The organism is Rhizobium sp. 05N430 (assembly GCF_056396985.1).
In genome coordinates, this window is the sequence record NZ_JBFTMO010000002.1 from 571,000 (window position 1) to 627,852 (window position 56,853).

Genomic DNA, 56,853 nt, shown 5'->3' on the forward strand with positions numbered 1-56,853 from the left:
GAGCGTGCCGAGCGTCGCGATGAAGGGCGCGACGTTGAGCTTGGTGATCAGCAGCCCGTTGATCAGGCCGATGGCGAGGCCGACGGCAAGCGTGATCAGCACGATCTCGAAGAGATTGAAGAAGATCGTATAGCCGATCGGCAGTTCGATCCCGTAGAGGATCAGGCCACCGGCGACCATGCCGCAGAGGCCGACGATCGAGCCGACCGAGAGGTCGATGCCGCCGGTGATGATGACGAAGGTCATGCCCATGGCGAGAAAGGCGTTGAGCGCCACATGCTTCGACATCAGGATCATGTTCGCCGTCGAGGTGAAGTTCGGCGCGAAGATCGCAAAGAAGATGATGACGGCAAACAGCGCGATGAAGGTTCTGAGCTTCATCAGCGTCAGAAGTGCGGAGCCGTTGGCGCTCTTCGGCGCTGTGGTAGTCGTGGTAGCCGCCGTCATGACGCGAGTTTCCCTGTCTGCTGTCCGTGTCCCTTGGCCGAAGCCGCGATGATGGCATCTTCCGTCGCTTCGCTGCGATCGAAGACGGCGATCAGCCGTCCGTTGCTCAGGACCGCGATGCGATCGGAAAGCGCCATGACCTCTTCGAGGTCAGAAGTCGAAAACAAGATGGCAAGCCCGTTGGCCGCCAGCCGCCGCATGGTGCGGAAGACGTCGGCCTTGGCGCCGACATCGATGCCGCGGCTCGGCTCGTCCATCAGGAGTACTTTCGGATTGGTCATCAGCGCCTTGCCGATGACCACCTTCTGCTGGTTACCGCCCGACATCGAGGTGACCTCAAAATCCGGGTTGGGCGCCTTGATCGAGAGGTCCTTGATGGCTTCGCGGATCGCATTCTTCTCCGCCGATGCGCTGATATGGAAGAAGCGGGCGAAGCGGCCGAGGCTTGCCAGCGTCAGATTGCTGGCGATCGACAGAACCTGCACCAGACCCTCGCGCTGGCGATCCTCAGGGATCAGCGCCAGGCCGCGGCGGATGCGCCGGGTTGTGTCGCGGGCGCGGACTTCCTGGCCGTCGATGAAGATCTTGCCGGTGGAATGCATGTGGCGGCCGATGACGCATTCGAAGAACTCGCTGCGTCCGGCGCCCATCAGGCCATAGATGCCGAGAATTTCGCCCGACTTGACCGAGAGCGAGACGTGATCGACGGCAAGCCCGCCGGTCGGGCGCGGCAGCGAGATATCCTCGGCGCGGAACATTTCGCCACCGAGAGCGTGATTGTCTGCCTTGGCGAAATCCTTGGCATCCGAACCGATCATCGAGCGGACGATCCAGCGGGTGTCGATATCTTTCACCATCGCCTGGCCAGTGATCTGGCCGTCGCGCAGCACGGTGATGTAGTCGCCGATCCGCATCAGCTCTTCGAGACGATGCGAGATATAGACAATCGCCACACCCTGCGCCTTGAGCTCACCGATGACCTTGAAGAGGATTTCGACTTCGGCCGCAGAAAGCGCCGAGGTCGGTTCGTCCATGATCAGGATGCGGGCATCAAGGGACATGGCCTTGGCGATCTCGACCAGCTGCTGCTGGCCGATCGGCAGGTCTTCGACCATGGTTTCGGCGTCGATCCCTGCGTCGAGGCGCTTCAGGAAGCCGTTGGCCTTTTCCACCTGCGCCTTGTGGTCGATACCCAGCACGCCGCGGGTGATCTCGCGGGTGGCGAAGATGTTTTCGGCCACCGTCATGTTGGCGAAGAGGTTGAGTTCCTGGAAGATCATGCCGATGCCGTGCGCCTGCGCATCGGCCGGGCTGTCGAAGGAGACCTGTTTGCCATCGAGAATGATCTTGCCAAGCGTCGGGCGCTCCACGCCGGCGATGATCTTCATCAGCGTCGACTTGCCGGCACCGTTCTCGCCGACGAGAACGTTGACCGCGCCGCGGCGCAGCTCAAGATTGGCGCGCTTGACGGCAACGATGCCCGAATAGACCTTCGAGACATCGTCGAGGCGCAGGATGATATCGTCCTTGGCGGCGTCTTCAGTCATGGCGCCACCGTCAGCTCAGAAGGGGTGACCAGCGGCAGATCGCTCCCCGATGGCAGCGGGAAGGCGCCCACGACTGTGACCGTCTTGCCGGTTATACCGTCACGCGGCACGGCCGACAGGAAAGCGGTGTTGGCCTTCTCGTTGAAGGCCTTGCCGAACTGGGCCCATTCGATCTGGTTCTTGAATTCGTTGAAATTGACGAAGTCGAGCGTGTCGCGCAGCGCCGTGCCGCGCAGGGCCGGGCCGATCTGTACCTTGGCATCCGCCTTGCCGTCGCCATCGGCATCGACGTCGAGCGTTGCGGCGCGCGATTGCGTGTCCGCAGCCACGACCTTGCCGGTGAATTTCACCGCATAGGTCCAGGGCGCGCTCGCCTGCTTTCTCGGATTGCCGTATTTCTCACCTGCCTGATCGGGCCCCGCGGCAACAGCGGCCACGACGTCCTTCAATTCGCCGGCGCGCTTTTGATAATAGGGAACAGCCTGCGACTGCCAGATGGCCTCGACCTTGGCATTCGGATCGAATGCGGTCTTTGCGGCCGCCGCTGCCTTTTCCTCGGCAGTCGGCGTCTTGATGATCTTGCAGCCTGGCAATGCCGCCGCCACGAGAGCGGCGATCAGGGCGCCCCTGATCCTCAACATGCTGTGAACCTCGAATTTCGTGAAATAGGCCGCAGAGGGCGCGGTTTCCCGGACCCTCTGCGGTGTGTTTTATGCCGGTTACTTCGAAATCGCGAAGGTTTCGAGCTTGGAGGCGTTGTCGGCGTTGATCAGAACGCAATCCATCAGCTGCTTTTCTTCCTTCGGCAGCGTCTTGTTCTTGATGTAGGCGTCAGCCTGCTCGACGGCCATCTGGGCCTGGGCGTATGCCGGCTGCAGAACGGTGGCCTTGATGCCGCCCGCCTTGATCGAGTCGCGAACGTCGTTGGAGCCGTCGAAACCGACGACGATCACGTCCTTGCGGCCGGCAGCCTGGAGAGCGGCGATCGCGCCCATGGCCATCGTGTCGTTGCCGGAGATGACGCCCTTGATGTCAGGGTTTGCCTGGAGAATGGTTTCCATCTTGGCGTAGGCTTCGGTCTGGCTCCAGTTGGCCGACTGCTTGGCAACGCTCTTCAGATCCGGATAGTCGTCGATGACGTCATGATAGCCCTGCGAGCGGATGCCGGCATTGGTGTCGGATTCCTTGCCGACGAGCTCGACATAGTTGCCCTTCTCGCCCATCAGCTTGACGAATTCCTGCGCGCCGAGCTGTGCACCCTGGTAGTTGTTGGAAACGATCTGGGCGACGGCAACACCGGTCGCATTGATTTCGCGGTCAATCAGGAAGGAGGGGATGCCCGCATCCTTGGCCTTCTTGACGGCGGCGACCGAGGCGTCGGCGCCGGCGTTGTCGAGGATGATGGCCTTGGCGCCGCGGCCGATGGCCGTGTCGATCATTTCCGACTGCTTGTTGGCGTCGTCGTCATGGGTCATGACGAGCGCTTCGTAGCCGAGTTCCTTGGCCTTTGCTTCGGCGCCGACGGCTTCAGCCTTGAAGAACGGGTTGTCATGGGCCGGCGTGATGATGGCGATCAGATCAGCCGAAAATGCCGGCATGGCAACGCCGAGCGAAAGGGCGCCCGCGAAGGCCGCAAGGGTCAGTCTGCGTGTAAAAGTCATGGTTTCTCCTCCCGAGTTTGACGCATGGGCCGGGCCACCCCGGCCCAACCAGAATTCATGCGATATTCATTGCCGGACCGTCTCTTGGACTCCCCACCGGGCCGGCGATGCGGCAGGGCGTAAACCCCGCCGCGGCATTGTCAGGTGATGCGCCGGATGCTTTCGGCGATCTCCTGAGGTTCGAAGACCTTCTTCCAGTCGTCGCGCATCAGCGCGGGGATGCCGAACTCGATCGCCTTGTTGCAGGCATCCGAGAACACGCCGTCGACTTCCTTGAAGATGACGGCGCCGAGCACGTTCATATGGCCGAGCAGGAAGTCGCGGGCGGCTTCCGCAGGCACGCCGCGGGCAACGCATTCGTCCATGGCCTGGCGCATGACGACGAGCAGCGAGGCGCAAACGGTTTCAGACAGACCCGGCTCCAGCATCGCCATCTGATCGACGGTGACGCGGTGCGAGCGCATGACCGGCGCCCAGATAACCTTGGCGATTTCTTCGCCGAGATCGTAGGCGGCTTCCGGACCCTGCATCAGAGCAGAGACGATATGCTGCTTGGCGAAGAGGCCGCCGAAGTGATCCTTCTTCGCCTGCATGTCGGTCTCGTCGTTGAAGATCGGCGGATGGCAGGGGTGCGTTACGAAATAGGTGAGATCGGCGCGCTCAGGCAGATGTCCGGCGAAGGGTGCAGCGGCGTCGAGCGCGACGACCATCGTGCCCGGCTTCAGCTTGCCGACGATACCGGTTGCGACCTTGCCGATCGCCGTATCGGGAACAGCGAGAATGACGACGTCAGCACCGGCAAGACCTTCATCCGCACCGACGCAATCGATGCCGAGATCGTTCTTGAGGCGCGCCTTGCCGGCATCGCTGACCTCGACATGACGGACATCGAAGCGCGAGCCTTTGAGGTTTTTGGCAAGCCGGTAGCCCATTTTGCCACCAGCGCCGAAGAGGGCAATTGCAGTCATGTTTCCTCGCCTTTCGATTTTTTCAATCAGGTATCGCAACTGGTATGATGAGTCAATCACTACATCAGTTGCTATCAACAATTTGATCCGTCAGGATCGACGTCCATCGCGTATTTGCGCGAAATAGCCGTCGGATCCGACCTGACCGCCCTTCAGCGCGATCTGCAGTCCGTTCGTCGGCGCGTATGAACCGTGGGCGGTGCAAAGCGGCGAGCCCGGCGTCTGAGGCAGAGGCAGCAACGTTGTCAGCGCCTCGACGCGCAGCTCGCTCAATGCATGACTGGACGTATCGCCACCGGCGATGACGGCGCGGGGCAGCTTCTCCGCTTCGACCAGCCGCCGCAGGATGACACCGAGGCGGATGCCGAGCTGGTGGCGCGCTTCTGGAATGCGGTCGATCTCCGTGCCGCGGTCTGCGGAGGGGCCGAGCGCCGTGTGCAGGATGACACTGCGGCCGGATTTCAAGGCTGAAAGACCTGCGGTGACGGCGCCGTCGATTGCGGCGTCGCCGCTTTCGCCGACCAGCGCCAGCGGATCGACGGGAATGGTATCGAAGCCACTCTCGGCCGCGGTGCGGATCTGCCGCTCCGTCGTCGGCGAGACGCTGCCGGAGACAACGGCAAGGCGCTCCACCGCGCCGGGTAGCGCGAACTCAACCTTGCCGGAGGTTAGCCCCTCGTGCTGCCAGGCATGCAGCAGCGCATATTGAATGCCGGAGGAGCCTGCAACGAACAGGCCGCCATTGCCGCGCAGGCGCCAGACCTGTTCGCCCGCAATCGCCTGCGACGCCGGACCATCGACATCGACGAGCAGGATGCCGGGCTTCCCGGCAAGCAGTGTATCGATACCCGCTGAGGCATCGGCCGCCGTCATCGCCAGATCGGCAAGGCGGATCGGCAGGCTGGTCTGGGCGGCAAGATGTACGGTCAGGTCAGCCTCGGCCATCGGCGTCACCGGATGGCGGCTCATGACCGGGTGACGGTCGATGCGGTAGACCGTGCCCTGATAGGCGGCGAAGAGATTGCCGAAGGCGGTGTAGCGCTTCAGCTGCGGCGCGCCGACGATCACGGGCACGCAATCCTGCGCGAAAACCTCGCGGCCGATCTCGATCGCTTTGCCGATATTGCCGATCGCAGGGCTGGAATCGAAGGTCGAGCAGACCTTGTAGTGGCAGACCGCGGCGTCGAGCGCTTTCAGCCAGGCAAAAGCAGGCGACAGGTTTGCCGTCATCCATTCCGGTGTCTGACTGCGGCTGGTACCGGCAATGCCGATCGCCTGGCAATCCGCGAACTTGGCAAGCGTTTCGGCGCTGGGAATGCCGAGGAACAGAGCGGTCTTCACGCCGTTGGAAGCGAGCGCCTCCATCACATCGGTCGAGCCGGTGAAGTCATCGCCATAGTAGCTGAGCAGCAGCTTGCTCATGGCAATCACGCACCCTTGCCGTCGGCGAACTTGGCGATAGAGGCCGCCAGTTCAGGATGATCCTTGGCATAGGTCTCAAGCGGGATATCGGCAACCGCCGCCTGCCATGCCTGCTGCACCGCGCGCACGCCTGCCGCCGGGCCGCCCGGATGGCTGACGATGCCGCCGCCGCAGAGATAGAGGAGGTCGGTGGTCCGGCCGGTGCGCTGATAGGTTTCCGGTGCCTGGCCGCCCCACTGGCCGGAACCGGCTACTGGAAGCGGGCAATCCGCCTTGTCGAACAGCGGTGTGCTGACCGCCTTGAAGGATTCGACGAAGCTTTCATCCGGCTCCCAGTATTTGACGCGGATGCCGTTGATCTGGAACTGGTCGACGCCGAGCAGGCGCCAGAATTGCTGATAGACCTTGAAATCGAGGCCGGTCGCCGGGTTGCGGGTCAGGATATCCCAGCCGTTGCGGTGGGCGTGGAGCACCAGTCCGGAGCGCTTGCGCAAAAAGCTCATGCCGCCGAAGCCGATCGAATTGATATTGACGACGGCGCAATTGCCGCCCGCCTTGAGGACCAGATCATGGTTACGCATCATCTCGTCCGGATCTGCATGCGAGATGCCGAAGGCATACATCACCTTCTTGCCGGTCTTCTGCTCGTGATCGAGGATCAGCGGCATGATCGCGGCGACGCGGTCCTTGAGCGGCGAATAGGCCGGGCTCATCAGTTTCTCGTCGTCCTTGATGAAATCGACGCCGGATGCGATCAGTTCGCCGACGAGTTCCGCCGTTTCATGCGGACGCAGGCCCAGCGCCGGTTTGACGATGGTGCCGATGATCGGGCGACCCTCGACGCCGGTCAGCTTGCGGCTGCCAGCAACGCCGAACTGCGGCCCGGGATGGGCGCCCTTGAATTCCGGCGGCAGCTTCAGATCGACGATGCGAATGCCGGTCATGCCCTTGATCGAATAGACGCCGCCGATTGCAATCGTCATCAGCGCCGAAAGATCCGTGCCGATGGCATCGAGCGGGAAGGCGATATCGACATCGGCGCGCTTGAGCGGTCCGTGACCTTCGGCAACTTCCGGCCAGCCGGGCGTCTTCGCATCCTCGAGAGGGCGGATCGCCAGCACGCGGGCAGCGACACGCGCCTTCAGCTCTTCGGTTTCGCCGGGAACCGGAACGAAGGTGCCCGTCGACTGATCCGATGCGATCTTGTCGGCCATGGCTTCGACGCTGCCCGCAGTTTCAATGCGGTAGGTAAGGGTGATCATACTCACGTCTTTAATGCTCCTCAGGCCAAGCCCAGCATCTTGGCAATCATTGCCTAACTGGTATAATGAGTATTCCAATTTCGCAAATGGAAAATTTCCTGAGCGCTGCCGAATGATTGTATCGCGGCCTTTGTCGCCGCCGCGCAAAATGCTAATGGGGAGGGAATTCTGAGCCAGCGAGACATCATGACCCAACCAATCGAGCAGATCGTTCGCCGGAAGCTCTCCGACGAGGTTTTCGACAGGCTCGAACGCATGATCACCTCGGGCGAACTGAAGCCCGGTGATGAAATGCCCTCCGAGCGCGTGCTGATGGAACGTTTCGGGGTCGGCCGTCCGGCGATCCGCGAGGCGATGCAGTCGCTGGCTGGTATGGGCCTCGTCAACATTTCCCATGGCGAGCGCGCCAAGGTGCTGAAGCTGACGGCGCAGTCGATCTTCCGGCAGGTGGACCTGACGGCGAAGATCATGCTGTCGCAGTCCAATGACAGTCTCGAAAACCTGAAGAGCGCCCGTATCTTCTTCGAGCGCGGCATGGCGCGCGAAGCGGCGCAGCGCGCGACGTCAGCCGATATCGAGGCGCTGAAGACGATCATCAGCCGCCAGCGCGAGTCGCTTGGAAACGCTGAAGATTTCATCTCCGCCGACATGCAGTTTCACACCCGCATCGCGCAGATTTCCGGCAACCCGATCTTTGCCGCGGTCAGCGAGGCAATGCTGGCGTGGCTGCGCGAATATCACACGGAGATGCTGATCTGGACCGGCAAGGAAAAATTCACGCTGGTCGAGCACGAAGAGATCGTCGAGCGCCTTGCGGCACGCGATGCCGATGGTGCAGAATCGGCGGTGCTGAAGCATCTCGAGCGCTCACGGGCGCTCTACACGAAATAGGCAGGCCTGCCGCCTGGGAAGAGGGGCGGCTGCATGCATCGAAGGAGGATCGATGACGGTCAAGAAAATCATCAACAACGGCGCCGATGCCGTCGACGAAATGCTGGCGGGTATGCTGGCCGCCCATCCCAATCACCTGAAACTGATCGAGGGCACCACCCGCTCGGTGGTCGCGGTCGATGGTCCGCGCAAGGGCAAGGTCGGCCTGGTGATCGGCGGCGGCTCCGGTCATGAGCCGAGCTTCGTCGGTTTCGTCGGGCGCGGTTTGGCAGACGCTGCGGCGATCGGCAATGTCTTCGCCTCGCCGCCGCCGGACCCGATCCTCGAATGTGCCAAGGCCGTCGATGGCGGCGCGGGCGTGCTTTTCATGTATGGCAACTATGCCGGCGACGTGATGAATTTCGACATGGCGGCCGAAATGGCGGCGATGGAAGACATCGAGGTGCGCACGGTGCTGACCACCGACGACGTCGCCTCGGCACCGCGCGACCGGCGTACGGATCGCCGCGGCGTGGCCGGCAATGTCTTCGTCTTCAAGATCGCCGGTGCTGCCAGCGACCGGATGATGGATCTCGATGCCTGCGAGGCCGTCGCCCGCAAGGCCAATGACCGGACCTTCACCATGGGCGTGGCGCTCGGCCCTTGTTCCCTGCCGCAGACGCGCAAGCCGAATTTCGAGCTCGGCCCCGACGAGATGGAAATCGGCATGGGCATCCATGGCGAACCGGGCGTCGAGCGCGGCCCGCTGAAAAGCGCCAATGCGATTACCGACGATCTGCTCGACAAGATCCTGCCCGAGATGAAAGCCGACCGCGGTGACCGCGTTGCCGTTCTGGTCAACGGCCTCGGTGCCACGCCGCTAATGGAGCTCTACATCATGATGGCCCGCGTCAAGCAGCGGCTTGATGGCGAGGGCCTTGTCATCCACTCGACGCTCGTCGGCAATTATTGCAGCTCGCTCGACATGATGGGCGCCTCGGTGACCCTCATGCATCTCGACGATGAGCTGCAATCGCTGCTCGACCACCCCTGCGATTGCGCCATGTTCAGGAGCGGCCACTGATGGCTGAGATCACTGCACAGGACCTGCGCGCCCTGTTCTCGGCGATCGCCGCGACCATTACGGAAAACCGCGACCGCCTCAGTGAACTCGACGGCGTCATCGGCGATGCCGACCATGGTATCACCATGGAGCTCGGTTTTTCGACGGTGAAGACAAGCCTCGCGGCCAATGCGGCAGAGAGTGATCTCGGCGCCATCTTCAACCTCGCCGCCAAGTCATTCCTGAACGCCGTCGGCGCCTCATCGGGACCGCTCTATGCGACGGCCTTCATGCGCGCCGGTGCGGCGCTGAAGGGCAAGGCATCCGCCGGCGACGAGGACATGGTGAGGGCGTTTGCCGCCATGGCCAAGGGGATCGAGGACCGCGGCAAGGCAGTACCGGGCGAAAAGACGATGGTCGATGCCTGGCGCCCGGCCGCCGATGCGGCTGAGGCAGCGTTTGCCAACGGCTCTTCGCTTGCCGTCTGCCTGAAGGCGGCTGTGGATGCGGCAAATGCCGGGGCGGAAGCGACCAAGGCGATGCTCGCGACCAAGGGCCGGGCATCACGGTTGGGCGAGCGTGTGCTTGGCCATGCCGATCCGGGGGCGGTTTCGGCGGCGTTGATTATCGGGACGATGGCGGCGAGTTTCGGGTGAGGTGATCTTCGCTAGCGAGACCCTGTGAAATGGCAGTCTCGGTGTCCTGCGATGTTGCCTACTCGCTGCCCTCATTCCTGTGCTTGTCACAGGAATCCAGCCACGGCGCGTCTGCGCCGTGAATGATTCTTGAGTAAACGTAAAAATCTCCCGCCGCGCGGACGCGCGGCTGCTGGAGCCCTGTGACAAGCACAGGGATGAGGGAGAACTACGGGTGTAGCCCCCTCATCCGGCCCTTTGGGCCACCTTCTCCCCGCTGGTGAGAAGGGAAAGCTGCGGCGGCCTCTCGCTCTGACTTCCCCCCTCTCCCCTCGGGGAGAGGGTAGGGTGAGGGGGCTCCAGGCACGCCAGAGCGTTTCAAATCCCGCATGGAAGCAGGCGACGGAGCGGGCATGGTATCACGTGCGTACAAACACGAGGAGCGCCTCATGATGAAGGCACCCACCCAACTCACCGAACGTTATACTTCGCGTCCAGCTCGTCCATCGCCTTCACATTCCCAGCAGACCGGCCGTTCTCGTCGAACGTCTGCGCCAGAAACGCATCGGCGATCGACTTCGCCAGTTCGGTGCCGATAACGCGGGCGCCCATGGTGATGATTTGGGCGTTGTTGGAGAGCGCTGCGCGTTCGGCCGAATAGGTGTCGTGGGTCAGCGCGGCGCGGATGCCGGGGACCTTGTTGGCCGAGATGCAGACGCCGATGCCGGTGCCGCAGACGAGGATCGCCTTGTCGTAGGTGCCGTCGATGACGCCGGAGGCGACGCGGTCGGAGAGGTTGGCGTAGAAGGGATCGGCGCCTTCGTTGGTGCGCGAGACTTCGTGCACCTCGAAACGATCCTTCAGATGATCGGCCAGAACCTTGGCGAGACCTTCGCCGGCGCTGTCTCCTGCAATGGCAAGCTTCATTGTCGTTCTCCTTAGAGTTTGGCGGCGCATTTGGCGAGAATGTCGAGGTAGCCCTCGACGTTCCAGGCCGAACGGCCGATGAAGAGCCCGTCGATATGGGGGCTCGAGATCAGTTCTTCGCAGTTTCCAGGGTTGACCGAGCCGCCGTAGAGGCAAGGGATCTTGCGGCCGAGCACCTCTTCGGCAACCGCAATGATTTCGGCCTGGCGGGCGTCGGCATAATCGGCGCTCGCCGGAATGCCGTTTTCGCCAATTGCCCAGACGGGCTCATAGGCGAGCAGGATCTCGGCCGATTTCTGTGCTGCCGAGAGCTTCGAAAGGGCGCCGCGCACCTGCGTGGCCAGAATCTCCGCGGCCCTGCCGCTTTCGCGGTCGGCAAGCGTCTCGCCAATGCAGATCAGCGGGATCAGGCCGTGGCGGACGGCCGCTTCGGTCTTCAGGCCGACCGTCTCGTCGGTTTCGCCGAAATGCTCGCGGCGCTCGGAATGGCCGAGCTCGACGATATCCAGATTGCAGTCCTTCAGCATCACCGGCGAGACCTCGCCGGTCCAGGCGCCCTGATCGGCCCAGTGCATGTTCTGCGCGCCGACCTTGACGGATGTCTTGGCCAGCATCGCCTTGACTTCGCGCACGGCGGTGAAGGGCGGGATGACGAAGCGCTGGATACGCGGATCGCGCGCCGCATCGGCAGCTTCGAGGCCGCGGGCGAAAGCTTGCGCTTCGGCAAGTGTCTTGTTCATCTTCCAGCTGGTGCCGATCCAGAAGCGCGGCTTTTCGGTCATGTCGGATCCTGTTCTGATGCGATGGTGAGCGCGATGCCCGCCTGTTCGAATTCGTCGAGGGCGGGCTTTTCGGGCGCCTTGTCGGTGATGACGGCGTCGAAGCCGGCCAGATCGGCCATCACGTGCAGGGCGGTGTGGCCGATGCGCTCGTGGTTGACCAGGAGGCAGCTCCTCGATGCCGAAGCGATCATCGCCCGCTTGGTACGGACCGCATTGTCGTCCATGTGATAGGCGAGCCTGCCGCTGACGGCGGGAGTCGAGATGAAGGCGATATCGGCCCTGAGCTTCGACAGCGCTTCCTCGGTGACGACGCCGAGATAGGCGTTGAATTTGGCGGAATAGATGCCGCCGAGCGCGATCAGCGTGATGCCGTTTTCGCTCTTCAGCCGCTCCATGATCGCGGCGTTGTTGGTGATCACGGTCAGTGGCCGCTTCTGCAGCAGCATTTCGCCAAGCACCGCCGCCATCGACCCGTCATTGACCATCACGGTCATCCCGGGCTCGACCAGCTCCAATGCCTTCTGCGCCATGGCGATCTTGGCTTCGCCGCCCTGGCGCTCGCGGATGCGGAAATCGCTTTCGAACTGGGTTCCGGCGTCGATCGTCGCGCCGCCGCGGACCTTGCGCAGCACGCCGGCCTGCTCAAGGTCGTCGAGATCGCGGTGAACAGTCATCTTCGACACGGTGAAGCGATCGGCAAGGTCGTCGAGATCGACGGTCTTGTTTTCGACGAGCAGATTGACGATCAGCTGCTGCCGCTCTTCCCGCTTCATTCCGGTCTCCACCCAAGTCTATGGTGTTAAGGTAACGGATATTTCGTGATAAGCAACATATATGATGTGATTTTGCGATCAAATAATGTTGCTTTGGTGGCTATTGCAACAGCGTCTGTGCGGTCTTCTCATCGGTGATGAGGCCGAAAAGGCGGCGGCTGTTGAGGATGGCGCGGATCGCCGCGACCTTCGACTGGCCGCCGGCGAGCGCGACGAGACGTTCGGTCTTCGACTTCGGGAAGGAGGCCGAAAGCGTGCGGGCGGTCAGCGCCGTGTCCAGCACCTGGCCATCGGCATCGAAGAAATGGCCGAGAATTTCGCCGACGCCACCGGCCGCGGCGATATCCTGGATTTCGCTGGGCTCGACCATGCCCGAGAGCACCAGCTGCGCTTCGGCATCGACGGTTCCAAGGCCGACGAGCTTGAGATCCGCATTGTTGGCGAGGTCGAAGACTTCCTTCACGGCGCGTTGCGCCTTCAGCACCTTACGGTCCTCGCCGGTATTGGCGAAGAAGGGGACGGGCATCACATAGGCATGCGTCCCGGTCTTTTCGGCGATCCGGTGCATCACGTCGTAAGGATTGGCGCCGTAGTTCCGCGTCAAACCGCCAAGCAGCGAGACGAAACGCAGGTCCTTGGCGTTGATGCGCGGCATGTACTGGACGGCCGCCGACAGTGTGCGCCCATGACCGAGGCCGATCACCTTGTTGTCGCCCCGCTCGATCTCGCGCTTCAGATATCCGGCGCCGGCATGGCCGAGCGCGCGCAGCGGCAGGCCTTCCTCGCCGAGATCGGGTGCCACTTCGCAATATTGCAGCCCGAAACGCTCCGAAAGGCGGGATTCGAGCTCGACGCATTCGACGATATCGCCGTCGATCGTGACTTTCACCACGCCATCGGCGACGGCGCGCGCGATCAGCCGGTGCGCCTTGACCGAGGGCACACCGAGGCGCCGGGCGACCTCCGACTGGGTCAATCCACCGGCGTAATGCAGCCATGCGGCACGTACGGCAAGCGTATCATCGGCATCCGTCACAGCCGCTTCCTTTCGAATGTCCTGCGTGGCGATTCCGCCGCGTCGTGGTGCTGCCTTTTAAAATTCTCCATCTCAGATGTTCAAGTCGTCGATGCCGGTGTCGATATACGGCGACCAGAACGCGATGCTTTCGGCGATCTGCGGGATGACCTCGCGATCGTTCGGCTCACGCTCCTTGAAAGAGAGTTCGAGGCAGATCTCGTTGTTGACAGCACCGCCATCGGCAAAGGCCTTCAGCAGCGGCGCCGGCTGAATGCGGCCCCTGGCGTTGAAATCAGCGGTGAAGGGACGGTGGCCACCCTTGTCCATCAGGCTCTGCTTGATGTGGATGATCGGCGACACCGGCGGCACGGCGCGCGCCCAGGCATAGGGATCGAAATCGTCGGGGTTGGCGGAGGTGACGTCACCATGGTCAATATCGGCCATCATCCACATCGGGATCGCCATTTTCGCCGCCGTCAGCCGCTCCTGCAGCGAGAGGCAGGCGGCGATCGTCTCGCCGAACTCGCGGCCGACGCTCATCGGCTCCCAGAAAACATAGGAAAGACCGGCGGCACGGCCGTGCTCGGCGACCTCGGCCCAGCTGTCGATGGCGATCTTGATCAGTTCCTCACGGCGAACGGGGTCGTCGAAATCCTTGTAGGTGAAGATCGCAAACTGCGTGCCGACGGAATCGCCGCCGAGATCGGCGGTGATATCGGCAAAGGTCTTGAACCAGTCGATATAGTAGCGCCTGACCTCGGCATCCGGATGGCCGAAATGGTTGAGACGGCCGTAGGGGCCGGTCATGCCCGAGGTGACGCGAACGCCGGTGCGCCGCAGCGCCGTGTTCATGCTCCGCGTCAGGCGGCGGATCACGGGCGCCTGCCAGCTCGGATTGATGAATTCATGGGTCAACTGCAGGTCTCGGATCTTCAGGTCGCTCGCCACCGTGTCGATCAGATCGTCGGGCTCCGCGAAGCGGTTTACCAGCGGATTGGTGTTCAACGAAAGCGTCAGCGTCATCGAAACCTCCTTCAGGCGGCAAGGCGGGAGGAGGCCAACCAGTCGGCAAAGGCAGCACGCTCGGCCTCGCTCATGTGCAGGTAGTGCTTGGTGCGGCGGTAGAGGATGTCCTCTGCCGTTTCCGCCCATTCGGTGGCGACGAGATAGCGCGCCTCCGCCTCGTAGAACTGCCCGCCGAAATGGCGGCCGAGCGCCTCGATGCTGGTTGCTCCTGAAACGATATTCTTGGTGCGGGCGCCATAGAGGCGGCCATAGTGATGCACGAGCTTGCGCGGCATCCAGGGATAGGTATCGCGCAGACTGTTGGCGAAGGTCTCATAGTCGGCATTGGGGATTTCGCCGCCGGGCAGGGGCGCCGTCTGCGTCCAGTCATCGCCCATGCCGGGGAAGATGTACTTGAGGCGGTGCAGGCCGCGCTCGGCAAGCTCGCGGAAGGTGGTGATCTTGCCGCCGAAGACATTGAGCAGCGGCGCGCCGCCGGTTTCGTCGAGATCGAAGACATAGTCGCGGGTCACGGCGGACGGATTGCCCTTGCCGTCGTCGAAGAGCGGGCGCACGCCGGAGAAGCTGTGCAGCACATCCTGGCGGCGGAGCTTTTCCTTGAAATAGCGGTTCACGGCCTTCAGCAGGTAATCGATTTCGCTCTCGTCGGCAGAGACATCCTCGGCGCGGCCTTCATAGGCGATATCGGTGGTGCCGATCAGCGCCTTGTCGCCCTCATAAGGGTTGATGAAGATGACGCGCTTGTCGTGGTTCTGGACGAGATAGGCATTCGAGCCCGCCCAGAATTTCGGGACGATGATGTGGCTGCCCTTGACCAGGCGCACATTGCGGGCCGAGTTCGATCCGGCCACGCGGTTGATGATGTCGGTCACCCAGGGGCCGGCGCAATTCACCAGACATTTGGCCCTGAAAGTGCGGGTCTCGCCTGTCGTGCTGTTCTTGGTGACGACGGTCCATGCGCCATTCTCGCGCCGGGCGGAGACGGCAGGCGAACGGGTCAGGACGATCGCGCCTTTTTCGGCGGCGCTGACGGCGTTCAGAACGACGAGGCGCGCATCATCGACCCAGCAGTCGGAATATTCGAAGCCGCGCTTGTATTGATCGAGGATCGGCGTGCCCTCGGGGTCGCGCAGCAGGTTGAGCGTGCGGGTGCCGGGAAGCTTCTTGCGGCCGCCGAGATGGTCGTAGAGGAAGAGGCCGAGGCGGACCAGCCAGGCCGGACGGTCCTCAGGGCTGTGCGGCAGCACGAAGCGCATCGGCCAGATAATGTGCGGGGCGGCATTGAGCAGCACTTCGCGTTCGATCAGCGCTTCGCGCACCAGGCGGAATTCGTAATATTCGAGATAACGCAGCCCGCCATGCACCAGTTTGCCCGACCGCGACGAGGTTCCCTGCGCCAGATCATCCTTTTCGCACAGCGCCACCTTGAGCCCACGGCCAGCGGCATCGCGTGCGATACCGGCGCCGTTGATGCCGCCGCCGATGACGAAGAGGTCCAGGGTTTCGGGTTCGGTCATGTCATGCTCCTTCGATGCCAGCGCATCAGAACTTGAGTTATGCGCCTGGTGTCGCCGTCGCGGTCGAGGCGAGCTTGTCCCAGGCGGGCGCCATTGCCTGGCGGATGTCGGTATAGGCTGCGAAAAGCGTTTCGAACCGCGCCGCCTCGGCGGCATCGGGAACCTCGGGTTCGCCAAGCAGCGGCGAGACCCAGTCGGCAATGCAATCATCCATCGTCGGATAAACGCCGACCGCGACCGCAGCCATCATCGCGGCACCGGCAGCCCCGGTCTCCTCGCGCTGCGACTGGCGGATCGGGGCGTTGACGGCTGCTGACAGCGAGCGGCGCAGGCTTGGCGAACGCGTGGCGCCGCCAGTGATGCGCAGCTCTTCCGGCATCGCCCCCATTGCCGCATAGCAATCGCGGGTCGCGAGGCCCAGACCTTCGACGACGCCTCTCACCAGATCGGGGAAACGGTGGCGCGTGGACAGTCCGGCAAAGCCGGCACGCGCATTGGCGTTGACGAACGGGCCGCGCTCGCCGGCTTCGGAAATATAGGGGTGATAGAGCACGGAGCCCGGCTTGCTATCGGCAAACCAGCCATCGATGCGCGCGATCAGTTCCGCATGCGAAACCGTCTTGCCGGCGTCTGCCATCAGCGAGGCGGCGATATCGAGGATCCAGTCGATATTGATCGTCGATCCCATATTCGTCTGGACCTGGGTGACGATGCCGGGGATCGGCAGGGCGATCACATAGCCGGTGCCCTCGCTGTTAAGGTGGACATCGCCGACGGCCTTGGCGCGAAGGTGGACGCCGGTCGAGCCGATCGTCGAGCAGGCGGCGTTGCGCCCGCCGCTGCGGACGCCTGCGCCGAGCGCGGTCATCACCATATCGACATAGCCGAGGCAGACGGGCGTTCCCGCCAGCAGCCCGCAGGCCTTGGCAGCATCCGATGTCAGCGGATGGCTGACTTCGGTCCCGTCGATGATGTCAGGCAACAGATTGCGCCGGTGTTCGAGGCCAAGCGCATCGATGACGGCGTCGTCATATTGCCGGGTGCGGAAATTGCCGAAGGTGAAACTCGCCTCCGACGGATCGGTCGCGCGAATGCCTGTGAGGTTGAGATAGAGCCAATCCTTGCAGTGCAGCGCCGTTTCGGCGCGATCAAGGAGATCGGTCGCGAAACGGTCCATATGCGCGAGCTGGGTGCCCTGCTGGCAGGTGTTGAGGCCGGTGCCGGTCGCCTCGAAGCGGGCGCGGTTGTTCGGCTTGGATGCAAGCGAGACCACCGTCGATGCGGCGCGCGCATCGAGCCACAGCCAGGCATCGCCGACCGGTGCATTCTCGCGGCCGACGAGCCACGTGCCGTCACCTTGTCCGGTGACGGAAACGGTGGCGGTGCGCGCCGCAAGACCGGGCACTTTTTCACCGAGGCCGCATAACGCGCTGGCGCAATCTGCCCATGTCTGCGCAAGCGGCTGCGTCGCCGAGCCGTCGTCGCCGGTAGTGTATCTGTTGCGTACGGATGCGGCGGCGATCTGGCGTCCGGAAAGATCGAAGGCGACCGCCTTGATCACGGATGTGCCGGCGTCGATGCCGATGACGATATTCTGTGTCGATGTCATCGCAGGGTTATCCCGCCAATGCCGGGAACGCTGCGGCGGGCAATACGCGCGTCCAATTCATCATGCAGTCCTCCCGATCGGCCGAATTCCATCGCTCTGCTTCGGCCGCATGATCGATTCCATGGTGACGGGCCGCAAGCGTGTGCCTGCCGCCGGAAATGAATCGAATATCTGCCGAAACCTCCCATAGGCCTCACCGATAAACATAACACAAAGATATCACAAGGCCAGCAAGATTTTTCTAGTCATGAAAATTTTTTCAGCTAAAATAATAGGCGTCAGCTTGATGAGTGGCGGCCGCCTCTATTTGCGCAAGACTGCAGTCGCCGCTTTTGCCGCGAATATCTCATATCTTTAATTAATATTAAATATCAATGCGTTGTCTGAGTTTTCCAAATTCTTTGACAGGTATTTATTTGTGCATTTGCTGCCTTCCTATGTTGCGCCGCAACGCGATAAACAAGCTGTGAAGCGCCGCATTGATACGCAGGTTCTCATAAAAGTGCCGTTGACAGCATTATGAAATTATAACATTGTTTCCGGCATAAGTAACACAGTTCTATCACGGAAGCCTGCTTCCGGATGGGTGATTGCAGGATCAGGCGGTCGGAGGAGACTGGCGCCGGGTCCTGAGGAGGAGGCTTCCAATGTGGATTTTCGTCCAGAGTTGCGCTTTCGCGGGCTGCCTGCCGGGTTCTGATCCGGCGCGATGCCATGCCGTGGCGCGTCTGCGATCGTAATCGCAGCCAGCCCCTTCGCTTTATCGTCTCCCAGTCAAAGGCCGTCCCGACATGAGCACACAGTCCGATTACGCAGCACCGAAGCCGAGCAGCGGCAATCTGAAGCTCATCGTGGGCGTGGCGTTCGTTGTTGCCGTCGTCGGCGCCATCGCGCTTGACACGACGGTGGTCAAGATCGGTTCCGAAAACGACGTCAGGCAGCAGGTCTTCTCGCCTGAAACCTTTGGCGCCGAGCAGTTCCCGAAGATATTGGCGAATGTGCAGGAGCGCGCCGTACCGGCTGCCGATCTTGCCGCCGCCATCGCCGCCGACAAGAAGGCCGCCGCCGAGAAATACGGCACCGCGACGAGCACCGGACCGGTCATTCCCGTCACGCTGACAGGCACGTTCGGCGCCCGCAAATCGAACACCAACGAACTCAAAGTCGATGGATTGCCTCCCGAGACGGTGGTCCGTGTCCAGACCGGTCCTGCGGTCAACGGCACGGACCTCCGCGATGCCACCGGCACCATCGAATTCGGCCAGTTCACCAACCAGATCCAGTATCAGGACGCCGGATCGGCCATCAACAACGAGATGAAAAAGTCGGTCTTTACCGGCCTCGATCCGGAAACGCTGGATGGGAAATCCGCGACCGTGGTCGGCGTGTTCAAGCTGATCAATCCGAAAAACTGGCTGGTCACGCCCGTCAAGGTCGAAGTCAAATGAGCCAGCCGCTGCGCAGTAACGGAGTGCAGGGCGAGGTCGTTCTCGCCGCCCGCAACATCGCCAAGTCCTATGGCAATGTTCATGCCCTCAAGGGCGTGAATTTCGACATCCATCGCGGTCAGGTGACCACGCTGTTCGGAGAGAACGGCGCTGGCAAATCGACCTTGATGAAGATCCTTTCCGGTGTCGTGCAGCCAAGCTCGGGTGAGATCATCCTCGATGGCTCGCCGATCAGCTTCACCTCGTCGACCCATGCACGTGAACACGGCATCTCGATCATTCACCAGGAACTCAGCCTAGCGCCCAATCTCAGCGTCCGCGACAACATCTTCATGGGCCGCGAGATCATCACCGGCGGCATGGTCGATTTCGCCGAGGAAGAGCGCCAGACACGCGAGCTTCTGGAGGAGCTCGAGGAAGACATCGATCCGCTGACGCGCGTCGAGGACCTGCGCCTCGGCCAGCAGCAGATCGTCGAGATCGCCCGCGCGCTCTCGGTCAATTCGCGCATCCTGATCATGGACGAACCGACCTCGGCGCTGAGCGCCACCGAAGTCGAAGTTCTGTTCAAGGTCATCCACGACCTGACGAGCCGCGGCGTTTCGATCGTCTATATCTCGCATCATCTCGAAGAGGCGCTGCAGATCACCAATCACGCCGTCGTCCTGCGCGACGGCACAATGACTGCCTATGCCGAGCGCAAGGACATCGATCTCGAGTGGATCGTCCGCAACATGGTCGGCGACAATTTCGATCTCGGCAGCCCGCCGGACGGCCATCAGTTCGGCCAAGTGGCGCTGTCGATCGACAATCTCAGCGTGCCCGGTCCGTCGGGCGCTGCCTATAACGCCGTCGACCGGTTGTCGCTGAAGGTTCGTGCCGGCGAAGTCGTCTGCATCTACGGCCTGATGGGCGCCGGGCGTACCGAGCTTCTGGAATGCGTCGCCGGGCGTTTGCGCTCGAGCGGCGGCCAAGTCCTGCTTGAGGGCCGCGATGTCGGCGGCCTCAGCATTGCAGGGCGTATCGAAAGCGGCCTCGTTCTCGTTCCTGAAGATCGCCAGCGCGATGGCCTGGTGCAGACGATGACTGTCGGCACCAATCTATCGCTTGCCAGCATCGGCGCCTTCACCAAGGGTCTCTTCACCTCGGGCCGGCGCGAACGGGAGCTGGTCAACGATGCGATCCGCCGTGTCCACGTCAAGACAGATGGCGGCGAGGCGTCGATCGGCTCGCTCTCCGGCGGCAACCAGCAGAAGGTCGTTATCGGCAAGATGCTGGCCACGCAGCCGAAGGTCATCCTGCTCGACGAACCGAGCCGCGGCATCGATATCGGCGCCAAGGCTGAGGTTTTCAAGCTGCTTGCCGAGCGCGCCAAGCAGGGGCTCGCGGTCGTCTATTCGACCTCCGAAGTCAACGAATGCCTGAGCATCGCGCATCGCATCATCGTCATGCATCGCGGCCGGATCTCGGCCGAGTTCAGCTCTGACGTCACCAAGGAAAAGATCATGGCCGCCTCCGGCGAAGCCATGGTCGCGCACTAGCCCGGAATTATGGAGCACTGATTATGTCAGTCACAAATATCACCCAGAAGAAGACAGTTCCGAACGGGCAGAAGCGCAACACCAATATCGTGCGTCTGATCCTTGAGGGCAGGGCGTTCTTCGCGCTGATCGTCATCATCGCAGTCTTCTCGTTCCTGTCGCCCTATTATTTCAGCCTCAACAACTTCCTGATCATGGCCTCGCATGTCGCCATCTTCGGCATTCTGGCGATCGGCATGCTGCTGGTCATCCTGAACGGCGGCATCGATCTCTCGGTCGGCTCGACGCTGGGGCTCGCGGGCTGCATCGCCGGCTTCCTGATGCAGGGCGTGACGCTCAGCTATTTCGGCGTCATCCTCTATCCGCCAGTCTGGGCGGTCGTGGTGCTGACTTGCGCGCTCGGCGCCCTGGTCGGTGCGGTCAACGGCGTGCTGGTCGCGTATCTTAAGGTGCCGGCCTTCGTCGCCTCGCTCGGCGTTCTCTATGTGGCCCGCGGCATCGCGCTGCTGATGACCAACGGTCTCACCTACAATAATCTCGGCGGCCGTCCGGAGCTTGGCAATACCGGCTTCGACTGGCTCGGCTTCAACCGCCTCGGCGGCGTTCCGATCGGCGTCATCGTCCTTGCCGTGCTCGCCGTCGTCTGCGGCATCGTTCTCAGCCGCACGGCCTTCGGCCGCTGGCTCTATGCGTCGGGCGGCAACGAGCGTGCGGCCGACCTCTCCGGCGTTCCGGTCAAGCGCGTCAAGATCATCGTCTATGTGCTCTCAGGTGTCTGCGCGGCCATCGCCGGCCTGGTGCTTTCCTCGCAGCTGACCTCGGCAGGCCCGACAGCGGGTACCACCTACGAACTGACCGCGATCGCAGCCGTCGTCATCGGCGGCGCAGCCCTCACGGGTGGCCGCGGCACGGTGCGCGGCACCATGCTCGGCGCCTTCGTCATCGGCTTTCTGTCCGATGGTCTCGTGATCATCGGCGTCTCCGCCTACTGGCAGACGGTCTTTACCGGTGCGGTCATCGTCCTCGCCGTCTTGATGAACAGCATCCAATACGGCCGCCGGGTTAAATCGTCCTGACGGCTGCGACTGAAACTTATCCACGACGGCAGGCTGGGGTTCCAAGAAGGCCGATTGGGGAAAGCAACGCCGGTTCCCGGCACAACTGAGCTCACTAATGGGAGAGAGACTATGTTTAAAAAAGGCATGCGCATTCTTCTCGCCGCCGCGGCTGTCGCACCGCTCCTCGCAACGTCCGCCTGGGCAGCTGGCGCGATGACGATCATCGTCAACGATCCGTCGAACCCCTACTGGCTGACGGAAGGCAATGTTGCCAAGGCAACCGCTGAAAAGCTCGGCTACACGGCTTCGGTCAGCGCCCACAAGGGTGACACCAACACCGAGAGCAACCTGATCGACACGGCGATCACCAACAAGTCGGTCGCGATCATTCTCGACCCGGCCAATGCTGACGGTTCGGTCGGTGCGGTGAAGAAGGCTGTCGCCGCCGGTATCCCGGTCATCCTCGTCAACGCTGAAATCAACCAGGAAGGCCTGGCGAAGGCGCAGCTCGTTTCCAACAACGCCCAGGGTGCCGCCCTCGGTGCGCAGCAGTGGGTCGAAGCTGTCGGCGACAAGGGCAACTATGCCGAACTCTTCGGCGCTCCTTCCGATAACAACGCTGCAACCCGCTCCAACGGCTACGAAACCGTGCTGGCGCAGTACCCGGACCTGAAGAAGGTTGCCAAGGAAGTTGCCGATTGGGACCGCACCAAGGGTCACAACAAGATGCAGTCCATGCTGCAGGCAAATCCTGACATCGTCGGCGTGATCTCCGGCAATGACGAAATGGCCCTCGGCGCGATCGCAGCGCTCAAGGAAGCCGGCAAGCTCGCCAACATCAAGGTCGGCGGCTTCGACGGTTCTCCGGACGCTGTTGCGGCGATCAAGGCCGGCGAACTGCAGTACACCGTTCTCCAGCCCGTTGCCGTCTTCTCTGAAGAAGCCGTCAAGCAGGCCGATAATGTCATCAAGAATGGCAGCACCGGCGCCAAGAGCGAAAAGCAGCTCTTCGATTGCCTGCTGATCACCAAGGACAATGTCGACAAGTACACCGGCCCGTTCGTCCTTTCGCAGTAACATCGAAGGAGCGCTCGTGAGAGCGCGCCTTAGAGCCGGGCGGCATCCACCCGCCCGGCTTCCGCAATGCCTGAAATGGTGCCCGCGGCAGCAACCGCCCGTTCCGTTTCACCTTTTTGCCTTGGCGTGGCAATCACTGTACGAAGCTGGGATCCAGAATTCAGCGACAAGGGTGACCCCGTGACACAGAAGACGAGCCAGGGCGAAGATCTGTTGGAAGAGCTGACAAGCGACAGCCGGCAGACGCGCCAGATCGCGCGCCGCCGCATGATCGCGGAGGCCGTGATGAATGAAGGCTCGATGCGGATCGAAGACCTGACGGATCGTTTCGGGATCAGCCTGATGACGGCCCATCGCGATGTCGATGAACTCGTCAGCCGCGGGCTTTTCCGCAAGACGCGCGGCATCGTGACCGCCGCGGCGACGAACCTGATCGAATCGAGCGACGTCTATCGCTCGAACCGGCAGGCAACGGAGAAGAAGCTGATTGCCGAGGCAGCGATGCAATTCGTCGAGCCCGGGCAGGCGATCTTCTTCGACGATTCGACGACGGTTCTGCAGATGGCGGCGCACCTGCCGTCGAAGGTGCCTGTCACCGCGATCACCAATTCGCTGACGCTGATGAACGCGCTGACTGGCATGCATGACGTGACGCTGCTGGCACTCGGCGGCCAGTATTACAACTGGTGCAACGCCTTCATGGGCCGGATGACGATCAGCGAGATCAAGGGGCTGCGGGCGGATATCGCCTTCATCTCCATGTCGGCGATCAGCGACGGCACGGTCCTGCACCAGTCGCCGGAGACCGTCGATACCAAGCGCGCCATGTTCGACTGTTCCGTCAAACGCATCCTGCTTGCCGATCACACCAAGTTCGAACGGCGGGCACTCCATAGTTTCGCAGCACTGGACGAGTTCGACGTCGTCATCGTCGACGACAAGACCGACGCCGTGCACATCGACCGCATGCGGTCCAAGGATATCAACGTGGTGGTCGCCAAGAGCGCCGGAGGGCGCTTGTAACCCGGCCACCGGTTGCTGATAGTGAGGAAGGCGAATGCCGAGTCTGCTCGGGATCGATAGTGGCCTGACGGTCACCAAGGCCGTCATTTTCGACATTGACGGCACGCCGCTCGCAGTCAGCAGGCGCCGCGTCACGCAGTTCATTCCCAAGGCGCGCCATATCGAGCGCGACATGGGCGAATTGTGGAGCGCGACGGCCGATGCTATCCGCGAGGCGATCGCGCTCAGCAAGCGCCCCGCAAGCGATATCCAGGGTATAGCCGCCACCGCGCATGGCGACGGTATCTATCTGCTCGACGGGGATCAGCAGCCGCTCGGCCGCGCCATCCTGTCGCTCGACAGCCGGGCAGGCCCAATCGTCAACGAATGGACGGACAGTGATGTCGCCGAGCGCGCCATCGAACTGACCGGCCAGATCCCGCACGTCTCCGCACCCTCGGCGCTGCTCGCCTGGATCCGCGAAATGGAGCCCGAGCGCTACAAGCGCATCGGCCATTTCATCAGCTGCAAGGACTGGCTGCGTTTCTGCCTGACAGGCATCATCGGCACCGATCGCACCGAGGCCAGCACCTCTTTCACCGACGTGAAGACACAGGATTACAGCCAGGATGCGCTGCGGCTCTTCGGTTTGCAGAAGCTCGTTCACGCCTTGCCGCCGGCTTCACGTTCCGACCAGATCGTCGGCCGGGTGACGCGCGAGGCCGCAAATCTGACCGGCCTCACCGAAGGCACGCCCGTCATGGCGGGTCTGCATGATGTCACCGCCTCGGCGCTCGGAGCCGGGGGATATGGCAAAGGCGTCGTCGCCATCATCGCCGGCACCTACTCGATCAACGAGACGCTATCGTCCGAACCGCGCGTCGACAGGCGCTGGTTCTGCCGCAACGGCATTGCGCCCGGCATCTGGAACAGCATGTCGATCTCGCCGGCATCGACGGCGAATTACGACTGGTTTCTCGACAAGCTCTGCGCCGCCGAGCGGGCTGAGGGCGAGACGAGCGGCCGCTCTGTTCATGCCCTGCTTGGCCCGGAGATCGATGCGGCATTCAAGCGGCCCTCGACCGCGCTGTTCCATCCCTATCTCTTCGGCTCGCCCTATGGCGCGGAGGCGAGCGCCGGGTTCTTTGGGCTCGGCGGCTGGCATGATCGCGGCGACATGCTGCGGGCCGTGCTTGAGGGTATTGCCTTCAATCACCGTATCCATGTCGATGCTCTGCGCGACGGGTTCTCATTCGACCGGGCGCGTCTGGCGGGCGGCATCTCGCGCAATCCCGCTGTCGTGCAGATGTTTGCCGATATCCTCGGCATGCCGGTCACCGTGACCGAAACCGACGAAGCAGCGGCCTGGGGCGCGGCGCTCTGCGCCGGGTCTGGTGCCGGGATCTATGCCGATCCGCAGAGCGATCCACGCGATACCGAAAGCATCGAGAAAACCTGCCAGCCGGACCCGGCACGCAGCGCCGACTATGAGACGCGCTACCAGCTGTTTCGCGAAATCGCCGATGCCATGACGCCGCTCTGGCCGAAGATCGCGGCGCTGGCGCCCGATCAGGCCGTGAACTGAAATGAATGATGCCTGCTGCGGCGGGCGATTTAGGACGATGACATCATGACAGCCGATCTGCAGCAGCGCTTCTCCGATCTCGGCGGGGGCGACATCGACGTCCTCATCATCGGCGCGGGCATTAACGGCGCCGGGTTGTTTCGCGATCTCTCGGTGCAGGGCGTCAATTGCTTGATCGTCGACAAGGCGGATTTCGGTTCCGGTACGAGCGCTGCGCCCTCGCGGCTCATCCATGGCGGGCTGAAATATCTCGAGACCGGCGAATTCGGCCTCGTGGCGCAATCGACGCTGGAGCGCAATCTCCTGCTCAAGAACGCCCCGCATTGCGTCGAGCCGCTGCCGACCTTTATCCCGGTCTTTTCCTGGACGCGCGGCATCTGGGCGGCGATCCGCACACTCTTCGGCTCCAAGACGGCACCGCGCAGCCGCGGTGCGGTGCTGATCAAGATCGGCCTGCGGCTCTACGACTTCTTCGGCTCGCGCGATCGGGTGATGCCGAAACACCGGCTGATCCTGAAGAAGCAGGCCCGCAAGGAAATGCCGCATGTGACCCCAGCGATCGTCGCCGGCGGCATCTATTATGACGCCAAGATCAGCCGGCCGGAGCGGCTGGTCTATGAACTCGTGCGCGATGGCCTCGATGCCAATCCGAAAAGTCTGGCTGCCAATTTCACCACGATGGAAACGGTCTCAGGCGGATCGCTGACATTCCGGCAGGCCGATGGCCGCGAGTTCGCGGTGAAGCCGAAGCTGGTCGTCAACGCCGCCGGTCCCTGGATCGATCATGTCAACGCCGCACTCGGCGCCCCCTCGAAGATGATCGGCGGCACCAAGGGATCGCATATCCTGCTCGATCATCCTGAACTGGTACGCAGCCTGAACGGCCACATGATCTATTTCGAAGCCGACGATGGCCGCATCTGCCTGGTCTACAGCTATCTCGGCCTGGCGCTGGTCGGCTCGACCGATATTCCAGCCGATAATCCAGATGACGTTCGCTGCGAGGAACCGGAAACCGACTATTTCCTCGAGAGCGTCCGTTCGCTGCTGCCGACGCTGCGCTTCGACCGCGATCAGATCGTTTACAGCTATAGCGGCATCCGTCCGCTCCCGGCATCGGATGCGACGGCACCCGGGCTCATCAGCCGGGACCATTCCGCGCCGGTAAAGGAACCCAAGGGCAACCGCCCGTTCCCGATCGTCTCACTGGTCGGCGGCAAGTGGACGACATTCCGCGGGTTCGCCGAGGAGGTTGCCGATACCGTTCTCTCGCGCCTACAGCGGAACCGCAATGAATCGACCCGCTACCTTGCAATCGGCGGCGGCAAGGGCTTTCCCGCCGATGGCGAGAAGCGCGGTCACTGGATCAAGGATCTGGCAGCGAAGGCAAGCATAACGATCGAGCGGGCCGACGAATTGCTGGGCCGGTACGGCACGACGGCCGCGGCGATCCTCGCATCCGCTTCGGTACATTCCGACGATACGAGACTGACCGGCGCGCCGCAGCACAGCTTCAAGGAAATCGACTGGATCACTCGCAACGAACTCGTCGTTCATCTCGCCGATATCGTGCTACGCCGCACGACGCTGGCGATCGAGGGGCGCCTGACGATCGAGGGGTTGCGGGAAATCGCCGGCATCGCCGCCGCAGCTTTGGGCTGGGACGCGGCGCGTGCCGAGCGCGAAATCGCCGACGTCACCGGTCAGCTCAGCCGTTTTCACGGCCAGGTGCTGACAAGCACTGCACCGGCTGCGGAACGCGGCAAGGCGCACCGTTTTACGGCGAAGTGATCAATGCGCCGGGCTGATTTCCCGGCGCATTGTCCTGTCCTACCGATCAGAGTGCAGCGACGGCGAGATTGCTGCGGGCCTCAAGGATGGCGCGGCAGGCATTGGCCGCTTCCTGGCCCTTGATGACGAAGTGGTTCATGAAGAACTCGATATGCGCTTCGCTTTCCTGGAAGTGGTGCGGCGTCAGCACCGCAGACAGCACCGGCACATTGGTATCGAGCTGTACGCGCATCAGGCCATCGAGAACCGTTCCGGCGACGAAGTCGTGCCGGTAGATGCCGCCGTCGACGACGAAGGCGCAGCCGAGGATTGCCGCATATTTGCCCGTCCGGGCCAGTGTCTGCGCATGGAGCGGGATTTCAAGCGCGCCCGGCACGTCGAAAATCTCGACCTCTGCCGCGTTGGCGCCCTGCGCCTTCCATGTCGAGATAAAGGAATTCACGCATTGATCGACGATACCGGCGTGCCAGCGGGCACGCACGATGGCGATCCGGTGACCCTGTGGTTTGGTTGCGATTGTCATGTCTCTGCCTTTCAAGGGTGCCATCTCTGGCTGTTGCTTCGAGCCGCCGCGGCGGCCCAATTCTCCCTTGGGCGAACAGCATCAGTCACCTCTCCCTGGAGAGGTTCTGCCTGCATGCTCTCTTCCATCCGGACTATACCGTCGGCTCCGGCATCTCACCGGATCTGCTGACCTTCCATTGCTGGAAGCGCTCGCGGGCTCCGGGCGTAAACCCGATACCGCCGGTGGGGAATTGCACCCCGCCCTGAGAACAGTGCGAGGTAAATCCAAAATCGGAAAGAATGCAAGTCCGGAAGCGGCGTCAGATGGCCTGTCTGATCAAACCGGCTTGAGATCGCCGATGATGGTCGGAATGAGTTCCGAGACCGTCGGATGGATTGGCACCGACCATTGCAGCACCGGATAGCGGGTTCCGGCATTCATCGCATCGATGATACCGTGGATCGCCTCGTCGCCCTCGATGCCCAGGAAGGCGGCGCCGAGGATTTCCTTGGTCTCCGCATCGGCGACGATCTTCATGAAGCCCTTGGTCTCGCCGCGTTCGTTAGCGCGGCCGACCCGGCTCATCGGCCGTTTGGAGACCATGACCTTGCGGCCCGAGGCGCGGGCCTGCTTCTCGGTGATGCCGGCGCGGCCGAGCGGCGGGTCGATATAGAGCGCGTAGGCCGGAATGCGGCTGGAGACCTTGCGGTCGCCGCCATCCAGCAGGTTGGCGGCGGCGATCTCGAAGTCGTTATAGGATGTATGCGTGAACGCGCCATGGCCGTTGCAGTCACCGAGCGCATAGATGCCGTCGACATTGGTCATCAGCCGGTCATCGACGGTGATGAAGCCGCGCTTGTCGGTCGCGACGCCAGCCGCTTCGAGGCTGAGATCGCCGGTATTCGGCGTGCGGCCGGTGGCGACGAGCACATGGCTTGCCTGGATATCCGGCTTGCCGGAAATCGAGACAGCGACACCGTCAGCCGCGTTCGCGAAAGCGATGTTCTCCGCGCCGGTGTGAACCGTGATGCCTTCGGAAACGATGATCTCCTCGATCGCATCCGAAACATCCTCGTCCTCGCGGGAGGCGAGCTTCGGGCCGCGTTCGATAACCGTCACCTCGGCGCCGAAGCGGCGGTACATCTGCGCGAATTCAAGGCCGATATAGCTGCCGCCGATCACCACGAGATGGCGGGGCAGGGTGTCGAGCTGGATGATCGAGGTGCTGGTGAGGTAATCGATATCGGCAAGGCCGGGAAAATCAGGAATGGCCGGGCGGGCGCCGACATTCAGGAAGATCAACGGTGCGGTCAGCGTCTCGCCGTTCACCTCAACGGTCTTCTGGCCGGCGAATTTCGCATGGCCGTAGATGACCTCCATGGTCTTCATGCCCGAGAACCAGCCGATCAGGCCGTTGCGGGCGTTCATGGTCACCGTCTCGGCGCGTTTGCGCACCGTCTTCATGTCGATCTCGATCGCGCCCGAAATCCTGACACCGTAGTCGCCGCCGGTCCGGGCCACATGGGCGGCGCGAGCGCTGGCGACCAGCGTTTTCGTCGGCATGCAGCCGGCATTGACGCAAGTGCCGCCGAGATACTTGCGCTCGATCAGCGCCACCTTCATGCCCTTCTCGGCCATGCGGGCGGCGAGAAAGGGGCCTGCCTGACCGGCCCCGATGAAGATGGCGTCATAGGTCTTCATGCGACAGCCGATACGATCAGGAGCGCGCCGACGATGGCGATCGCGTCCTCGATGAGGGCGGCGGGCGTATCCTTGCCGAAAGCGGCTGCGAGCTTGCCGCGGACGGCAGCCCCGCCGAGCGTCCCAACGATGGCGCCAACCACACCGGCGATCAGGCCAGCCACCAGCGAGCCGCCGGATGCGCCGATCGTGGCGCCTGTCAACGCACCCATGATGATGCGGGCGCCGAACTGCATCGGCACCTTGCGGCTGGGCGTTGTCGGCAGCTGGTCAGTGATCAGCTCAACGGCGGCCAGCACCGTGAAGATCCACGGCGTCCATTTGTAACCCATGAAGGCAAGCGGCGTCTGCGACACGTCGAACCAGCCGAGGGCTGCCCCCCAGGCGACTGCGGCCGGTGCGGTCATGGCCCGAAGGCCGGCAATGATCCCGATCAAAAATGCAAGAAATAGAAGCATGCGAGGGGTCCCCTTCCTCTGCGAATGCCGAAACGGCACGGCCAGCGTGGCACAAAGCTCTACCGGTTGCAATTGGGGGTGCGGCTCTACCGGCCGAGCGCCTGCAGCGCTTCTTCGGCGGCCCGAAGCCCGCTTTCGTAGGCTCCATGCGCGGTCGAAAAATCTGTGCGGTTGGTCGCTTCGCCGGCGAAGAAGATCCGGTTGTCGAACGGCCTTGCCAGAGCCTGACGCGCCGCCGCATGGCCGGGCAGGGCATGACTGTAGCCACCGCGGATCGAGGGGGTGTTGGTCCACTCGGACGCCGCAAGCGGGCGAAGTTCCCTGTGAATGCAGGAGCCGAACAGGGCCGAAAGCTCCTCCATCGCACGCGGGAAAGCCGCTTGCGGGTTTTCGGCCACGGCGCGGGCGCCGCTTCCGCCGAGGAAGACCTCGATGACGGGCTTGCCGAACGGACGGATATAATAGCTTGCCGTCTTCGGATCGCGGGGATTGCCGATCACGTGGCTTTCGTCATCGAAACTGTGGCCGCCGGTGATTTCGAAATAGAGCTTTTCGTTGTTGCCGAGCGGCAGCTTGGCTGCGGCCTCGCACCATGGGTCGAGCGATGACGGCATGCGGATGACGCCGCCGGCGAGCACATTGGTGGAGATGGTGACGATCACTACTCGCGGTCTGACGGTGCCGCGCTCCGTCTGCAGCATCACGCGACTGCCATCGACAGAAATCGACTGGATGGGCGTTGCGATATGCAGTTCGGCCGAGGCCGGCATGGTGGCTGCGACAAGCGCACCGTAGCCTGTCTCGAGACGCCAGTTGTTTTCCGTCGAGGCCTCGTCATAGGCGGCATAATCCTCCGCGGAGATGCGCTCCAGCTCGTCGCCGCTGATATAGCCGCTCAGCGCCTGAAGATAGGCAAGCCAGGGCTCGCCCGGCTCGACAGCGTCGATGGCACAGTCGCTTGGCGGTGGCGCCTCGGCAACGCGCTCGGCCCAGCGGCCAAAGGCAGCGCGGGCGGCATCGCGCTCGGCGCGCGGAAAACCGAAATCGCGATCCTGCCGATGCCAGGCGCTCGGTTTTCGGTCGACCGTTACGCCCGCTTCTTCGGCAATTCGGGTCCACGGATTGCGGTCGCCCGAATGCAGCCAGCCACAACCGAGATCGATCGCGGCAACAGGCGTGTTCAATGTCCAGGCGCGGCCGCCGATCCGGGGCAGAGCTTCGAAGACCGAAACGGAAAGGCCGCTCTTTGCAAGCCGACGCGCTGCGCCGACGCCTGCGGCGCCCGCTCCGATGATGGCAATGTCAGGTTCTGAATTCATGGGGCAAATGGACTCGAAAAGACGGCGCATCATGGACCCTGCCTCAGGCCGCACGCAAGCCGCTTCGCGGCCCCGCCGGTACGCCAGGCTTTCGCAGGGCTGCCGAGGCGCTCAGCCGCCTCTGCGGACGGCCGATATTGCGAAGGGCGGAATGAAGCGTGCATCCGGCCAGGTAACGGCTTCGCGCAAGAAATCGATGACGGCCCGCACGCGCGGCGCCTGCTTCTGGTCCTGGTGGCAGGTGATCCAGTAGCTGCGGTTCAGATCCACCTCGTCAGGCAATACGCGTTCGAGCTCGGGATAGCGGCTGGCGAAGAAATAGGGGAGCACGCAGAGCCCAAGCCCGTTTCGCGTCGCCGTCAACTGCGCGAAGATGCTGGAGCTCTGGAACTGCGGCTTGATGCGCGGATGAACGTCACCGAGATAATCCAGCCCCGGCGCAAAGATCATCTCCTCGATATAGCTGATGAAGGGATGCGAGAGCAGATCCTCGCGGCTGACGACCGGGGCGTTGGCGGCCAGATAGTCTCGCGAGCCATAGACCTGCAGATGATAGTCGGTGAGTTTCTCGGCATAATAGGGGCCGCCCTTCGGCTCGTCGAGGACAACGCTGATATCCGCCTCCTTGCGCGACAGTGACATGATCTGCTGGATCGTCACCAGCTCCAGCGACAGATGCGGGTGGCGTTCGGCAAATTGCGGCAGCACCGTCGCAAAGAAGAAATTCGCGAACCCTTCGGGAGCACTCAGCCGCACCACGCCGCGCTGCGCCATGGCACCTGTCGCAAGATCGGCCCGCAACCGCTCCGTCTCCTGCTCCATCTTCTCGGCCGTATCAACGAAGCGGTTGCCCATCGCCGTCAGCACATAGCCGCGCGGATTCCGCTCGAAGAGCTTGACCTTCAGCGCGAATTCCAGCCGGTCGATCCGCCGCGAAACGGTGGCATGACTGCTCCGGAGCTGCCGCGCCGCAGTCGACAGCTGCCCGGTTCTGGCCACGGCTAGAAAAAACTGCAGATCGTCCCAAGTAAACTGCGAGGAGTTGGTCATCGAAGGTCCGTGCTTATCTTAGTCTTTGGTCTAATGCAGCTTCGCGTGATGCGCAGCAGAGAGGCCGGAAATGGCGCTTTCGGTACGGATCTGTGCAAAAATGAACAGATACTGTTTGGAATTAATTGTAAACGTCTGGTTGCCTCACGGTGGAAATTCCGTGATCGTGGGCGTTGAGTGGTCGCCTTGAGGAGGGTGGCTCATCAAATTTGAACAGATCGCGATCTGCCAATCTCTGGGAGGAGAGACTTATGCGAAAGAGCTTCATTGCGTCACTTGCATTTCTTCTGGCAAGCAGCACGGCCGTTTTCGCCCAAAGCGGCGCGGTGTCCGACGGTAAGGTCAAGATCGGCATTCTGAACGATCAGTCCGGCGTCTATGCCGATTTCGGCGGCAAGTCTTCGGTCGAGGCCGCCAAGATGGCGGTCGAGGATTTCGGTGGCAAGGTGCTCGATATGCCGATCGAGATTGTCGATGCCGACCACCAGAACAAGCCCGACGTCGCCTCCAACATTGCCCGCCAGTGGTATGACACCGAGCAGGTGGATGCGATCATGGAGCTGACGACATCCTCGGTGGCGCTCGCCGTCCAGGCCGTCGCCAAGGAAAAGAAGAAGATCGATATCGTCACCGGTGCGGCGACCACCGATCTGACCGGCAAGGCCTGCAGCCCCTACGGCTTCCACTGGGCCTACGATACGCATGCACTCGCGGTCGGCACCGGTGGCGCCCTCGTCAAGCAGGGCGGCGACAGCTGGTTCTTCCTGACGGCCGACTATGCCTTCGGCTACTCGCTGGAGCAGCAGACCGGCGACTTCGTCAAGGCAAACGGCGGCACGATCGTCGGCTCAGTCCGTCATCCCCTGTCCAGCCAGGACTTCTCGTCCTTCCTGCTGCAGGCGCAGTCCTCAGGCGCCAAGGTTATCGGCCTGGCGAATGCCGGTCTCGACACCGCGAATGCCATCAAGCAGGCCGCCGAATTCGGCATCGTCCAGGGTGGCCAACGTTTGGCCGCGCTGCTCTTCACGCTCGCCGAAGTGCACGGCCTCGGCCTCGAAGCGGCCCAGGGCCTGACGCTGACCGAAGGCTTCTATTGGAACCGCGACGATGAAAGCCGTGCGTTCGGCAAGAAGTTTTTCGACCGCACCGGCAAGATGCCGAACATGATTCACACGGGCACCTATTCCGCCGTTCTCCAGTATCTGAAAGCCGTCCAGAAGGCCGGCACGGATGAGACGGAAGCGGTGGCCAAGCAACTGCATGAAATGCCCGTCGATGACGTCTTCGGCCGCGGCGGCACTGTTGGCGCCAACGGCCGGATGATCCATGACATGTACCTGCTGCAGGTGAAGAAGCCCGATGAAAGCAAGGAGCCGTGGGACTACTTCAACGTGCTCGCCACAATCCCCGGCAAGGAAGCCTATATCGACCCCGCCAAGAGCGGCTGCGATCTGGTGAAGTGATCGATGGCGGTTTCCGCACCAGTCAATGATACGAAGCCGCGGGTGGTTCTCTCCGCCCGCGGTCTCAGGCGGGATTTCGGCGGCTTCACCGCGGTGAAGAACGTCGATCTCGATGTCCATGATGCCAGCGTCCATGCGCTGATCGGCCCGAACGGGGCAGGCAAGACCACGGTCTTCAACCTGCTGACCAAGTTCCTACAGCCGACGGCGGGCACGATCATGCTGATGGGCACCGATATCACCAGGACGCCGCCCGACCGGGTGGCGCGCATGGGTCTCGTCCGCTCCTTCCAGATTTCGGCGGTCTTTCCGCACCTCACCGTGCTCGACAATGTCCGCGTCGCTCTGCAGCGGCCCAACAATCTCTCGACGCAGTTCTGGCGGCCGCTTTCGGCGCTCGACCAGCTGACGGGCAGAGCCGAGCAGCTGCTCGCCAGCGTCGGCCTATCCAAGGAACGCGATGCGATGGCCGCCGATCTTTCCTACGGCCGCAAGCGGGTGCTGGAGATCGCCACGACACTGGCGCTCGATCCCAAGGTATTGCTGCTCGACGAGCCGATGGCCGGCATGGGGCAGGAGGATGTCAGTGTCGTCTCCGCCATCATCCGCGACGTCGCCCGCGATCGCGCGGTGCTGATGGTCGAGCACAATCTCTCCGTCGTCGCCAATATCTGCCAGCAGGTGACCGTGCTCCAGCGCGGCGAAATCCTGGCCGAGGGCGATTACGCCACCGTCAGCCAGGATCCGCGTGTGCGCCAAGCCTATATGGGCGTAGAGGAGGACTGATGGCGGCACTGCTCGAAATCCAGGGCCTCAATGCCTGGTACGGCGAAAGCCATATCCTGCACGGCATCGACATGACCGTCGGCGAGGGCGAGACGATCACCATCCTCGGCCGCAACGGGGTCGGTAAGACGACGACGCTGCGCACCATCACCGGCATCGTGCGGGCGCGGAAGGGCAGGATCAGCTTTGCCGGAACCGACATGATGCAGGTGCCGCTGCACAAGACGGCGCATAAGGGCATCGGCTTCGTGCCCGAGGAACGCGGCATCTTCTCGACGCTGACGGTTTCGGAAAACCTGCTGCTGCCACCCGTTGTGGCGCCGGGCGGCATGACCATCGATGAAATCTACGAACTCTTCCCGAATCTCTACGAACGGCGCGCCAGCTCCGGCACCAAACTCTCGGGCGGCGAGCAGCAGATGCTGGCGATTGCCCGGGTGCTGCGCACTGGCGTGAAGATGCTGCTGCTCGATGAGCCGACGGAAGGGCTTGCGCCTGTTATTGTCCAACGCATCGGTGAGGTGCTGAAAAAGCTCAAAGAGCGCGGCATGACGATCCTGCTGGTGGAGCAGAACTTCCGCTTTGCGAGCCGCATTGCCGATCGGTTTTACTTGATGGATCACGGGCAAGTCGTGTCGGAATTCCCGGTTGGGGAACTGCCGCAGCGGATGGATACGCTGCACAAGGTTTTGGGGGTTTAGGGTATGGTCGCCAACCTGAATGAAACCTCCATATCCGCCAGCAATACATCCCTCATCCCTGTGCTTGTCACAGGGATCCAGCAGCGCCGCGTCTGCGGCGCGGAGGACTCTTTTCACGCGAAAGACTTCGCGTGGCTGGATTCCTGTGACAAGCACAGGAATGAGGGATGCAGGGAGGGCGCCGTGACGCCTTTCGCCTACCTCGAGCGGGGCGCCCTATGACCATGATCTTCGGCATTCCCGTCCAGGCGCTTCTCGGCCAGCTCTTGATCGGCCTGATCAACGGCTCCTTCTACGCCCTGCTGAGCCTCGGCCTCGCGATCATCTTCGGCCTGCTGCGCGTCATCAACTTCGCCCACGGCGCGCAATATATGCTCGGCGCTTTCGTCGCCTACCTGATGCTCGACTATGGCGGCATCGGCTATTGGCCGGCGCTGATTCTGGCGCCCGTGGTCGTCGGTCTGTTCGGCGCAGTCGTTGAGCGGCTGTTTCTGCGGCGGCTCTATGATCTCGATCCGCTCTACGGCCTGCTCTTCACCTTCGGGATGGCGCTGGCGATCGAGGGGACGTTTCGCTACCTCTACGGCTCCTCCGGCCAGCCCTATGCGACGCCCGCAGCACTTGCCGGCGGCACTAATCTCGGCTTCATGTTCCTGCCGATCTATCGCGGCTGGGTGGTCATCGTCTCGCTGGTCGTCTGCATCGGGACATGGCTGCTGATCGAGAAGACCAAGCTCGGCGCCTATCTGCGCGCCGCGACCGAAAACACCACGCTGGTGCAGGTTTTCGGCGTCAACGTTCCGCTGCTGCTGACGCTGACCTACGCGTTGGGAGCCGGACTTGCTGCTTTCGCCGGAGTGCTGGCCGCGCCGATCTATCAGGTCTCGCCGCTGATGGGCTCGAACATCATCATCGTCGTCTTCGCCGTCGTGGTCGTCGGCGGCATGGGCTCGATCATGGGTGCCATCGTCACTGGCTATGTGCTCGGTATCGCCGAAGGCCTGACGAAGGTTTTCTATCCTGAGGCCTCGAACATCGTGATCTTCGTGATCATGGCGATCGTGCTTCTCATCAGGCCCGCGGGCCTCTTCGGCCGGGATGCGTGACATGACAGAGATCACCGAAACCATCCGCCCGGAAAAGAGCCGTACCGCGCTGTCGGTCCAGGCGGCATTTCTCGTCATCGGCCTGCTGCTGCTGGTGCTCGCGCCGTTCTTCTTCTACCCGATCTTCCTGATGAAGCTGCTCTGCTTCGCGCTCTTTGCCTGCGCCTTCAATCTGCTGCTCGGCTATACCGGGCTGCTGTCATTCGGCCATGCGACCTTCTTCGGTGGCGCCGCCTATTTCACCGCCTATACCGTGAAGTCCTGGGGCTTCCCACCCGAACTCGGCATCCTCACCGGTGTCGCCGGCGCAGCGCTTCTCGGGCTGGTGATGGGCTATCTGGCGATCCGGCGGCAGGGGATCTATTTCGCGATGGTGACGCTGGCGCTGTCGCAGATGTTCTTCTTCTTCTGCCTGCAGGCAAAGTTCACCGAGGGCGAGGACGGTATCCAGTCGGTTCCGCGCGGCCATCTCTTCGGCTTCATCGATCTGAACGATTCCACCAACATGTATTTCTTCGTGCTGGCGGTGTTCCTGATCGGCATGCTGCTGATATGGCGCTTCATCAATTCGCCTTTCGGCATGATCCTGAAGTCGATCCGCGAAAACGAGCAGCGGGCGATCTCGCTCGGCTATTCCGTTGCCCGATACAAGCTCGGCGCCTTTGTGATGTCGGCAGCGCTGGCCGGGCTCGCGGGCGCCGTCAAATCGCTGGTTTTCCAGTTCGCGACGCTGACCGATGTTGCCTGGCAGATGTCGGGCGAGGTGATCCTGATGACGCTGCTCGGCGGTATCGGTACGCTGATCGGGCCAATCTTCGGCGCCGGGCTTGTCGTCACCCTGCAGAACTATCTGGCGACCTCGGAATTTCCGGTGACGATCATCACAGGCATCGTTTTCATGGTCTGCGTCCTGATCTTCCGCCGTGGTATCGTCGGCGAGTTCTATGCGTCGCGGATCGGCCGCATGTTGGGCTTTGTCTATCGCCGTTGAGCGGCTGGTGCTGAAGATGGATCGCTACGACTATATCATCATCGGCGCAGGCAGCGCAGGCTGCGTGCTGGCCAACAGGCTGTCCGAAGACCGCAACAACCGGGTGCTTCTGCTGGAAGCCGGTGGCAACGACAACTACCACTGGATCCACATTCCTGTCGGTTATCTCTACTGCATCAACAACCCGCGCACCGACTGGTGCTTCACGACGGCGCCGGAGGATGGCCTGAACGGCCGTGCGTTGAATTACCCGCGCGGAAAAGTGCTCGGCGGCTGCTCGTCGATCAATGGCATGATCTATATGCGCGGCCAGGCCCGCGACTACGATCTCTGGCGGCAGATGGGCTGCACCGGCTGGAGCTGGGACGACATTCTGCCGTTCTTCCGCAAGTCGGAAGATCACTATCGCGGCACGGACGAGATGCATGGCGCCGGCGGCGAGTGGCGGGTGGAGAAGGCGCGCGTCAAATGGGCGGTGCTCGACGCCTTCCAGCAGGCAGCCAAGGAAGCGGGCATCCCCGTCACCGAGGATTTCAACCGCGGCACCAATGAAGGCTCCGGCTATTTCGACGTGAACCAGCGATCCGGCATTCGCTGGAATGCCACCAAAGCTTTTCTCCGCCCGGCAATGAAGCGCGGCAATCTCAAGGTTCTGACCAAGGCGCAGGTGCGACGGTTGCTGATCGAGGAGGGCGCTGTCACCGGCGTCGAATTCCAGCATGGCGGCATGGCGAAACGCGCCTATGCCTCGAAGGAAACGATCCTTTCGGCCGGTTCGATCGGCTCGCCGCATATTCTGGAGCTCTCGGGGATCGGCCGCGGAGACGTGCTGCAGAATGCCGGGATCGATGTGGTCAGCGAGGTCAGGGGCGTCGGCGAGAACCTGCAGGACCATCTGCAGCTGCGCCTCGCCTACAAGGTGACCGGTGTTCCGACGCTGAACGAGAAGGCGACGAAGCTGATCGGCAAGGCGGCGATCGGGCTGGAATATCTGCTGCGCCGCTCGGGACCGATGGCGATGGCGCCGAGCCAGCTCGGCATCTTCACCCGCTCGGGGCCGGACAAGGAAACGCCCGATCTGCAATATCACGTCCAGCCGGTATCGCTCGACAAGTTCGGCGACCCCGTGCATGCCTTTCCGGCGATCACGGCCAGCGTCTGCAATCTGAGGCCCGAGAGCCGTGGTTCGGTGCATGTCTCGAGCCCGGATTTTGCCGCGCAGCCCATCATTGCGCCAAGATACCTCTCGACGGAACGCGATCGCGACATAGCTGTCAGATCGATAAAGCTGACACGGCGGATCGTCGCCCAGCCGTCCTTCGCCCGTTTCAATCCCGAGGAGTTCAAGCCCGGTCCTGCCTATCGAAATGATGAGGAGCTCGCGCAGGCCGCAGGCGATATCGGCACGACGATCTTCCATCCCGTCGGCACCTGCCGGATGGGCGGTGACCGCGACAGTGTCGTCGATCCGCGGCTGCGATTCAGGGCGCTCGCCAGGCTCCGGATCGCCGATGCCTCGGTCATGCCGTCGATCACCTCGGGCAACACCAATTCGCCTGTCATCATGATTGCCGAGAAGGCAGCCAGCATGATCCTCGAAGACAACAGATAGGAGACGTCAATGGCACGGATCGCGTTTATCGGCCTCGGCAACATGGGTGGTCCGATGGCCGCCAATCTGGTGAAGGCGGGTCATGAGGTGAGCGGCTTCGATCTCGCTTCGACGGTGTTGAAGGCCGCGGAGGAAGGTGGCATAAAACCTGCCAGCCACGCGAGCCAGGCGGTCAAGGGTGCCGAGATTATCCTCACCATGCTGCCGCAGGGCAAGCATGTCCTGACGGCGTGGGCCGATATCCTGCAATCGGCTGAAAAGGGCTCGCTCGTCATCGACTGCTCGACCATCGATGTCGAGAGTTCGCGCAAGGCGCATGAGCTGGCGCGTGGCGCCGGCTGCCTCTCGCTCGACGCACCGGTCTCTGGTGGAACCGGAGGGGCGACGGCGGGAACGCTGACCTTCATGGCGGGCGGATCGGACGAGAGCTTTGTGAAGGCAAAGCCGATCCTCGAGGCGATGGGCAAGAAGATCGTCCATTGCGGCGAGGCAGGTGCCGGTCAGGCTGCCAAGATCTGCAACAACATGATCCTGGGCATTTCGATGATCGGTGTCTGCGAGGCCTTCGTGCTTGCGGAAAAACTCGGTCTCGAGCATCAGGCGCTGTTCGACGTCGCCTCGACGTCATCCGGCCAGTGCTGGTCGATCAATAGCTATTGCCCGGTTCCAGGGCCTGTGCCGGCGTCGCCTGCCAACAACGGTTACAAGCCAGGCTTTGCGGCGGCATTGATGTTGAAAGACCTGCGGCTGTCGCAGGAGGCAGCGCTCGCCAGCGGCGCCGCGACACCGCTGGGTGCCGAAGCTGCACAGCTCTACGCGCTGTTCGAAAAGCTCGGCAATGGCGGAAAGGACTTTTCCGCCATCATCGAGATGTTTCGCAACAGGGAGTGATTACCGCACCAGCGTCAGCTGCATACTGGCATCGCCGAGGGTCACATCGAGTTCGCCGGCGGTTGCGATTTCGATCGCGCCGCAGAGCGAGCCCGTGGTGATCACTGCGCCTGCGCGCAGCGAGCTGTCCGGACGGAACGCGTCATTGGCATAATCGACCAGCCAGGTGAGAACATCGACCTTCACATGCTTGGCCGTCGCGTCGTAGATCGGCTGGCCGTTGAGCATCACCTTGAGCGGTGTGCCGGTGCAGGTGTCGAGGATCGATCGCGGCATCACCGGGCCGAGCACGTAGCCGAGATTGGCAAGGCGGTCGGCGAGGAACAGTAGCGGGGAAATCTTGCTGCCTTCGGCAACGGCCGTCCAGGACATCTCGACACCGAGATAGGCGTCCGCAATGGCATCGGCGACTTCGGCGCGCGTGTACTTGCCGCTGGAGCGGATCGGCAGATCCTTGCCGAGGCGCACGGCGATCTCCGCTTCGAACTTCGTGCCGGCGACCCAGGGCAGCTTCGCGCCGGAGACGGCTTCGAAATAGGGATGCAGCGGGGCAGTGACCGGCTGATTGTCCGCCGGCATCGAGACCTTCCAGGCGTTGCTGCGAATGGCTTCTTCAGCCGAGAGGAAGTTCTGCGCGTCCATGGCCTGGCGGTGGTCGCCGGGCAGCGGGAATTCCGCGGTGGAAGCCTGCTTGCCCGCGTGGCGAAGGCCCGCAAGCTTGGCCGCGAGGGCGCGCGGATCGAAGGTCGAATCTGTCACGGTTTATCCTCCACCTGATGTGTGCGCGCAAACTAGCCGCTCGGGTTAGATGGGGTAAAGGGCGAGCTTGGAAAGACTGTTATTCCGTCAGCGCATACCAGGCGGCGCGATAGGCCTCCAAACCGTCGACAGCAAAGGGCTCGAAGCGTGTTTCCTGTGTTGCTGCCGGCTTGACGCCGGTGAGAAGCGAGGCGCCCTGGCTGGTACCGGTCGAGCCGGGAAGAGCGATCACTGTCCGCTGCGTCAGCGCTGCGAGAAGGATAAGATATGTGCTGTTTGCGGCAAACGGTCCTTCGACGATCACTGGCCCCTTGGCGCCGATCAGGCCGAGGCACGCCTCGCTCATCAGCGCCAGATAGAGGCAGGCAGCAGTATAGCGTTCGGCCGTGCTGGCATCGCCGGCGTTCAGCCATTGCTTTTCGCGTCCAGGGAAAGGGCCGGAGCCCGGTGCGACATTCGGCAACAGCGTGATCTTGCGGGCGATCACGGCGGGCAGCGCGGCAAGCGCCTCGTTCGCAGGCACAGTACCGATCTCGGCGGAGAGGATTTCGAATTCCCGGCCGCCCATGAAACGCGAGGAGGGCACGGCGCGGCCATAGGCATCGACATTGGCGAGCGCATCGCGCCGGGGATCAAGATGTTCGAGATCGCCGCCGACGCCGAAATGGATCACCCAGGTGCCGGTCGAGACGACGGCGAAGGGGGATTCCCGCGAAACCAGATGCGGCAACAGGGATGCATTGGAATCGTGAATGCCACAATAGACGGGCACGGAGGCGCCGATCTCCGCGGCTATCTCCCGCCGGACCGGGCCGAGTGCGTCGAAGGCGGAGCGGATCGGCGCCATGAGGCTGCGGATACCGAGCGTATCGACCAGAGAGGAGTATTCACCGTTCTCAGGGTTCCAGAGGTCGGTGTGGCAGCCGAGCGATGTCGCCTCGTTGGCGGCAACACCGGTCAGCCGCGCGGCCCAATATTGCGGATAGGTGACGATCGCAGCGGCCTTGGCGAACTCGTCAGGGAAGGCTGTCTGCTGGTAATGCAGCTGGGCACCGATATTCAGTCCCATGGTCTGGCGCGGCGAGTAGGTCTCGCTGAAGGGCGGGCGGAGCGCCGTGTAGGCGTCGCGGATCGGCTGCGGGTACTCGTGCTCGTAATCCAGCACAGGCATGGCCAGCTTGCCGTTGGCGTCGAGCAGAGCAGCAGAAGCGCCGTGCGTGGTGATCGAGATCGCGTCGAACCCTGGCGCCTTGGCGAAGCGCTGGAAGGCATCGAGCATAAAGGACCAGAGCGCCTCGATGTCATAATGCGGATAGAGGCCGTCCTTCAGGACCGTATTCGCCATCCTGGCGACGGCGATTTCCTCGCCGGTCGCCGCGTCGAGAACCACGACCTTGGCGTTGGTCTTGCCGATATCGAGAACGGCGATGCGGCTGTAGTCGGTCATGGCATATGGAAGACGGTGACGAGGTCGCTCTGGACGGGGGAATTGTCAGGATTGGTTTCCATGATATCGCCCATATGCGCCCACCACTTTTTCATGACGGGATGTTCGGGAAGGCTCGCCATCGTGTGATCGGTTGGCCGCGTCAGCACTCCGAACAGCATGTTCGTCTCGCGGTCGAGATGGATCGAGTAGTCGCTGGCACCGGATTTGCGCAGGAGATCAACGAGTTCCGGCCAGATCTCGTCGTGACGCTTGCGGTATTCGGCTTCCATGCCCGGATTGAGCTTCATCTTGAAGGCGTGCTTTTCGAGGGTCATTTCGAGCTCATGGCTTTGATGCGGCGGGCGACGATCGGGATGGCGATGGTGATGATCAGCAGCAGGCCGATGAAGATCGACATGACGATGCCGGGTACATTGAGAAGGCCGAGGCCGAAAGTCACGAGCCCCATGACGAAGGCGGCGATGACGACGCCGCCGATCGTGCCGGAGCCGCCGAGGATCGACACGCCGCCGAGCACCACCATGGTCACCACTTCGAGCTCCCAGCCCTGCGCGATCGAGGGACGCGTGGATCCCAAGCGCGAGGTCAGGCAGACGGCGGCAATGCCGCTCATCACGCCGGTCAGCATGAAGAGGATGAATTTGACGCGCTCGACCGGAATGCCGGAGAAGCGGGCGGCGAAATCATTGTTGCCGATCGTATAGACCTGACGGCCGAAATTCGTGGCGTGCAGCAGGATGGCAAAGAGGATGGCCAACACGATGAAGAGCACGAATTCGAAGGAGAAGACCCAGAAGACATAGCCCTGGCCAAAATAGGCGAAATCGGCCGGGTATTTGCCATAGGCCTGGTCGCCGAGCACGATATAGGAAATGCCGCGGAAGAGGCTCATCGTGCCGATCGTGACGACGATCGACGGCAGTTTCAGCGCCGAGACGAGGAAGCCGTTGAAGAGGCCGCAGGCGAGGCCAGTGCCGATGCCGATGGCAACGAGACCGGGTGTACCGACGCCTGCCTGGGCTGCCGCGCCCATGGCCGTCGAGGCAAGCGCGATGATGGCAGCCACCGACAGATCGATTTCGCCGGCGATGACCAGCAGCGCCATGGCAAAGGCAATCATCGCCTTTTCGGTGAAGTTGAAGGTGGCGTCCGAGAGGTTCCAGGCATCGAGGAAATAGGGCGAAGCCACGGAATTGAAGATGAAGATCAGCACCGCGACGCCGAACAGCAGCACTTCCCAGCTCGACATGATGCGGCGGAACGGCGTGCCCAGACGGTCGGGAATGACGCGTTTTTCAGGTGCGGCGGAAACGGTGCTCATGCTGCCACCTCGATTGGCGTTTCGGCTGCGGCCTTGTCACGCAGGATGATGCGGCCGCGGTTGCGCTCGCGTCTGGCGTTGAAGACTACGGCGAGGATGATGACGGTCCCTGAGATCGCCATCTGCGTGAAGGGCGAGATGCCGATGACGGGCAGGGCGTTCTTGATGACGCCGAGGAAAAGCGCGCCAAGCACCGTGCCGACCACCGATCCGACGCCGCCGGCAATCGAGATGCCACCGATAACGCAGGCCGCGACGCTGTCGAGCTCGAAGCCGTTGGCGATATCGACATAGGCGACAGCATAACGCGACACCCAGAGATAGCTGGCAAGACCGGCCAGAGCGCCGGACAGCACGAAAGCTAGGAACTTGGTCCAGCCGGTATCGATACCGGCATAGACGGCCGCCGTCGGATTGCCGCCGGTCGCATACGCGGAGCGGCCGAACTGGGTGTATTTCAGGACGACATACATGATCAGCACGATGACGATCCCGACCCAGCCGAGAACCGGAAGCCCGAGGATCGGCGTGCGCGGAACGGAGAGGAAGGTCGGCGTCATCTGGTGCGCATTCACCCAGGCGCCGCCCGAGAGCACGAAGGCCATGCCGCGATAGATGGTGAGCGTGCCCAAGGTCACGACGATCGGCGGTATCTCCAGCGCCCAGACCAGGAAACCGTTGATGGCGCCAAGGCAGGCGCCGATGGCGATCGCGGCAATGATCAGCACGGCCAGCGGCAGATCGGGATAGGCGGCATTCATCATCGCAATCGCCATGCCGGTGAAGGCCAGATTGGCGGCGACCGACAGGTCGATCGACTTCGTCAGGATCACCGTCATCTGCGCCAGCGCCAGGATGATGAGGATCGAGGTGTCGTTGAAGATACCGGCGAGATTGTCGGGCGCTGCGAAATCGGCGGCGCGCGTCGAGAAGACGCCGATCATCACGACGATGATAAGGAAGAGCAGGGTTTCCCGTTTTCTGATCAGTCTTGCCATGCTTTTCCCTCACGCATTTCCGGTCGCCGCGCGCACCAGCGCCTCTGGCGAAAGCTTGTCGCGGTCGTAGAGGCCGGCCGAAAGGCCTTCCTTCATGACCAGCACGCGGTCTGACATGCCGATGATTTCAGGCAGTTCGGACGAGATCATGATGATCGACAGGCCCTCGGCGGCGAGCTCGCTGATGAAGCCGTGGACGGCGGCCTTGGAGCCGATGTCGATGCCCTTGGTCGGCTCGTCGAGGATGATGACCTTCGGCATGGTGGCGAGCCACTTGCCGATGACGACCTTCTGCTGATTGCCGCCCGACAGCGTGCCGACGGGAACGGAGAGCGCCGCGGCGCGCAGATCCAGCCGCTCGGCATATTTGCGGGCGAGCGCGAATTCGTTGGCGGCCTTCAGGAAGCCCTTGCGCGAGGTGCGCGTCAACGATGGCAGCGTCATGTTCTGGTAGATCGGCATCGGCAGGGCCAGGCCATGGCGGCCGCGCTCCTCCGGCACGTAGACGATACCGGCGCGGATCGCATCGAGCGGCGAGCTGATCGAAATCTCCTGCCCCTCCAGCGTCAGCTTGCCCGACAGAGGCTTGGTGATGCCGAAGAGGGACTGGCAGAGTTCGGAGCGCCCGGCGCCGATCAGGCCGTAGATCCCTAGGATTTCGCCTTTGCGGAGCGTGAAGGTGATATCGCGGAATTCCGTGCGGTGACAGTATCTCTCCACAGCGAGAACCGGAGCGCCGATCGCCACGTCGATCTTCGGAAAGGCGTTCTCGACATCGCGGCCGACCATCAGCTTGACGATCGCATCCTGCGGCGTTTCCTTCAGGCGCCCGGCGCCGACGGCCTTGCCGTCGCGGAAGACCACGAAATTGTCGGCGATCTCATAGACCTCGTCGAACTTGTGGCTGATGAAGAGGATCGCCTTGCCCTTGGCCTTCAGGCCCTGGACGATACGGAAGAGGTCGTCGATTTCCTTGCGGGAAAGCGCGGCCGTCGGCTCGTCCATGATGACGATGCGGGCCTCGATCGACAATGCGCGGGCGATCGCCACGAGATGGCGCTGCGCGATCGAGAGGTCCTTCAGGCGGATCGTCGGATCGATATTGCTTTCCAGCGAAATGAGCAGCTCGCGCGAGCGCTCGTTCATCGCCTTCCAGTCGATGGTGCGGAAGCGGGTCTTCGGCGCATGGCCGAGAAAAATGTTTTCGGCGACCGTCAGCTCGTCGAAGAGCACAGTCTCCTGATGAATGGCGGTGACGCCCGCGTCGATCGCGGCCTGCGCGCTCGTAAAGCTGACGGCCTGCCCATCGACGATGATTTCGCCCTCGTTGGGACGGTAGATGCCGGTGAGGATCTTGACCAGCGTCGACTTGCCCGCGCCGTTTTCGCCGATCAGGGCTGTGACCTTGCCGGGATAGAGCGCGATGCTGACGTTATCGAGCGCTTTGACACCCGGAAAGATCTGCGAGATGCCGCGCATTTCCAGAATGGCGGGCGCGTCCTTGGGCTCGGCAGCCGCGACGGGTTCTTGAAGGGCAGTGGTCATCAGCAAAACCATGAAGAAAGAGAAGCCCGGCGGCACGAAGCCGCCGGGTGTTCATGCGTGTTTCGAAGATCAGAAGACCTTGGAGAACTGGTCGATGTTCGAAGCGTTGTAGACGAACGGATCGGACATGGCGGCTTCGCCCTTGTCGTCGATCTTGATCTTGCCCATGCGGCCGGCTTCGATTTCCGTGCCCGGCTTGCCATCGGCATCACCCTTGACGAGGTGATAGGCGATCTGCGTTGCCGAGTAGCCGAGGTCGATCGGGTTCCAGATGGCGAATTCCTTCGTCGCACCCGACTTGATCGCGCCGGCCATTTCGGAAGGCAGGCCGAGACCGGTTACGTAGACCTTGCCGACCAGACCCTTGTCTTCGACAACCTTCGAAGCGGCCAGAACACCAACCGTCGTCGGAGCGACGATGACCTTGACGTTCGGGTTGGACTTCAGAAGGCCTTCAGCTTCGCGGTAGGACTTGTCCGAGAGGTCGTCGCCGTAAACGGTGGTGACGAGGTTCAGGCCGGCGAAGTCCTTGAGCTGCTTCTTCATCTGGTCGATCCAGATGTTCTGGTTCGTCGAGGTCGTCGTTGCCGACAGGATGGCGAAGTCGCCCTTGCCGCCTTCGAGGTGATCCTTGACGAGCGTCAGGCACATCTTGCCGATCAGCTCGTTGGAGGACGGGTTGAGCTGCAGGATGCGGCCTTCAGGCGCAACACCCGAATCCCAGGAGATGACCTTGATGCCGCGCTGAGCAGCCTTCTTGAGTGCCGGAACGACGGCGTCCGGGTCGTTCGCCGAAATCGCGATGGCATCGACGCCCTGTGCGATCAGCGAGTTGATGACTTCGATCTGGCCTTCAGCCGTCGTCGAGGTCGGGCCGGTATAGATCACTTCTACGCCGCCGAGTTCCTTGGCTGCTTCCTGCGCGCCCTTGTTGGCGGCATCGAAGAAGCCGTTGCCCAGCGACTTGACGACGAGACCGATCTTGATGTCCTTGGCGCTGGCCGAACCGGCCATCATGGCGACGGCAAATGCCACTCCAATTGCAAGTTTCTTTGCGAGTTTCATGCTTTCATCCTCCCACGTTGATTAAGTCTAACGACATCCGGCCGGCGCCCCTCAGGCGACCGACGAGGAATCCTCCCTTGCGGCCTGCGCCGCGGCGCTCGCAATAACGAGCTTGATACCTGCATCTTCGATCATCCGGACGGATTCCTCCGGAATTCCATCGTCGGTAATGATCGTCGAAACGCGCTCGAGCGGGCACAGAATGAGGCTCGAGCGGCGGCGGAACTTGCTGGAATCGACCATGACGACGAGCTCGTCGGCCTGGTGCATCAGCTTCTGTTCGCTCTGAATGATCTGCGCATCGGCTTCCATGATGCCGTGCGGGCCGACGCCCTGGGCGCCGAAGAAGAACCGGCGCGCATAGAAATGGCGTATCGCGTCATTATCGAACGGCGAGAGAATGAGGCTCTGCTCGCGATAGATGACGCCACCGGGCACGGTGACGGTGTTCTTCGAATGCTTCACCAGATGCTCGGCAATGGCGAAGGAATTGGTCATCACCTGCATCCGGTGGCCGGACATGAAGTGGACCATCTGGAATGTCGTGGTGCCGCCATTGATGATGATGGCATCGCCGGGATCGCAGAGATCGACGGCGGCGCGGGCGATTGCGCGCTTCTTGTCGATATTGACTGATTCTGAAACCCGGAACGGGCGGCCTGCCAGATTGCCGAGCTGCGGCGGATGAACGGCCTCGGCGCCGCCGCGGACGCGGCGGATCTTGCCCTGTACGTGAAGAGCCGCAATGTCACGACGGATCGTGGCCTCGGAAGCCTCGGTCAGTTCAGCGATATCCTGTATCGTGACGACCGACTTTTCCTGTACCGCGCTCATGATGATGCGATGGCGTTCGCGTTCGTGCATTGGTTCCTCCGTGTCACATTTATTTCGTATCGGTTAAAAGCTGTCAATCAAAAACGATCAAGAATTTTCATATTGCGCTGCACAATAATTGTTTTTGATCGTTTTCGATTGACAACGCGCATTTTCATGAGCGATATCGGTCACGACAAGGGCGTGGATTGCTCCGCGCAAAAGAACTCATATGGGAGGATGACATGGCGGCCAACGTCCGGCTTCTTGATAACCGTTGGGATGACAGCTACGCGGCAAAGCTCGATGAGCCCGGCAAGCTGCTCTACCGCTCCAACCTCCTCGGCGCCGACAAGCGCATCACCAATTACGGCGGTGGCAACACCTCCGCGAAGGTGATGGAAACCGATCCGCTGAACGGCGAAAAGGTCAAGGTTCTCTGGGTCAAGGGCTCCGGCGGCGACGTCGGAACCATCAAGCTCGATGGCTTCGCCACGCTTTACCAGGACAAGCTGGATTCGCTGAAGGGCATCTACAAGGGCACAGCGGACGAAGACCGCATGGTCAGCTTCCTGCCGCATTGCACCTTCAACCTGAACTCGCGTGCCGCCTCGATCGATACGCCGCTGCATGGCTTCGTGCCGTTCACGCATGTCGACCACATGCATCCCGACGCGATCATTGCCATTGCCGCTTCCAAGAATTCCAGGGAATTGACGCAGCAGATCTTCGGCGCCGATATCGGCTGGCTGCCCTGGCGCCGCCCGGGCTTCCAGCTCGGTCTTGATCTCGAAGCCTTCGTCAAGGCCAACCCGAATTCCAAGGGCGTCGTGCTCGAAAGCCACGGCCTCTTCACCTGGGCGAACGACGCCAAGGCCTGCTACGAGCTGACACTCGACATCATCAACAAGGCGATCGTCTGGTTTGCCGAAAAGACCGAGGGAAAGACGATCTTCAGCGGCGCTGCGGCGCAGAGCCTGCCGGTCGCCGAACGCCGCGCGATTGCAGCGCGCCTGATGCCGGAAATTCGCGGCCGCATCGGCAAGCAGGAGCGCAAGCTCGGCCATTTCGACGATCAGGATGCCGTGCTCGAGTTTGTCAATTCGAAGAGCCTTCGCCCGCTCGGCGCGCTCGGCACCAGCTGCCCGGATCATTTCCTGCGCACCAAGATTCGCCCGCTGATCGTCGATTTCGATCCGGCAAAGCCTGATGTCGATGCGATCATTGCTGGTCTGGACGCGGCGCTGGAAGCATATCGCGCCGACTACGCACGCTATTACAATGACTGCAAGCATGACAATTCGCCCGCCATGCGCGATGCGAACCCGGTGATCTTCCTGGTGCCCGGCGTCGGCATGCTGTCCTTTGCTCGCGACAAGGCAACCGCCCGTATCGCCAGCGAGTTCTACGTCAACGCCATCAACGTCATGCGTGGCGCCTCGACGGTCTCGGAATATCAGGGGCTTCCGGAACAGGAAGCCTTCGACATCGAATACTGGCTGCTCGAGGAAGCCAAGCTGCAGCGCATGCCGAAGCCGAAGAGCCTAGCCGGCAAGGTCGCCTTCGTCACCGGCGGCGCCGGCGGTATCGGCCGCGCGACGGCGGCACGTCTGGTGGGCGAGGGCGCCTGCGTCGTGCTTGCCGATATCGATCAGGCCGCGCTCGAAGCGACGGAAGCCGATTTCAAGGCCAAGTTCGGTGCTGACGCCGTTCGCAGCGTCAAGCTCGACGTGACCAAGGAAGATGCCGTCATCTCGACCTTCGCCGAATCCTGCGTCGAGTTCGGCGGTGTCGACATCCTGGTTTCGAATGCCGGTATCGCTTCGTCTGCACCGATCGAAAGCACCGAGCTTTCGATGTGGAACAAGAATATCGACATTCTGGCGACCGGCTACTTTCTGGTGTCGCGCGAAGCCTTCCGGCTGTTCCGCAAGCAGAACCTTGGCGGTAACGTGGTCTTCGTCGCTTCGAAGAACGGTTTGGCGTCGTCGCCGAACGCGGCTGCCTATTGCACCGCCAAGGCTGCCGAAATCCATCTGGCCCGCTGCCTGGCGCTCGAAGGGGCAGAAGCCGGTATCCGCGTCAACACGGTCAACCCGGATGCAGTTCTGCGCGGCTCGAAGATCTGGAACGGCGAATGGCGAGAACAGCGCGCGGCGTCCTCGAAGATCGAGGTGGATGATCTCGAGGAACATTACCGCAAGCGTTCGATGCTGAAGCTCAATGTCTTCCCTGAGGATATCGCCGAGGCAATCTACTTCCTGGCGTCGGATCTCTCGGCGAAGTCCACCGGCAACATCATCAATGTCGATGCCGGTAACGCCCAGAGCTTCCCGCGCTGAGGGGCGTAGTTTCGGAATGATGCGGGGGCCTTGCTCTCCTCCCTCATTCCTGTGCTTGTCACAGGAATCCAGTGCGCCCAAGTCCTTGGGCGCGGGAGACTAGAGGCTTCAGCGATTGGTCAGTTATTCACGGCGCAGACGCGCCGTGGCTGGATTCCTGTGACAAGCACAGGAATGAGGGATAGAGCCGCGGACCTCTCCAGGCCGCGATGCAGATCGGGAGGAAATCATGGCCGAGTTCAAGATCGCGCAGGATGTGATCGCGCAGGAAAACGACAAGCGTGCAGCGGCGCTCAAGGAAGACTATGACGCGCTGGGCGCGACGCTGTCCCGCCGCGGCATCGACATTGAAACAGTCACGCGCCGCGTTTCGGAATTCTTCGTCGCCGTCCCTTCCTGGGGCGTCGGCACCGGCGGCACGCGCTTTGCCCGCTTTCCGGGAACCGGCGAGCCGCGCGGCATCTTCGACAAGCTCGAAGATTGCTCCGTGATCAACGAATTGACGCGGGCGACGCCCAATGTTTCTCTGCACATTCCGTGGGACAAGATGGATGCCAAGGAGCTGAAGGCAAAGGGTGATTCACTCGGCCTCGGCTTCGACGCGATGAATTCCAACACCTTTTCCGATGCGCCCGGCCAGAAGCATTCCTATAAATATGGCTCGCTGAGCCACACCGATGCGGCAACGCGGGCGCAGGCCGTCGAGCACAATCTCGAATGCATCGAAATCGGCAAGGCGATCGGCTCCAAGGCGCTGACGGTCTGGATCGGCGACGGTTCGAACTTCCCGGGCCAGAGCAATTTCACCCGGGCCTTCGAGCGCTATCTCGCCTCCATGGCCGACATCTACAAGGCTCTGCCTGACGACTGGAAGCTGTTCTCCGAGCACAAGATGTACGAGCCGGCCTTCTATTCGACCATCGTGCAGGACTGGGGCACAAACTACCTGATAGCCCAGACGCTCGGCCCCAAGGCACAGTGCCTCGTCGACCTTGGCCACCACGCGCCGAACACCAATATCGAGATGATCGTCGCCCGTCTGGTGCAGTTCGGAAAGCTCGGCGGCTTCCATTTCAACGACTCGAAATATGGCGACGACGATCTCGACGCCGGCTCGATCGAGCCTTACCGCCTGTTCCTCGTCTTCAACGAGCTTGTCGATGCCGAGCAGCGTGGCGTCAATGACTTCAACCCGGCACACATGATCGATCAGTCGCATAACGTGACGGACCCGATCGAAAGCCTGATCAACAGCGCCAACGAAATCCGCCGCGCCTATGCGCAGGCGCTGCTCGTCGATCGCAAGGCGCTGGCTGGTTACCAGGATGGAAACGATGCACTGATGGCGACCGAAACGGTGAAGCGCGCCTACCGTGCCGATGTCGAGCCGATCCTCGCCGAAGCCCGGCGCCGCGCCGGCGGCGCCATCGATCCGGTCGCGACCTATCGCGCCAGCGGCTACCGCAACAAGGTCTCGGCCGAGCGTCCGGCCTCAGCTGCCGGTGGCGGCGGGATAATTTAAGCTTTGCAAGGCTTCGGGCCGCCGTTGTCCTCAACAGCGGCCCTTTGCGTTCAGGGCTTCCATTCACCGGCGATCTGCCGGGTGGCGACGTTCAGCCGGTTCCAGACATTGATATTGGCAATGGCGATGACGAGAGCTGCAATGCTCTTGCCGTCGAAATGACGGGTGGCCTCGTCCCAGATTTCGTCCGGCACAGGGTCTGCCCGGTCGCTGAGCCGTGTGACGGCTTCGGTAAGTGCCAGAGCTGCGCGTTCCTGATGGGAGAAATACGGCGCTTCGCGCCAGGCCGCGACGGCGAAGAGCCTCTCGTCCGTTTCTCCGAGCTTTCGGGCGATGCGCGGATGGCCGTCTACGCAGACGCCGCAACCATTGATCTGGCTGGCGCGCAGATTGACCAGTTCCAGCAGCTTCGGCGACAGCCCGACTTTTTGCGGGACGCTGCTCAGCGCCATCAGCGCCTGCATGGCTTCAGGAAGAACAACGGCCGGATTTCCCATTCTTGATTGCATGTTATGTCTCCTTGTCGATTTCGTGGTTTGAACGATTACGCTGCCATCCGTTGTCACATCGGCCGGCAGCCGTTCGTCATGGTGTTGACGGAACACGCGAGGAGGATGTGACAGATGGACGAGAAGAAATTTCTGGCAGACCAGTTCGAGACCAACCGGACGCATCTGAAGGCAGTGGCCTACCGTATGCTCGGCTCGAGCACCGAGGCGGATGACGCCGTCCAGGAGGCGTGGCTGAGGCTTTCCCGCTCGGATGCCGGGGAGGTGGCGAATATCGGCGGCTGGCTTCGCACCGTGGTTGCCCGCATCTGCCTGGACATGCTGCGCTCGAAGAAGACGCGGCGTGAAGAGCCGCTCGATCTTCCGGTCCACGAAACGATAGCAGACACCAAGGCATCCGCGGATCCGGAGCGCGAGGCACTGGTTGCCGATTCGGTCGGCGTTGCCATGCTGGTTGTCCTCGATCAGCTCGGCCCGGCAGAACGCGTCGCTTTCGTGCTGCACGATATGTTCGACATTCCCTTCGACGATATCGCGCCAATCATCGGCCGGACATCCGAGGCGGCGCGGCAGCTTGCGAGCCGGGCGCGGCGGCGGATTCAGGGGAAGCCGGAGATACCTGCTGCGGATATCGAGCGGCGAAAGACGCTGGTGACGGCATTCCTGGCGGCATCACGCAACGGTGACTTCCAGGCGCTGCTGTCGCTTCTGCATCCCGACGTTGCCTTCGTGCCGGATGCTGCGGCCTTGCGGCTCGGCGATACGGGTGAGCTACACGGCGCGCATGCCGTGGCAACCACCTTCAACGGGCGCGCGCGCGGCGCCCAGGGTGCCTTCATCGACGATGGGTTTGGCTTCATCGTTCATATCCAGGGCGAGCTGCGCATTGCGGCACTCATCGCCTTCGATGGAGACCGAATCTCGCGCATCGAGGCCATTGCCGATGCAGATCATCTTCAGCGCCTCGAATACACGCCGTTCCATCATTAGGCATATGGTCTTCCGCAGGCGATGGCGTGCGCAGTCTCTGCGCATGCCTTTTCATTTCTGCTCATAGAGCCACTTTACCGGTTGACAGGACCACTTCCGCCGATATTCTATTATTAAGCCTGACATAACATAATAGTGGAACAATTCACCGGGAGCATGCAAATGAAGACTCTAGTCGCATTCCTTCTTGGCACCGCGCTGGTCGCACTGCCGACGACATTGATGGCTCAGGAAAAGGGTGGCGTCATCAACGTCGCCACGATCGGCGAACCGCCGACGCTTGATCCGATGTCCTCCACCGCCGATCTCGTCGGCATCGTCACGCAACACATTTTCGAGACGCTCTACACCTTCGACAAGAAGTGGAACGTTACGCCGCTTCTGGCCGAAAGCCTGCCGGAGATCAGCGCCGACGGTAAGACCTACACGATCAAGCTGCGCACCGGCATCAAGTTCCACGACAATACCGACATGACGTCCGACGACGTCGTCGCCTCGCTCAATCGCTGGACGAAGATCGCTTCGCGCGGCAAGCAGGTCGTCGGCTTCATCGATTCGATCACTGCCGTCGATCCGGCGACCGTGAAGATCGTGCTCAAGCAGCCCTATGCGCCGCTGACCTCGCTGCTCGCCTTCAACAATTCCGCCGCGATCATCATTCCGTCCGAAAAGCAGGACGAGCCGATGAAGGAATTCATCGGTACCGGCCCCTACATGCTCAAGGAGCGCAAGGCCGACCAGTATATCCAGCTCGTGCGCTTCGACGGCTACAAGTCGCGCGATGGCGAGAGCGACGGTTATGGTGGTGCGCGCCACCAGTATCTCGACGAAATCCGCTTCGTGCCGGTTCCCGATGCCAATACCCGCGTCGAGGCTGCGGTCTCCGGCCAGTATGATTATGTCGATTCCATCCCGGTCGAATCCTTCGACAAGCTGAAGGCATCGAGCGCCTCGCAGCCGGTCATCCTGAAGCCCTTCGGCTATCCGGTCTTCGTCTTCAACACCAAGGAGGGCGTTGCCAAGAATGTCGAGGTCCGCAAGGCGATCCGTCAGGCGCTCAGCATGGAAGACATGCTGGCGGCAGCCTTCGGCAGCACGGATTTCTACACGCTCGACGGCGATATCTACCCGAAGCCGTTTGCCTGGAACACCGATGCCGGCGTCGAGGGCAATTATAACGTCGCGGATCCCGAAGGCGCTGCAACGGCTGCGAAAAAGGCTGGCTACAATGGTGAGCCGATCCGCATCCTCACCAGCCGCCAGTACGAATTCCACTACAAGATGGCGCAGGTCGCCGCCGAGTATCTGAAGCTTGCCGGCTTCACCGTCGACCTGCAGGTCGTCGATTGGGCAACGCTGACGCAGCGCCGCACGGACTCCAAGCTTTGGGACATCTACATCACCCATAGCCCGTTCTTGCCGGAACCCGCGCTGATCGGTTCGCTGTCGCCGAGCTCGCCCGGCTGGTGGGATACGCCGGCGCGCAAGACGACCGTCGATGCCTTCACCTCGGAAGTCGATCCGCAGAAGCGCATCGCGCTCTGGGCCGATGTCCAGAAGGCGATGTATGACGAGCTTCCCTACATGAAGATCGGCGACTTCAACGCCGTCTCGGCGAAGTCGACCAAACTCGAAGGCGTCGATCCGGCTCCGTGGCCCTACTTCTGGAACGCGTCCGTCAAGAAGTAATCGCGGGCCTCTGATGATGGCGGCTGCTGCTCCCCACCCCCTCATCCCTGTGCTCGTCACAGGGATCCAGCCACGGCGCGTCTGCGCCGTGAATGACCTGAATTGCGTCACAGGGTCTTCTGCGCCCAAGGACTTGGGCGCGCTGGATTCCTTTGACGAGCACAGGAATGAGGGAGTGATTGTTGCCGCCGTCTACTTCCAACCGTGTGCGGGGTGCATGCCTCAATGATACGCTACATTCTCCAGCGCCTTGCGGGCATGATCGTCGTGATGTTTCTCGTCGTCACGATCGTCTTCGTCATCGTGCGCGTCACGCCGGGTGATCCGGCGGCCGTGATGCTCGGCCCCGATGCGACGCCGCAGGACATTGCCGATCTGCGCGCCAGCCTCGGCCTCGACCGGTCTCTCGTGGTGCAATACATCTATTATATCGGCCAGCTGTTGAAGGGCGATCTCGGCCAGTCGATCTTCCTCAACATGCCGGTCACATCGGCGCTGCTCGACCGTGCCGAACCGACCTTCTTCCTGACGATCTTCTCGCTCGCGATCGCCAGCCTGATCGCGCTGCCGATCGGCATCTACGCCGCCTACCGGCGCGGCTCGTTCGTCGACCAGGCGGCAACGACACTGGCGATGTTCGCCGCCAGCATTCCGAGCTTCTGGCTGGGCCTCATTCTGATGCAGGTTTTCGCTGTCCGCTTCGGGATGTTCCCGGTGTCGGGCTATGGCGGGCCCGGCTCGACATTTCTCGACCGCATGTATCACCTGACCCTGCCCGCTTTCGCGCTCGGCATCGTCTCGTCGGCGCTGATCCTTCGCTTCACCCGTGCCTCGATGCTCGACGTGCTGGGTGACGACTATATCCGCACGGCCCGCGCCAAGGGGTTGGTCGAGCGCAAGGTGATCCTCAAGCATGCGCTGAAGAATGCGCTGATTCCGATCCTGACGGTTCTCGGCCTGACCGCGGCTGTGCTGATCTCCGGCGCCGTTGTTACCGAGACAGTCTTTGGCCTTCCCGGTGTCGGCAATCTCGTCGTCTCGGCCGTTCTCCGCCGTGATTATCCGGTTATCCAGGGAGCGCTGCTGGTGATCGCGGCACTCTACGTCCTGATCAATTTTGCGATCGACATGCTCTATCTGCTCGTCGATCCGAGGGTGCGCTACTGATGACGGATATCGCAATCAAGCCCGCGGAAAGCGAAAACCGCAAGTTCATCCGCCGTCTGCTGAGACGCAAGACGGTTGCCTTCGGCCTCGTCATCCTCGTCATCTTCGTGCTGCTGGCAGTCCTGGCCCCTTGGGTCGCGCCTTACTCGCCGTCGAAGCTGTCGATCGTCAACCGGCTGAAGCCGCCGAGCGGAACCTACTTCTTCGGCACCGACGAGTTCGGCCGTGATGTGCTGTCGCGCACGATCTATGCCGGCAGGCTGTCGCTGCTGGTCGGTGTCGCGGTCGTGGCGCTGTCATCGGTGATCGGCGTGACGCTGGGCCTGCTTGCCGGCTTCTTCAAGAAGCTCGACACGCCGATTGCCCGCCTGATCGACGCGATGATGGCCTTTCCGGATATCCTGCTGGCGATCGCGCTCGTCGCCGCGCTCGGTCCGTCTCTGACGACAGTGATCATCGCGTTGTCGATCGTCTATGCACCGCGTCTTGCCCGTATCGTTCGCGCCTCGACGCTTGTCATCCGCGAGCTGCCTTATGTCGAGGCGGCGCAAGCGCTCGGCATTTCGACCTTCCACATCATGACCCGCCATGTGCTGCGCAACCTGCTGTCGCCGATCATGGTACAGGCGACCTTCCTGTTTGCCAGCGCCATGCTGGCCGAAGCCGGTCTCTCCTTCCTCGGCCTCGGCGTCAGCCCTGAAATTCCGACCTGGGGCACGATGATCGCCGCTGGCCGCCAGTATATTGGCCAGGCCGACTGGATGACGCTGTTTCCGGGTGTCGCCATCATTCTCTCCGTGCTCTCGCTCCAGATGGTCGGTGACGGTCTGCGCGACATGCTTGATCCAAAACTTCGAAAGGACCTGTAAATGACCGGTGAAAAAGCGGGCAAGCCGCTCCTCCTCACCAATGTGAAGCCGATGGCTTTCGGTGCCGGAACGCCTGCAGGCGCCGTCGATATCCTCGTCGATGCCGACGGCAAGATTGCCAAGATCGGCCCTCAGCTCGCTGTCTCCGAGGACGTGACGCGCGTCGATGGCAAGGGCGCCTGGATCTCTCCCGGCTGGGTGG

General features: G+C 62.2%; 52 protein-coding genes and 1 riboswitch (2 of these 53 cut by a window edge). Of the genes, 24 read left to right on the forward strand and 28 right to left on the reverse strand.

The genetic code is table 11. The annotated features are described in order from the left end of the window. The 7 genes from AC1DJO_RS06430 to oiaX all read right to left on the reverse strand — a co-directional run. On the reverse strand, positions 1–447 hold the 5' end (the start) of the coding sequence (locus tag AC1DJO_RS06430) for an ABC transporter permease (RefSeq protein WP_112444108.1). Its footprint begins 618 nt before the window's first position; the window shows 447 of its 1,065 coding nt (coding positions 1–447); the start codon lies at positions 445–447; its stop codon lies beyond the left edge, outside the window. Further along, positions 444–1,994: a sugar ABC transporter ATP-binding protein gene (locus AC1DJO_RS06435; protein ID WP_112388481.1), complete on the reverse strand. Its 1,551-nt coding sequence runs from the start codon at positions 1,992–1,994 to the stop codon at positions 444–446. The genes AC1DJO_RS06430 and AC1DJO_RS06435 overlap by 4 nt, the downstream gene beginning before the upstream one ends. Beyond that, on the reverse strand, positions 1,991–2,635 hold the full coding sequence (locus AC1DJO_RS06440; protein WP_112388480.1) for a DUF2291 family protein: 645 nt from the start codon (positions 2,633–2,635) through the stop codon (positions 1,991–1,993). The genes AC1DJO_RS06435 and AC1DJO_RS06440 overlap by 4 nt, the downstream gene beginning before the upstream one ends. Positions 2,636–2,713: 78 nt before the next feature. Beyond that, on the reverse strand, positions 2,714–3,655 hold the full coding sequence (locus tag AC1DJO_RS06445) for a D-ribose ABC transporter substrate-binding protein (RefSeq protein WP_112388479.1): 942 nt from the start codon (positions 3,653–3,655) through the stop codon (positions 2,714–2,716). A 140-nt stretch (positions 3,656–3,795) separates the two neighbouring features. After that, positions 3,796–4,623 carry a phosphogluconate dehydrogenase C-terminal domain-containing protein gene (locus AC1DJO_RS06450; protein WP_112388478.1) on the reverse strand — a complete coding sequence of 276 codons (828 nt, stop codon included), beginning with the start codon at positions 4,621–4,623 and terminating at the stop codon, positions 3,796–3,798. 90 nt (positions 4,624–4,713) lie between these two features. Next, complete coding sequence (locus tag AC1DJO_RS06455; RefSeq protein WP_112389005.1) at positions 4,714–6,045, reverse strand: four-carbon acid sugar kinase family protein; 1,332 nt, start codon at positions 6,043–6,045, stop codon at positions 4,714–4,716. Positions 6,046–6,050: 5 nt separating this feature from the next. Next, the gene (gene oiaX, locus AC1DJO_RS06460; protein WP_112388477.1) at positions 6,051–7,307 is read right to left on the reverse strand and encodes a 3-oxo-isoapionate-4-phosphate decarboxylase OiaX; all 1,257 of its coding nucleotides are present in this window, start codon (positions 7,305–7,307) and stop codon (positions 6,051–6,053) included. 186 nt (positions 7,308–7,493) lie between these two features. On the opposite strand from oiaX, the gene AC1DJO_RS06465 reads away from it, so the two are divergent. The 3 genes from AC1DJO_RS06465 to dhaL are packed head-to-tail and all read left to right on the forward strand — an operon-like array spanning position 7,494 to position 9,896. Next, positions 7,494–8,198 carry a transcriptional regulator NanR gene (locus tag AC1DJO_RS06465; protein WP_112388476.1) on the forward strand — a complete coding sequence of 235 codons (705 nt, stop codon included), beginning with the start codon at positions 7,494–7,496 and terminating at the stop codon, positions 8,196–8,198. A gap of 52 nt (positions 8,199–8,250) precedes the next feature. Then, positions 8,251–9,261 (forward strand): dihydroxyacetone kinase subunit DhaK, encoded by a 1,011-nt coding sequence (dhaK, locus tag AC1DJO_RS06470; protein WP_112388475.1) that lies wholly within the window; start codon positions 8,251–8,253, stop codon positions 9,259–9,261. Beyond that, positions 9,261–9,896: a dihydroxyacetone kinase subunit DhaL gene (gene dhaL / locus AC1DJO_RS06475; protein ID WP_112388474.1), complete on the forward strand. Its 636-nt coding sequence runs from the start codon at positions 9,261–9,263 to the stop codon at positions 9,894–9,896. Before dhaK ends, dhaL begins: the two co-directional genes overlap by 1 nt. A gap of 450 nt (positions 9,897–10,346) precedes the next feature. On the opposite strand, the gene derI is transcribed toward dhaL, so the two are convergent. The 7 genes from derI to AC1DJO_RS06510 form a co-directional block, all read right to left on the reverse strand. Continuing rightward, positions 10,347–10,802, reverse strand: coding sequence for a D-erythrulose-4-phosphate isomerase (gene derI, locus AC1DJO_RS06480; protein ID WP_112388472.1), 456 nt, complete (start codon positions 10,800–10,802; stop codon positions 10,347–10,349). Positions 10,803–10,813: 11 nt separating this feature from the next. Beyond that, a complete protein-coding gene (locus AC1DJO_RS06485; RefSeq protein WP_112388471.1) occupies positions 10,814–11,584 on the reverse strand; it encodes a triose-phosphate isomerase in 771 nt (256 codons plus the stop codon). Further along, the gene (locus AC1DJO_RS06490) at positions 11,581–12,357 is read right to left on the reverse strand and encodes a DeoR/GlpR family DNA-binding transcription regulator (protein WP_112388470.1); all 777 of its coding nucleotides are present in this window, start codon (positions 12,355–12,357) and stop codon (positions 11,581–11,583) included. Before AC1DJO_RS06490 ends, AC1DJO_RS06485 begins: the two co-directional genes overlap by 4 nt. A gap of 100 nt (positions 12,358–12,457) precedes the next feature. Continuing rightward, positions 12,458–13,393 (reverse strand): sugar-binding transcriptional regulator, encoded by a 936-nt coding sequence (locus AC1DJO_RS06495; RefSeq protein WP_112388469.1) that lies wholly within the window; start codon positions 13,391–13,393, stop codon positions 12,458–12,460. Between the two features lie 72 nt (positions 13,394–13,465). After that, a complete protein-coding gene (locus AC1DJO_RS06500; RefSeq protein ID WP_112388468.1) occupies positions 13,466–14,398 on the reverse strand; it encodes a sugar phosphate isomerase/epimerase family protein in 933 nt (310 codons plus the stop codon). A gap of 11 nt (positions 14,399–14,409) precedes the next feature. Beyond that, positions 14,410–15,918: a glycerol-3-phosphate dehydrogenase gene (locus AC1DJO_RS06505; protein WP_477969521.1), complete on the reverse strand. Its 1,509-nt coding sequence runs from the start codon at positions 15,916–15,918 to the stop codon at positions 14,410–14,412. A gap of 37 nt (positions 15,919–15,955) precedes the next feature. Beyond that, entirely contained in the window at positions 15,956–17,527 is a 1,572-nt protein-coding gene (locus AC1DJO_RS06510; RefSeq protein WP_112388466.1) for an FGGY-family carbohydrate kinase, read from the reverse strand. A gap of 791 nt (positions 17,528–18,318) precedes the next feature. On the opposite strand from AC1DJO_RS06510, the gene AC1DJO_RS06515 reads away from it, so the two are divergent. From AC1DJO_RS06515 to AC1DJO_RS06545, 7 genes are all read left to right on the forward strand, one after another. After that, positions 18,319–18,975 (forward strand): DUF2291 domain-containing protein, encoded by a 657-nt coding sequence (locus tag AC1DJO_RS06515; protein ID WP_112388464.1) that lies wholly within the window; start codon positions 18,319–18,321, stop codon positions 18,973–18,975. Beyond that, positions 18,972–20,516: a sugar ABC transporter ATP-binding protein gene (locus tag AC1DJO_RS06520; RefSeq protein ID WP_112388463.1), complete on the forward strand. Its 1,545-nt coding sequence runs from the start codon at positions 18,972–18,974 to the stop codon at positions 20,514–20,516. Before AC1DJO_RS06515 ends, AC1DJO_RS06520 begins: the two co-directional genes overlap by 4 nt. Before the next feature lie 23 nt (positions 20,517–20,539). Further along, positions 20,540–21,592: an ABC transporter permease gene (locus tag AC1DJO_RS06525; RefSeq protein ID WP_112388462.1), complete on the forward strand. Its 1,053-nt coding sequence runs from the start codon at positions 20,540–20,542 to the stop codon at positions 21,590–21,592. 111 nt (positions 21,593–21,703) lie between these two features. After that, positions 21,704–22,651, forward strand: coding sequence for a substrate-binding domain-containing protein (locus AC1DJO_RS06530; RefSeq protein WP_477969523.1), 948 nt, complete (start codon positions 21,704–21,706; stop codon positions 22,649–22,651). Between the two features lie 180 nt (positions 22,652–22,831). Next, positions 22,832–23,674, forward strand: coding sequence for a DeoR/GlpR family DNA-binding transcription regulator (locus AC1DJO_RS06535; protein WP_112388460.1), 843 nt, complete (start codon positions 22,832–22,834; stop codon positions 23,672–23,674). A 34-nt stretch (positions 23,675–23,708) separates the two neighbouring features. Continuing rightward, positions 23,709–25,238, forward strand: coding sequence for an FGGY-family carbohydrate kinase (locus AC1DJO_RS06540; RefSeq protein ID WP_112388459.1), 1,530 nt, complete (start codon positions 23,709–23,711; stop codon positions 25,236–25,238). A gap of 45 nt (positions 25,239–25,283) precedes the next feature. Next, complete coding sequence (locus AC1DJO_RS06545; protein ID WP_112388458.1) at positions 25,284–27,029, forward strand: glycerol-3-phosphate dehydrogenase/oxidase; 1,746 nt, start codon at positions 25,284–25,286, stop codon at positions 27,027–27,029. Positions 27,030–27,075: 46 nt separating this feature from the next. Here AC1DJO_RS06545 and AC1DJO_RS06550 read toward each other — a convergent pair whose 3' ends face one another. From AC1DJO_RS06550 to AC1DJO_RS06570, 5 genes are all read right to left on the reverse strand, one after another. After that, positions 27,076–27,552, reverse strand: coding sequence for a 6,7-dimethyl-8-ribityllumazine synthase (locus AC1DJO_RS06550; RefSeq protein WP_112388457.1), 477 nt, complete (start codon positions 27,550–27,552; stop codon positions 27,076–27,078). 112 nt (positions 27,553–27,664) lie between these two features. Beyond that, a riboswitch (FMN riboswitch) is annotated at positions 27,665–27,808 on the reverse strand. Positions 27,809–27,870: 62 nt separating this feature from the next. Beyond that, positions 27,871–29,235: an FAD-containing oxidoreductase gene (locus tag AC1DJO_RS06555; protein WP_112444104.1), complete on the reverse strand. Its 1,365-nt coding sequence runs from the start codon at positions 29,233–29,235 to the stop codon at positions 27,871–27,873. After that, on the reverse strand, positions 29,232–29,693 hold the full coding sequence (locus AC1DJO_RS06560) for a DUF4126 family protein (protein ID WP_112388455.1): 462 nt from the start codon (positions 29,691–29,693) through the stop codon (positions 29,232–29,234). Before AC1DJO_RS06560 ends, AC1DJO_RS06555 begins: the two co-directional genes overlap by 4 nt. A gap of 86 nt (positions 29,694–29,779) precedes the next feature. Then, positions 29,780–31,042 (reverse strand): flavin monoamine oxidase family protein, encoded by a 1,263-nt coding sequence (locus tag AC1DJO_RS06565; RefSeq protein WP_112389004.1) that lies wholly within the window; start codon positions 31,040–31,042, stop codon positions 29,780–29,782. 81 nt (positions 31,043–31,123) lie between these two features. After that, complete coding sequence (locus tag AC1DJO_RS06570) at positions 31,124–32,062, reverse strand: LysR family transcriptional regulator (protein ID WP_112388454.1); 939 nt, start codon at positions 32,060–32,062, stop codon at positions 31,124–31,126. Between the two features lie 251 nt (positions 32,063–32,313). On the opposite strand from AC1DJO_RS06570, the gene AC1DJO_RS06575 reads away from it, so the two are divergent. From AC1DJO_RS06575 to mmsB, 7 genes are all read left to right on the forward strand, one after another. Beyond that, positions 32,314–33,525, forward strand: coding sequence for an ABC transporter substrate-binding protein (locus AC1DJO_RS06575; protein WP_112388453.1), 1,212 nt, complete (start codon positions 32,314–32,316; stop codon positions 33,523–33,525). Positions 33,526–33,528: 3 nt separating this feature from the next. After that, complete coding sequence (locus AC1DJO_RS06580) at positions 33,529–34,311, forward strand: ABC transporter ATP-binding protein (RefSeq protein ID WP_112388452.1); 783 nt, start codon at positions 33,529–33,531, stop codon at positions 34,309–34,311. Continuing rightward, entirely contained in the window at positions 34,311–35,012 is a 702-nt protein-coding gene (locus AC1DJO_RS06585; protein WP_112388451.1) for an ABC transporter ATP-binding protein, read from the forward strand. Before AC1DJO_RS06580 ends, AC1DJO_RS06585 begins: the two co-directional genes overlap by 1 nt. A 218-nt stretch (positions 35,013–35,230) precedes the next feature. Beyond that, positions 35,231–36,118 (forward strand): branched-chain amino acid ABC transporter permease, encoded by an 888-nt coding sequence (locus AC1DJO_RS06590; protein ID WP_112388449.1) that lies wholly within the window; start codon positions 35,231–35,233, stop codon positions 36,116–36,118. A 1-nt stretch (position 36,119) separates the two neighbouring features. Then, positions 36,120–37,109, forward strand: coding sequence for a branched-chain amino acid ABC transporter permease (locus AC1DJO_RS06595; protein WP_112538218.1), 990 nt, complete (start codon positions 36,120–36,122; stop codon positions 37,107–37,109). Positions 37,110–37,125: 16 nt separating this feature from the next. Next, a complete protein-coding gene (locus AC1DJO_RS06600; RefSeq protein WP_112389003.1) occupies positions 37,126–38,721 on the forward strand; it encodes a GMC family oxidoreductase in 1,596 nt (531 codons plus the stop codon). 9 nt (positions 38,722–38,730) lie between these two features. Then, positions 38,731–39,612 (forward strand): 3-hydroxyisobutyrate dehydrogenase, encoded by an 882-nt coding sequence (gene mmsB, locus AC1DJO_RS06605; RefSeq protein WP_477969526.1) that lies wholly within the window; start codon positions 38,731–38,733, stop codon positions 39,610–39,612. On the opposite strand, the gene AC1DJO_RS06610 is transcribed toward mmsB, so the two are convergent. The 8 genes from AC1DJO_RS06610 to AC1DJO_RS06645 all read right to left on the reverse strand — a co-directional run bounded on the left by AC1DJO_RS06610 (position 39,613) and on the right by AC1DJO_RS06645 (position 47,614). After that, positions 39,613–40,371, reverse strand: a complete 759-nt coding sequence (locus AC1DJO_RS06610) for a fumarylacetoacetate hydrolase family protein (protein ID WP_477969528.1) — start codon at positions 40,369–40,371, stop codon at positions 39,613–39,615. It abuts the gene before it with no gap. Positions 40,372–40,450: 79 nt separating this feature from the next. Next, the gene (locus tag AC1DJO_RS06615; RefSeq protein WP_477969530.1) at positions 40,451–41,818 is read right to left on the reverse strand and encodes an FGGY-family carbohydrate kinase; all 1,368 of its coding nucleotides are present in this window, start codon (positions 41,816–41,818) and stop codon (positions 40,451–40,453) included. Next, positions 41,815–42,135, reverse strand: a complete 321-nt coding sequence (rhaM, locus tag AC1DJO_RS06620) for an L-rhamnose mutarotase (protein WP_477943220.1) — start codon at positions 42,133–42,135, stop codon at positions 41,815–41,817. The genes AC1DJO_RS06615 and rhaM overlap by 4 nt, the downstream gene beginning before the upstream one ends. Then, positions 42,132–43,142, reverse strand: a complete 1,011-nt coding sequence (locus AC1DJO_RS06625; protein WP_112514785.1) for an ABC transporter permease — start codon at positions 43,140–43,142, stop codon at positions 42,132–42,134. Before AC1DJO_RS06625 ends, rhaM begins: the two co-directional genes overlap by 4 nt. Next, positions 43,139–44,140 carry an ABC transporter permease gene (locus tag AC1DJO_RS06630; RefSeq protein ID WP_477969532.1) on the reverse strand — a complete coding sequence of 334 codons (1,002 nt, stop codon included), beginning with the start codon at positions 44,138–44,140 and terminating at the stop codon, positions 43,139–43,141. The genes AC1DJO_RS06625 and AC1DJO_RS06630 overlap by 4 nt, the downstream gene beginning before the upstream one ends. A gap of 9 nt (positions 44,141–44,149) precedes the next feature. Next, positions 44,150–45,685 carry a sugar ABC transporter ATP-binding protein gene (locus AC1DJO_RS06635; protein WP_112389002.1) on the reverse strand — a complete coding sequence of 512 codons (1,536 nt, stop codon included), beginning with the start codon at positions 45,683–45,685 and terminating at the stop codon, positions 44,150–44,152. A gap of 69 nt (positions 45,686–45,754) precedes the next feature. Beyond that, entirely contained in the window at positions 45,755–46,750 is a 996-nt protein-coding gene (gene rhaS, locus AC1DJO_RS06640; RefSeq protein WP_112388441.1) for a rhamnose ABC transporter substrate-binding protein, read from the reverse strand. Between the two features lie 51 nt (positions 46,751–46,801). Next, entirely contained in the window at positions 46,802–47,614 is an 813-nt protein-coding gene (locus tag AC1DJO_RS06645; protein WP_112388440.1) for a DeoR/GlpR family DNA-binding transcription regulator, read from the reverse strand. Between the two features lie 194 nt (positions 47,615–47,808). Here AC1DJO_RS06645 and AC1DJO_RS06650 point away from each other — a divergent pair, with 194 nt between their 5' ends. Together AC1DJO_RS06650 and rhaI are read left to right on the forward strand one after the other, a co-directional pair. Beyond that, positions 47,809–49,905 (forward strand): bifunctional rhamnulose-1-phosphate aldolase/short-chain dehydrogenase, encoded by a 2,097-nt coding sequence (locus AC1DJO_RS06650; RefSeq protein WP_112388439.1) that lies wholly within the window; start codon positions 47,809–47,811, stop codon positions 49,903–49,905. A 229-nt stretch (positions 49,906–50,134) separates the two neighbouring features. Further along, complete coding sequence (rhaI, locus tag AC1DJO_RS06655; RefSeq protein WP_477969534.1) at positions 50,135–51,427, forward strand: L-rhamnose catabolism isomerase; 1,293 nt, start codon at positions 50,135–50,137, stop codon at positions 51,425–51,427. 50 nt (positions 51,428–51,477) lie between these two features. On the opposite strand, the gene AC1DJO_RS06660 is transcribed toward rhaI, so the two are convergent. Next, positions 51,478–51,936, reverse strand: coding sequence for a carboxymuconolactone decarboxylase family protein (locus tag AC1DJO_RS06660; protein ID WP_112388437.1), 459 nt, complete (start codon positions 51,934–51,936; stop codon positions 51,478–51,480). A 114-nt stretch (positions 51,937–52,050) separates the two neighbouring features. Here AC1DJO_RS06660 and AC1DJO_RS06665 point away from each other — a divergent pair, with 114 nt between their 5' ends. The 5 genes from AC1DJO_RS06665 to AC1DJO_RS06685 form a co-directional block, all read left to right on the forward strand. Then, positions 52,051–52,926, forward strand: a complete 876-nt coding sequence (locus AC1DJO_RS06665; RefSeq protein WP_112388436.1) for a sigma-70 family RNA polymerase sigma factor — start codon at positions 52,051–52,053, stop codon at positions 52,924–52,926. 162 nt (positions 52,927–53,088) lie between these two features. Then, on the forward strand, positions 53,089–54,615 hold the full coding sequence (locus AC1DJO_RS06670; protein WP_112388435.1) for an ABC transporter substrate-binding protein: 1,527 nt from the start codon (positions 53,089–53,091) through the stop codon (positions 54,613–54,615). 225 nt (positions 54,616–54,840) lie between these two features. Then, positions 54,841–55,782, forward strand: coding sequence for an ABC transporter permease (locus AC1DJO_RS06675; RefSeq protein ID WP_162698694.1), 942 nt, complete (start codon positions 54,841–54,843; stop codon positions 55,780–55,782). Next, positions 55,782–56,651: an ABC transporter permease gene (locus AC1DJO_RS06680; protein WP_112388433.1), complete on the forward strand. Its 870-nt coding sequence runs from the start codon at positions 55,782–55,784 to the stop codon at positions 56,649–56,651. The genes AC1DJO_RS06675 and AC1DJO_RS06680 overlap by 1 nt, the downstream gene beginning before the upstream one ends. Then, positions 56,652–56,853, forward strand: the 5' end (the start) of a protein-coding gene (locus tag AC1DJO_RS06685) for an amidohydrolase/deacetylase family metallohydrolase (RefSeq protein ID WP_112388432.1). The gene runs 1,007 nt beyond the window's last position; only the first 202 of its 1,209 coding nucleotides appear in the window; it begins with the start codon at positions 56,652–56,654; its stop codon lies off the right edge, out of view.

Excerpts from the sequence above, each read along its gene's own strand:
- AC1DJO_RS06435 (WP_112388481.1), bottom strand. The coding sequence starts at position 1,994 with ATGACTGAAGACGCCGCCAAGGACGATATCATCCTGCGCCTCGACGAT.
- AC1DJO_RS06440 (WP_112388480.1), bottom strand. The coding sequence starts at position 2,635 with ATGTTGAGGATCAGGGGCGCCCTGATCGCCGCTCTCGTGGCGGCGGCA.
- AC1DJO_RS06445 (WP_112388479.1), bottom strand. The coding sequence starts at position 3,655 with ATGACTTTTACACGCAGACTGACCCTTGCGGCCTTCGCGGGCGCCCTT.
- AC1DJO_RS06450 (WP_112388478.1), bottom strand. The coding sequence starts at position 4,623 with ATGACTGCAATTGCCCTCTTCGGCGCTGGTGGCAAAATGGGCTACCGG.
- AC1DJO_RS06455 (WP_112389005.1), bottom strand. The coding sequence starts at position 6,045 with ATGAGCAAGCTGCTGCTCAGCTACTATGGCGATGACTTCACCGGCTCG.
- oiaX (WP_112388477.1), bottom strand. The coding sequence starts at position 7,307 with ATGATCACCCTTACCTACCGCATTGAAACTGCGGGCAGCGTCGAAGCC.
- AC1DJO_RS06465 (WP_112388476.1), top strand. The coding sequence starts at position 7,494 with ATGACCCAACCAATCGAGCAGATCGTTCGCCGGAAGCTCTCCGACGAG.
- dhaK (WP_112388475.1), top strand. The coding sequence starts at position 8,251 with ATGACGGTCAAGAAAATCATCAACAACGGCGCCGATGCCGTCGACGAA.
- dhaL (WP_112388474.1), top strand. The coding sequence starts at position 9,261 with ATGGCTGAGATCACTGCACAGGACCTGCGCGCCCTGTTCTCGGCGATC.
- derI (WP_112388472.1), bottom strand. The coding sequence starts at position 10,802 with ATGAAGCTTGCCATTGCAGGAGACAGCGCCGGCGAAGGTCTCGCCAAG.
- AC1DJO_RS06485 (WP_112388471.1), bottom strand. The coding sequence starts at position 11,584 with ATGACCGAAAAGCCGCGCTTCTGGATCGGCACCAGCTGGAAGATGAAC.
- AC1DJO_RS06490 (WP_112388470.1), bottom strand. The coding sequence starts at position 12,357 with ATGAAGCGGGAAGAGCGGCAGCAGCTGATCGTCAATCTGCTCGTCGAA.
- AC1DJO_RS06500 (WP_112388468.1), bottom strand. The coding sequence starts at position 14,398 with ATGACGCTGACGCTTTCGTTGAACACCAATCCGCTGGTAAACCGCTTC.
- AC1DJO_RS06505 (WP_477969521.1), bottom strand. The coding sequence starts at position 15,918 with ATGACCGAACCCGAAACCCTGGACCTCTTCGTCATCGGCGGCGGCATC.
- AC1DJO_RS06510 (WP_112388466.1), bottom strand. The coding sequence starts at position 17,527 with ATGACATCGACACAGAATATCGTCATCGGCATCGACGCCGGCACATCC.
- AC1DJO_RS06515 (WP_112388464.1), top strand. The coding sequence starts at position 18,319 with ATGAGCACACAGTCCGATTACGCAGCACCGAAGCCGAGCAGCGGCAAT.
- AC1DJO_RS06520 (WP_112388463.1), top strand. The coding sequence starts at position 18,972 with ATGAGCCAGCCGCTGCGCAGTAACGGAGTGCAGGGCGAGGTCGTTCTC.
- AC1DJO_RS06525 (WP_112388462.1), top strand. The coding sequence starts at position 20,540 with ATGTCAGTCACAAATATCACCCAGAAGAAGACAGTTCCGAACGGGCAG.
- AC1DJO_RS06530 (WP_477969523.1), top strand. The coding sequence starts at position 21,704 with ATGTTTAAAAAAGGCATGCGCATTCTTCTCGCCGCCGCGGCTGTCGCA.
- AC1DJO_RS06540 (WP_112388459.1), top strand. The coding sequence starts at position 23,709 with ATGCCGAGTCTGCTCGGGATCGATAGTGGCCTGACGGTCACCAAGGCC.
- AC1DJO_RS06545 (WP_112388458.1), top strand. The coding sequence starts at position 25,284 with ATGACAGCCGATCTGCAGCAGCGCTTCTCCGATCTCGGCGGGGGCGAC.
- AC1DJO_RS06550 (WP_112388457.1), bottom strand. The coding sequence starts at position 27,552 with ATGACAATCGCAACCAAACCACAGGGTCACCGGATCGCCATCGTGCGT.
- AC1DJO_RS06555 (WP_112444104.1), bottom strand. The coding sequence starts at position 29,235 with ATGAAGACCTATGACGCCATCTTCATCGGGGCCGGTCAGGCAGGCCCC.
- AC1DJO_RS06560 (WP_112388455.1), bottom strand. The coding sequence starts at position 29,693 with ATGCTTCTATTTCTTGCATTTTTGATCGGGATCATTGCCGGCCTTCGG.
- AC1DJO_RS06565 (WP_112389004.1), bottom strand. The coding sequence starts at position 31,042 with ATGCGCCGTCTTTTCGAGTCCATTTGCCCCATGAATTCAGAACCTGAC.
- AC1DJO_RS06570 (WP_112388454.1), bottom strand. The coding sequence starts at position 32,062 with ATGACCAACTCCTCGCAGTTTACTTGGGACGATCTGCAGTTTTTTCTA.
- AC1DJO_RS06575 (WP_112388453.1), top strand. The coding sequence starts at position 32,314 with ATGCGAAAGAGCTTCATTGCGTCACTTGCATTTCTTCTGGCAAGCAGC.
- AC1DJO_RS06580 (WP_112388452.1), top strand. The coding sequence starts at position 33,529 with ATGGCGGTTTCCGCACCAGTCAATGATACGAAGCCGCGGGTGGTTCTC.
- AC1DJO_RS06585 (WP_112388451.1), top strand. The coding sequence starts at position 34,311 with ATGGCGGCACTGCTCGAAATCCAGGGCCTCAATGCCTGGTACGGCGAA.
- AC1DJO_RS06590 (WP_112388449.1), top strand. The coding sequence starts at position 35,231 with ATGACCATGATCTTCGGCATTCCCGTCCAGGCGCTTCTCGGCCAGCTC.
- AC1DJO_RS06595 (WP_112538218.1), top strand. The coding sequence starts at position 36,120 with ATGACAGAGATCACCGAAACCATCCGCCCGGAAAAGAGCCGTACCGCG.
- AC1DJO_RS06600 (WP_112389003.1), top strand. The coding sequence starts at position 37,126 with ATGGATCGCTACGACTATATCATCATCGGCGCAGGCAGCGCAGGCTGC.
- mmsB (WP_477969526.1), top strand. The coding sequence starts at position 38,731 with ATGGCACGGATCGCGTTTATCGGCCTCGGCAACATGGGTGGTCCGATG.
- AC1DJO_RS06615 (WP_477969530.1), bottom strand. The coding sequence starts at position 41,818 with ATGACCGACTACAGCCGCATCGCCGTTCTCGATATCGGCAAGACCAAC.
- rhaM (WP_477943220.1), bottom strand. The coding sequence starts at position 42,135 with ATGACCCTCGAAAAGCACGCCTTCAAGATGAAGCTCAATCCGGGCATG.
- AC1DJO_RS06625 (WP_112514785.1), bottom strand. The coding sequence starts at position 43,142 with ATGAGCACCGTTTCCGCCGCACCTGAAAAACGCGTCATTCCCGACCGT.
- AC1DJO_RS06630 (WP_477969532.1), bottom strand. The coding sequence starts at position 44,140 with ATGGCAAGACTGATCAGAAAACGGGAAACCCTGCTCTTCCTTATCATC.
- AC1DJO_RS06635 (WP_112389002.1), bottom strand. The coding sequence starts at position 45,685 with ATGACCACTGCCCTTCAAGAACCCGTCGCGGCTGCCGAGCCCAAGGAC.
- rhaS (WP_112388441.1), bottom strand. The coding sequence starts at position 46,750 with ATGAAACTCGCAAAGAAACTTGCAATTGGAGTGGCATTTGCCGTCGCC.
- AC1DJO_RS06645 (WP_112388440.1), bottom strand. The coding sequence starts at position 47,614 with ATGCACGAACGCGAACGCCATCGCATCATCATGAGCGCGGTACAGGAA.
- AC1DJO_RS06650 (WP_112388439.1), top strand. The coding sequence starts at position 47,809 with ATGGCGGCCAACGTCCGGCTTCTTGATAACCGTTGGGATGACAGCTAC.
- rhaI (WP_477969534.1), top strand. The coding sequence starts at position 50,135 with ATGGCCGAGTTCAAGATCGCGCAGGATGTGATCGCGCAGGAAAACGAC.
- AC1DJO_RS06660 (WP_112388437.1), bottom strand. The coding sequence starts at position 51,936 with ATGCAATCAAGAATGGGAAATCCGGCCGTTGTTCTTCCTGAAGCCATG.
- AC1DJO_RS06665 (WP_112388436.1), top strand. The coding sequence starts at position 52,051 with ATGGACGAGAAGAAATTTCTGGCAGACCAGTTCGAGACCAACCGGACG.
- AC1DJO_RS06670 (WP_112388435.1), top strand. The coding sequence starts at position 53,089 with ATGAAGACTCTAGTCGCATTCCTTCTTGGCACCGCGCTGGTCGCACTG.
- AC1DJO_RS06675 (WP_162698694.1), top strand. The coding sequence starts at position 54,841 with ATGATACGCTACATTCTCCAGCGCCTTGCGGGCATGATCGTCGTGATG.
- AC1DJO_RS06680 (WP_112388433.1), top strand. The coding sequence starts at position 55,782 with ATGACGGATATCGCAATCAAGCCCGCGGAAAGCGAAAACCGCAAGTTC.